We start from the raw sequence: 57,445 nt of genomic DNA, 5'->3' as shown, positions 1-57,445 counted from the left end.
AAGAACCCACAAATTCGTCTTGGCCTTGCCAGACTGCATGGCGGTTTTTGCGGGTCGATAGATTTTCGCGGACATATTTTTGGCGGCTCCACCATGGTTCACTGCTGACGGCGGCGCGACGCGCTGCCAGTCTCTGCGCATTGCCTTAGCGCAGAACGAATTAAAACGGAATGACCTTGAAGCGTTATATCCGCCGATTTTGCCGCCTGTACCGTTTCGCTGCATAAAGCTGCTGCTCGGCGCAGAATGCACGATCCCATAAGAGGCCGAAGCCTCGTTCGATACCGATGCAATAAATTGGGAAAAGTCGATGGTCGGAGTGGAGAGATTCGAACTCCCGACCCTCTGGTCCCAAACCAGATGCGCTACCAGGCTGCGCTACACTCCGTGACCCGTCGATGGCCGGGAGATACACGCTTCCCCCTGCCCCTGCAACACCTAAATTGCACAATTCCACAGACGGAGTGAAAGGAATCAATTTGTTTGTTTAAGGCTGCGAACCGGAGATGCGGGCGCTGTCGACAATATCGCCAGGAGCGATGCCGAGGCGATTGACGGTTCCGCCGTTCAGCTCGAGAACGAAGGAGACGGGAACGCGGGAATCGATAATCGATTCGGACTGCGGCACGGCATTTTCGCGAATCGTTTCGATCTTGCCATCCTTGGCGATGAACAGCATGTCGAGCGGAAGATAGGTATTCTTCATCCACATCATCACCTGGCGCGTCACGCCGAAATCAAACAGCATGCCGTGATCGCGCGCCATGTGGCGGCGGTTCATCAGGCCTTGTGATCTTTGATCATTGTCCACCGCCAGTTCGACGGTGAATTTATGCAGCTTGCCGCCGGTTGCGATGATCTGCAAAGGCGCAGTCTCGAAAGTGACCTCAGCTGCGGCGGCCCAAACCGGCACAAGCCACAAAAAAAGCGCCACAAGGGCGCTTCCAGCGAGGCGCGGGAGACGCGCGCTCATCAATGTGCCCGGCCAATCGGCGCCGGCACGTCCGGATGGATCTCTGCAGCCATCAGACCCTTGTCCCCATCACCGAAGCGCACCAGAACGGTCTGCCCCGGGCGCAGCTCGGTAAGCCCGAAACGACGCAAGGTTTCCATATGGATGAAAATATCCTCAGTCCCATCACCACGGGTCAGGAAGCCGAACCCCTTCGTACGGTTGAACCACTTGACCAGGCATCGCTCCAGCCCGCTGGTCGGCGTCACCTGAACATGGGTCTTGACCGGCGGCAGCTGCGACGGGTGGATCGCTGTCGACTGGTCCATGGAAAGAATGCGGAAAGCCTGGTAGCCGCGGTCGCGCCGTTGAATAAGGGCAACCACGCGCGAACCTTCGAGCACCGTCTGGTAGCCATCGCGGCGCAGGCATGTGACGTGAACGAGAACATCCTGCATGCCGTTATCGGGAATGATGAAACCAAACCCCTTGGCAACGTCGAACCATTTGATGACGCCGGTAATTTCAACCAGATCGAGAGCGTCATTGGCAAAATCGTCATCCGGCGTGACGTCCTTTGCTGAAATTCTATCCGCCATTGCCTGTCCAGCCCCTCGATTACGCGTCACATCATTACGGTTAACTGATTCTTGACGATCAGAATAACATCGTCCCGCCGCTTATGTGCAAGCCCCCGGATGAAATTTGCCGTCGAACCACACTAGCCGTTCAGCCTTGCCTCTGGCTGGTTGTCGGCTAAATATAACCCATCTTCCGCAAAACAAGGATATTCCAATGCGTTATCTGCACACGATGGTTCGCGTCAAAGATCTGGACGCGTCACTTCACTTCTGGGCCAAGTTGTTCGGCCTTGTGGAAATCCGCCGTTACGAGAATGAAAAGGGCCGGTTCACCCTGGTTTTCCTCGCAGCCCCCGCTGATCTCGATCATGCAAAGACTGAATTGTCGCCGTGCCTGGAACTCACCTACAACTGGGACACCGAAGATTATAGCGGCGGCCGCAATTTCGGACACCTCGCCTATGAAGTCGACGACATCTACGCAACCTGCCAGCACCTGATGGACAACGGCGTCACCATCAACCGGCCGCCGCGAGACGGCCACATGGCTTTTGTCCGCTCGCCGGACGGCATCTCCATCGAAATCCTGCAGAAGGGTGAGAACCTCCCATCGCAGGAACCCTGGGCCTCGATGGGCAATACCGGCGCTTGGTAAGCCCGGCACAATGCGGCTGGGCTATATCTGGATCTAGCTTTCCAGCACTGGCGATGGTTGGGCTCCAACAATCGCCAGTGTCAGCGCAGGTTTACAAATAACGGGACGTTCATTAGAATCCGAACGATACGTTAATGGGATGAAAGTGCATGCGCGTCAGGCTGGCTAGAACTTTCCTCCCAGTTGAACCGATCGAATCGCAATGGACGAGACGTGGCAATTCGTAAAAGGCCACGCTGATCGTGCGGTTTGAAATATCCTGATGAAAGGCCATGACGGCAAGTGTCGCCCGGCCCGCATTAAGTGGGGATCCAACGTTGCGTCCTATCCTACAAAAGGCGGCGATGATTCGCGGCCTCAGCTGCGCTTTTGCGCTGAGTGTGTCGGCCATGATGTTGTCGGGTTGTGTCACAGCCGCCAAAGACACGGCCGAAGCAGCATCCGCAGACGCCGTGGTGCCAGTCGTCGCCTCCGCTGATGCAGCCCAAGCGGCACCCGGTTCCTATCAGGATCAGCAGGTCTCTGCGGCCGGCGCCAATGCACAACAACAGCCTGGGGCTCAGGCGAACGCGATGATGCCAGCACCCAACAATGGGCAGCCGTCATCACTGACAATGCAAAGCACCGGCCTCAACGCAACGTCGAACAGTATTTTTGCCGTCCAGACGCCAAATGCAGCGCCTGTTCATGATGCAGCGGCAGCAGCAGGCAATGCGCCGCTGCCGGCCGGGCAAGCCACGGGCGTCAATCCCGCAACAAACAGTCTTTTCAACAGCGGCCAGCCGGCACCCAACCAGCCCCCCCTGCCGCTTGAAGGCGCAAGCAATGCCGATGGCTCTGCCGCAACCCAACAGGTGGCAAGTGCGCAGATTGGCGCAGACGGAACGCCGCTTCCCGTTGCCGTGCCCATCCCGACCAGCAGCGTCAGCATGCGCGGCGGCCGCCTGCCGCAGTCTGCCGCCGTGCAAACGGCATCGACGGAGGGGCTCAACAGCACGCCAGCCGCGATTGCCGATTCTAAAAACTCGCAAAACAGTGAAGATACCCCGGACGAAGCGGAAAAACCGCTGACACTGGCGGCTCTGTTCGCCGCCAAACGCAAGAACCGAAGCCAGTTCAGCAATGACCGTTTCGCCAAGGCGCCCGAGAAAAAGACAATAGTGGCCAGCGACCTGAAATCCAGCCAGACCGCCGCGCTCGGGTTCACCGCCCTGCCCGGCGTGCGCACAACGTCGATGTATGCCACTGTTGACGATTCGCAACCCGGACATGATGACGATAGTCCCGCAGTCGAAATGGCATCGTTGTCCGGTCTGGCGCGCCTAGCGCCAAACGGGCTCGTGCTGCAAACCGAAAAGGTGGAAACGGGCTGTTTCCAACCCGACCTGCTGCAGGTCCTGAAGGTCATTGAAACCCATTATGGCCGCAAGATCATGGTGACGTCCGGCTTGCGTGATCTGAAACACAATGCCAGCGCCGGCGGACGAAAGCACTCCCTGCACACGACATGCGAGGCTGCCGACATCCAGGTGCCGGGCGTGAGCAAATGGGAGCTTGCAGACTATCTGCGTACCATTCCCGGCCGCGGCGGGGTCGGAACCTATTGCCACACGGAATCCGTACACATCGACACAGGTGAATCCCGCGACTGGAATTGGCGTTGCCGCCGCCGCAAAGGCTGACGGCAACCAACTGTTTTAATTGAGTAATTCGTCAAAACGCCAAAAACGACGCGTTATCAGAACTTTTTTACAGGAAAATGAAATTTGCCGCTTGCGGTATTCAAAACCCCTGATTATAAGACGCCCACACAACGGATGCGCCCTTCGTCTATCGGTTAGGACACCAGATTTTCATTCTGGGAAGAGGGGTTCGACTCCCCTAGGGCGTACCATTGTGAACCTCCCCGACAGTGATAATTCATGCCTGCCGCTCGCTGAAAACGCGATGCGAGAGGCATTTTGCGGCGTCTGAACCTTCCCTGTTTTGCCGCTGATTTTACTGCGAAAAATCCTTGAAAAAATGCGATTTAGCGCTTGCAGCATTCGAGATGTCTGACTATAAGACGCCCACACCACTGATGCGCCCTTCGTCTATCGGTTAGGACACCAGATTTTCATTCTGGGAAGAGGGGTTCGACTCCCCTAGGGCGTACCATGGTTCACCAATTTCCCCAGATTGAAGTATAGACATGCGACGCCGGTAACGGCCGCTCAGAATGCCTTTGCGGCGTCGATGACCCGCAACTGCACGCGGCGCGTTCCCTGCCACATGTCCGCCGATATCGAGGCTGCCACATGCAGCGACATGCCACGCTCAGACAGCAGCAAGTCGCCCAGCGGCGTCTCCAGGGCGCGGAATGCGATGCCTTCGATCCTGGAGCCGTCCTGGCCTTCCAGCGTCACTTTCACATGATTGGCACCGACCTGACGCGAATCGCGCAAGCGATGGGCCGGCAGCGCAAAGATCGGCTGCGGATGCCCTGCCCCGTATGGGCCTGCCTGCTCAAGCTGATCGACCAGCGCCAGATTGGCACCGGCAGCGCCCAGGGCGCCATCGATCTTCAGTGTTTCAGCCGAGACGAGGTCCTTGACGGTGTTCTGCGCCTTCTCATCGAAGAAGTGCCGCAGCTTGCCGAGATTGGCGCGCTCAACGGTCAGGCCAGCCGCCATCGCATGACCGCCGCCTTTGATCAGCAGGCCGTTATCAACGGCCGCGCGAACGATCTTGCCAATATCGAAGCCGCTGATCGAGCGGCCTGAGCCCGTTCCCTTGCCATTCGCATCAAACGAGATCGCAAAGGCCGGACGGCGGAATTTTTCCTTCAGACGTGCAGCCAGAAGGCCGACAATGCCCGGATGCCAGTTTTCGCGGGCCGTGACGATGATCGAGGCCGATTCACCGGTACCGTATTCCGCCAGCGCTTCGGCTTCCGCCTCGGCCAGCATGGCGACTTCCATCACCTGGCGCTCGCGGTTCAGTTCGTCGAGTTTCGCGGCGATTTCTTCGGCGGCGCCTTCGTCCTCCAGCGTAAGCAGGCGGCTACCAAGTGCTGCATCGCCGATACGTCCGCCAGCATTGATTCGCGGGCCGATCAGGAAGCCGAAATGATACGGCGTCACCGGGCCGCCGAGCCCGGCCTTGCGAAACAGCGCCGACAGGCCCGGGTTCTGCATATGCCGCGCGGCAACCAGTCCCTTCACCACATAGGCCCTGTTCAGGCCCTTGAGCGGTACCACGTCACAGACGGTTGCCAGCGCTACGATGTCGAGCAAGGCGAGCAGATCGAACGAGGCGACGCGTTTGTCACCGGCTTCGCGCAATTGCCGCACGGCATTGACCAGAACGAGGAAGACGACACCAGCCGCACAGAGATGTCCCTGCCCCGATAGATCGTCCTCGCGGTTGGGATTGACCAGCGCCATACATGGCGGTAACTCCGCGCTGACCTGATGGTGATCGATAACGACAACATCGATGCCCCGCGCTTCGGCAGCGGCCAGCGATTCATGGCTGGTCGAGCCGCAATCGACCGTGACGATCAATCGGGCACCATTGTCGATCAGTTGATTGATGGCCGTGGGGTTGGGGCCGTAGCCTTCGAAAATGCGGTCGGGAATATAGATTTCCGCATCGACGCCGAAATGACGCAGGAACCGGAACATCAGCGCCGAGGATGCGGCCCCATCGACATCGTAGTCGCCGAAGATGGCGACCTTTTCCCGCGCCCTGATCGCGGCGATGATACGGGCAGCGGCCTTGTTGCAATCAGTCAGCGTATCGGGGTCCGGCATCAGCGAGCGGATGGTCGGATCGAGGAATGCCACCGCATCGTCCATCGTCACCCCGCGTCCGGCAAGTACCCGGGCGATGAGATCGGAAAAACCGTGAACCTGGCTGATGGCCAGCGCGCGGTTCTGCCCGGCCTGATCCAGCCGCGATACCCAGCGCTGGCCGGTGACCGAACGCTCGACATTGAGAAACGCCCGCTGGACGGGATCTTGCACATCACTCATCGTACACCCATGATTTTTGACCGTTCGTACGCGGGTTTTGCATCAGGCGCAAACCGCAACGAAAACGGCCCCACCCGGATACAAGCCGGATGGGGCCGCAAGACATTTATCTGCAATTTCGGATCAGGCCGTCTTTGGCCGCTCGATGCGGATAACCTGCGGTTCGCCGACCAGATAGCCCTCGCCCTTGATCGAGGCGACAGCCTTGCGAACCGATTCCTCGGTGGTCGCGTGGGTGACGAGAATGATCGTCTGCGGACCATCAGGATCGACAGGCTGCTTGGAATGCTGAACGATGGATTCCAGCGAAATCCGGTTTTCCGCCATGCGCGTGGCAATGCTTGCAAAGACACCAGTCTTGTCGAGAACCTTCAGGCGAATGAAATATCCGCCCTCATGGCTCTGGATCTGCGCCTGCTTGTAAGGCAACAGCGCCGTGACGGGACGGCCGAACGCCGGCACATGCTGGGCGCCCGGACGGCTCTTGGCAATGTCGGCGATGTCGCCAAGCACTGCGGATGCGGTCGCATTGCCACCTGCACCCGGTCCGACCATCAGCAGCTCGCCGAGAATGTCAGATTCGATCGCCACCGCATTGGTGACGCCGTCAACCTGCGCAATCACCGAATCGAGCGGCACCATGGTCGGATGCACGCGCTGCTCGATACCGCTGTCGGTGCGCTGGGCAACGCCCAACAACTTGATGCGATAGCCGAGATCGGCGGCCGCATGGATATCGTCGATCGAGATATTGGTAATGCCTTCGAGATAGATGTCATCGGCGGCTATCGCCGTTCCGAAGGCTAGGCTGGTCAAGATGGACAGCTTGTGGGCGGTATCGTTACCCTCGATGTCGAAGGCCGGATCGGCTTCGGCATAGCCCAGGCGCTGCGCTTCCTTGAGGCAGGCCTCGAACGACAGGCCTTCCTTCTCCATCTTGGTCAGGATGTAGTTGCAGGTGCCGTTCATGATGCCGTAGACGCGCGAAATCGTGTTGCCCGTCAGCGATTCTCTCAACGCCTTGATCACGGGAATGCCACCAGCGACGGCAGCTTCATAGTTCAACAGCGCGCCATGCTCTTCAGCCAGACCGGCAAGCGCAATGCCGTGGGAGGCCAGCAACGCCTTGTTGGCGGTAACAACATGCACGCCGCGCGAGAGGGCAGCTTTGACGGCGGAGAGCGCCGGTTCACCGGCACCGCCCATCAATTCGACGAAGACGTCGATATCGGCGGTCTGGGCCAGTGAAAGCGCATCGGCATGCCATTCAATGGCGGAAATATCGACGCCGCGATCGCGGTTCCTGTCACGTGCCGTGACAGCGGTAATTTCGATGGCCCGGCCGCATGTCGTCGCCAGCGCCTCGTGGCGCTCCTGGAGAATACGCACGAGCGAGGCACCAACAGTTCCCAAGCCCGCAATGCCGATTTTAAGGGCATCTGCCATACACATTTCCTAACATTAACATATCGAGAGCGCTCCGCCTGACACGGCGGAGCCAATTTTGAGGGTACCGGAAATCCGGTGCCTCAGCGGTGAGCGTTCAGCGAAATGACGTTGTGCAACGTATCGTCGGCTGTCGACAGAAACTTCTTGAGGCTGCGGGCGGCCTGGCGAATCCGGTGTTCGTTTTCGACCAGCGCGATGCGGATATAGTCATCGCCCTGCTCGCCGAACCCGATGCCGGGCGCCACGGCAATATCTGCCTTTTCGACCAGAAGCTTGGAAAATTCCAGCGAACCGAGATGACGGAATTTTTCCGGGATCTTTGCCCAGGCAAACATCGTGGCAGCCGGCGGCGGGATCTCCCATCCGGCCTTGCCGAAGCTTTCAACCAGCACATCGCGGCGGCGCTTGTAAATGTTGCGGACTTCGGCAATATCCGAACCATCGCTGTTCAGCGCATGGGTCGCCGCCACCTGGATCGGGGTGAAGGCACCGTAATCGAGGTAGGACTTGACGCGCGTCAGGGCTGCGATCAGGCGTTCGTTGCCGACGGCAAAGCCCATGCGCCAGCCGGGCATGGAGAACGTTTTCGACATCGAGGTGAACTCGACCGTATTGTCAATCGCGCCTGGAACCTCCAGAACCGACGGCGGCATCACGCCGTCGAAATAGATTTCCGAATAGGCCAGATCCGACAGGATGACGATGTCGTGCTTTTTGGCGAAGGCCACGACTTCCTTGTAGAAATCGAGCGTTGCCACATGCGCCGTCGGGTTGGACGGATAGTTGATGACCAGAGCGATCGGCTTGGGGATCGAATGACGGATCGCCCGCTCGAGCGGCGGGAAGAACGTGTCGTCCGGTTCGACCGAGATCGAGCGGATTACCCCGCCGGTCATCAGGAAGCCGAAGGCATGGATCGGGTAAGTCGGGTTCGGGCAGAGGATCACGTCGCCGGGGGCGGTGATCGCCTGCGCCATATTGGCGAAGCCTTCCTTGGAACCGAGCGTCGCAACGACTTGGGTATCCGGGTTAAGCTTGACGCCGAAACGGCGGGCATAATAGGCGGCCTGCGCGCGGCGAAGGCCTGGAATGCCCTTGGAGGACGAATAGCGGTGGGTACGCGGATCCTGCACGACTTCACACAGCTTATCGACGACGGATTGCGGGGTCGGAAGGTCCGGATTGCCCATGCCGAGGTCGATGATATCAGCTCCACCCGCTCGCGCGCTGGCTTTCAAACGGTTGACCTGTTCGAAAACGTAAGGCGGCAGACGCCGGACTTTGTGAAACTCTTCCATCTCTAAACCTCGTCTTGCGCCGTCCCCGTGCCGGAATCATGCGTGCAAGGAGACGCGCGCGGTGCAATCAGGCCCACGCGGCCATGAAACGCTTTGCGTCCAAATCAGCCGAAACGCAAGCGCTATTTCTGTATCTGCTTCAGCGTATCGGCACCGTGATTGGCGGCCAGCAGCTGCAGCTCCTTCAGGCGGCGCTGATATTCCGCTTCGGAGATTTTACCGGACGAGCGGGCAGCCCCAAGCGCCGTCAGCCGCGCCGACTGGCTTGCAGCCTCTTCATTGGTCATCTGAGCGCCAGCTGCCGGCAGTTTGCCTTCGATGACCGGATAAACATCAGCAGGAATCGGCTTGGCCATGGTGGCCGAATAGATCGACGGCTGCTCTTCGACTTTTGTCGACGTGCAAGCGGCAAGAGCAAGCACCAAACCTGCCATTCCAAAGGCCGTCACTATCCGCGTCATCACTGCTTTCCCCGACTTCGTCATCTCGCCCCTACCCGGTACCTTGGTTGAAACTCTGACCGAAACCGGTGGGCCATCAATGTGCCCCGAGTCCAACATGCGCTGGCACTTGTAATCATTTTAAGGCAGAATGTAAAAAGACAAAACAAACAAACATCTGTGGAGGAAACTGGGTGGCAGAAGACAGGAAGACCGAGGGCCAGACCGGCACCAGCACGGATGGTTTTCCCGGTTTCGACCCGAAATCAGTCGATCCCTATATCGTCAAGGACCCGGAAGCCTTCACGGTCAATCTCGCCCGCACGGTCGAGCAACTCGGCAAGGCCGCATCAGCCTGGCTTGCACCGCGTGAAAGCGGCCAAAAGACCGACATGGCCGGCGACCCGATGGTCGACATGGTCAAGACCCTTTCCAAAGTATCAGAATACTGGCTCTCCGATCCCAGGCGTACGCTTGAAGCCCAGACCTACCTGATGGGGAGCTTCTTCTCGATGTGGACGCGCACCCTGCAGAGAATGGGCGGCGAGACGGTCAGCGATCCCGACGATGTGCCGCGCAACGACAAGCGGTTTTCAGATGCCGACTGGGTCGCCAATCCGTTCTTCGATTTCCTGCGCCAGGCCTATTTCATCACGTCCAACTGGGCCGACAAGATGGTGCGCGATGCCGAAGGCCTCGACGACCATACCAAACACAAGGCCGCCTTCTATGTGCGCCAGATTTCCAGCGCGTTGTCGCCTGCCAATTTCGTGACCACCAATCCGCAGCTCTATCGCGAGACCGTCGCCTCCAGCGGCGCCAATCTGGTCAAGGGCATGCAGATGCTGGCCGAGGATATCATCGCCGGCAAAGGCGACCTGAAACTGCGCCAGACCGATGTCAGCAAGTTTGCGGTCGGCGAAAATATCGCGATCACGCCCGGTAAGGTGATCGCCCAGAGCGATGTCTGCCAGGTGCTGCAATATGATGCCGCGACGGAAACCGTGCTGAAGCGGCCGCTATTGATCTGCCCGCCGTGGATCAACAAGTTCTATGTGCTGGATCTCAACCCGCAAAAATCCTTCATCAAATGGGCGGTTGATCAAGGCCATACCGTCTTCGTCATCTCCTGGGTCAATCCGGATGAGCGCCACGCCAACAAGGATTGGGAATCCTATGCCAGGGAAGGCATCGGCTTTGCGCTCGACACCATCCGTCAGGCGACCGGTGAAGAGGACGTGAATGCGATCGGTTACTGTGTCGGCGGCACCCTGCTTGCCGCAACGCTTGCCCTGCATGCGCAGGAAGGCGACACGCGCATCCGCTCCGCCACGCTGTTTACCACGCAGGTCGATTTCACCCATGCCGGCGATCTCAAGGTGTTTGCCGACGAGGAGCAGATCGCCCAGATGGAAGAGAAGATGAAGGAGACTGGATATCTCGACGGCTCGAAGATGGCGATGGCTTTCAACATGCTGCGGGCGTCGGATCTCATCTGGCCCTATTTCGTCAACAACTACCTGAAGGGTCAGGAGCCCTCCGCCTTCGACCTACTCTACTGGAATTCCGATTCCACCCGAATGCCTGCGGCCAACCATTCCTTCTATCTGCGCAACTGCTATCTGCAGAATAACCTCACCAAGGGCGCGATGGTGCTGGCCGGCAAAACGCTCTCGCTCGGTGACGTCAAAATCCCGATCTACAATCTCGCAACCAAAGAAGATCATATCGCCCCGGCAAAATCGGTTTTCGTCGGCAGCCAGTTTTTTGGGGGTGACGTTACATATGTGATGTCCGGCTCCGGCCATATCGCTGGCGTCGTCAATCCGCCGGACAAGGGCAAGTACCAGTTCTGGACCGGCGGTCCGGCCACGGGCGATTTCGACGATTGGGTGAAGACGGCGAAGGAAACGCCGGGTTCCTGGTGGCCGCACTGGCAGACCTGGATCGAAACACTTGACGGCGAGCGCGTGCCTGCCCGCAAGACCGGCGGAAATCTCAACTCTCTTGAAGAAGCGCCGGGCTCCTATGTCCGCGCCCGCGCCTGATCAGATAACGGACACCTCATGCTCTTCGACAGGCCATTGGTGCCCGCCGTCCTTGTCCAGCGCTACAAACGCTTCCTGTTCGATGCCGTGCTGGAAGATGGGCGCGCGATCACCGGCTCCTGCCCTAACACCGGATCGATGCGCGGTCTGACGACGCCCGGCTCACGCATCTGGCTGTCCGAGCATGACAGTCCGACGCGCAAATATCGGCACATGTTCGAAATGGTCGAAGTCGACGGCACCGTCGTCGGTATCAATACCGGCCTGCCGAACAGGCTGGCGGAAGAGGCGATCAAGGCCGGACAGGTCGGCGATCTGCATCTCTATTCTTCCCTGCAACGTGAACAGAAATATGGCCGCAATTCCCGAATAGACATGCTGCTGACCGATCCCGAACGCGGGCGTGCCTATGTCGAGGTCAAGAACGTGCATTTCAGCCGCACGCCGGGTCTGGGCGAATTTCCCGACAGCCCGACCGCGCGTGGTGCAAAACACCTGGAAGAACTCGGCGACATGGTGGAGGCCGGCCATCGTGGCATCATGATCTATCTGATCCAGCGGGACGACTGCGCCACGTTCAGGATATGCTGTGATCTCGACCCGGTTTACGCGAAGGCCTATCGCCGGGCAATGCAGCGCGGGGTTGAGGCCTTCGCCGTCAAATGCCGGGTTTCACCGCAGCAAATTACGCCTGACGGCCTGATCCCGATAGACGAACCCGCCTGTGCTGATCTATGACATCAGTGAAAGACAACTGAAAGTATTGTAATGGTCACCTATATCGAGGCAGCGTCAGCGCCCTACAAGAATACCGGCGTTATCCGCCTCTATACGCCCGAGGATTTTGCCGGGATCAAGCGTGCCTGCCAGATCACCGCGCACTGCCTCGACGAGCTGGCAAGCCGCGTCAAGCCGGGCGTGACGACCGACGAGATCGACCGTTTCGTGTTCGACTTCGGCATGGATCACGGCGCCCTGCCCGCAACGTTGAATTACCGCGGCTACACCAAATCGTCCTGTACCTCGATCAACCACGTCGTCTGCCACGGTATTCCCAACGAGAAGCCGCTGCGCGAAGGCGACGTCGTCAATATCGATGTCACCTACATTATAGATGGCTGGCACGGCGATTCCAGCCGGATGTATCCGGTCGGCGAAATCAAGCGCGCCGCCCAGCGCCTCCTCGAAGTCACCCATGAATGCCTGATGCGCGGCATCGCCGCCGTCAAGCCCGGCGCACGCACCGGCGCCATCGGCGAAGCCATCCAAACCTTTGCCGAAGCGGAGCGGTGTTCGGTGGTCCGTGATTTCTGCGGCCATGGCGTCGGCCGGCTGTTTCATGATGCGCCGAATATCCTGCACTATGGCCGCGCCAACGAAGGCCCGGAAATGCGCGAAGGCATGATCTTCACCATCGAGCCGATGATCAATCTGGGGCGTCCGCATGTGAAGGTTCTGGCCGATGGCTGGACCGCCGTCACCCGCGACCGGTCGCTGTCGGCGCAATATGAACATGCTGTCGGCGTTACCGCCACCGGCTGCGAGATTTTCACCCTATCGCCTGGCGGCCTCGACCGTCCGGGCCTGCCAACATAAGGTTTGCGATGACAAAGCTCCCTTTTTCTTCCGACGGCGATCATTCGCAACCGGCTGATGAAAGGGGCTTTTTCGCCGAACAGCAACCGAAGCGCTCCAGCCTTGGCGTGCCGCCTGTTCAACAGGACGATGCGCACTATCATGGCCATCGGGACCGTCTGCGCACGCGCTACAAAGACCACGGTGACACGGCGCTGGCCGATTATGAAATCCTCGAGCTTCTGCTGTTTCGCTTAATCCCACGCCGCGATACCAAACCAATCGCAAAGGCGCTGCTTGAGCGCTTCGGAACGCTCGCCGGTGTGTTCGGCGCCTCGCCTGCCTTGCTGCAGGAAGTAAAGGGCATCGGCGAGGCAGTGGCCTTCGATCTGAAACTGACCTCGACCGTTGCCCACCGGACACTGAAGAGCGAGCTTAAAGGCAAGCAGGTTCTGGCCTCCTGGTCATCGGTGATCGACTATTGCCATGCCGCCATGGCGCATGAGACCCGCGAGCAGTTCCGCATTCTCTTCCTCGACAAGCGCAACGCGCTGATTGCCGATGAGGTGCAGCAGACCGGAACCGTTGATCACACGCCGGTCTATCCGCGCGAAGTGGTCAAACGCGCGCTCGAACTCTCCGCCACCGCCCTTATTCTCGTCCACAATCATCCTTCAGGCGACCCCACTCCTTCCCGGGCCGATATCGAAATGACCAAGATGATCGTCGATACGGCAAAGCCTCTGGGGATCACCGTTCACGATCACATCATCATCGGCAAGGATGGTCATGCAAGCCTGAAGGGGCTACGGCTGATCTGATCCTAGCGGCTCACAGCCACTTCGCCCGCCGGAACATGCGGTAGAGCATACTGCAGACGACGAAGATGAAGGCGAGAACGACGAAATAACCATATTTGAATTTCAATTCCGGCATGTCGTCGAAATTCATCCCGTAGATGCCGGCAATCGCGGTCGGTACCGCAAGGATTGCGGCCCAGGATGCGAGTTTGCGCGAAATTTCGGTCTGCTCCGACTGGCCGATCATCAGGCTAGCCTCGAAGGTAAAGGCCAGAACCTCGCGCAACGTGTCGATATCCTCCTGCACCCGCCGGACGTGATCTGTCACGTCGCGGAACAGTGCGTGCAGTGTTGCATCCATGCCGGGCAGATCGAGATGCTCGTGGCGGCGGCAGACATCGACCAAGGGAACGACGGCGTTGCGCAGGCGCAACAAGCTGCGGCGCAGGAAATAGAGACGCTCGATGTCTTTTTTGTTGAGCCGGTCGCGCAGGACGCGTTCTTCCAGTTCCTCCACTTCCGCATGGATGCCCTCCACGACGGGCATGTAGTTGTCGACGATGAAATCGAGGATGGAATAGAGGATGTAGTTCTCGCCATGCGCCAATGCGGCTGGCGAAGCCTCGCAGCGTTGCCGGACCAGATTGTAGGATGTTGACGGACCATGGCGGACCGAGACCACATAACCACGGCCAACAAACAGATGCGTTTCACCAAAGACGATCTCCTCGCCCATCATGTGCGCCGTGCGTGCCACCACGAAGATGGCATCGCCGTAGATTTCCAGCTTGGGGCGCTGATGCGCATGACCCGCATCTTCAATGGCCAGCTCATGCAGGCCGAATTCCGCCTGAACCTCGCGCAGCAGCACTTCATCCGGCTCATGCAGGCCGACCCAGACCACCGCCTTCTCACGGCCCCTCCATTGGTGCGCATCCTTGATCTCGATATCGCGGATGCGCTGGCCGTGTTCATAGACGGCGGCGGCAATAACACCGGGGCGGCTGCGCGGTTTTGCGGGCGGCGCCTTGACTGTGTCCGGCGACGCATCGGTTTCGCTTTCCTGCCGACCCTCTGCTTCCTGCAAGGCCATGACAGATCTCCCTTCCCAAATCGCAGTCCAGACCGGCCTATCGCTGAAAGCACTCTCCTCGCCGCAGACAGCAGGCTGCTCCGGTCAATATAATCGCTTTTAGTAAAATAAGCATCGGTAAGCCTCGGGCATGTTCCCAAGGCTTTATTAAACTGTAAGATTGACGATATAGACGCTTGCGGGCGACATTTGCCGCAACGCACAATGATTCTCCTCCATCATCGGAAACGCGTCATGAACCAGTACGATCTCGTGGTTGTCGGCAGTGGACCTGCAGGACGCAGAGCCGCCATTCAGGCCGCCAAGCTGAGCAAGAAGGTTCTGGTCATCGAACAGGGCAAACGTGTCGGTGGCGTCTCGGTGCATACCGGTACCATCCCCTCCAAAACCCTTCGCGAAACCGCACTCAACCTCACCGGCTGGCGCGAGCGCGGCTTTTATGGACGGGCCTACCGGGTCAAGGAAGAGATCAGCGCCGAAGACCTTCGCCGCCGCCTGCTGATCACGCTTGATCACGAGGTCGAGGTGCTGGAACACCAGTTTGCCCGCAACCGCGTTCAGCACATTCGCGGCAAGGCCAGTTTCATCGACCCGCAGACGATGCAGATCCTCAAGGAAGATGGTGAAATCATTCAGGTTTCCGCCACCAGCATCTTGCTTGCCGTCGGCACGAAACCATTTCGCCCAGATTACATTCCCTTCGACGGAAAGACGGTTCTCGATAGCGACGAGTTGCTTGAAATCAAGGACCTGCCCCGCTCGATGGCCGTGATCGGTGCCGGCGTCATCGGCATCGAATATGCAACGATTTTCAGCGCTCTCGATACGCAGGTCACGCTGATCGATCCGAAATCCACCATGCTCGATTTCATCGACAAGGAAATCGTCGAGGACTTCACCTATCAGCTGCGCGACCGCAACATGAAACTGCATCTCGGCCAGAAGGCCGAAAAGGTCGAGCGGTTGCCGGATGGCAAATGCTCGATAACGCTCGATAGCGGCCGCGTCATCATTTGCGAAATGGTGCTGTTTGCCGCTGGCCGCATGGGCGCCACCGATTCGCTCAACCTGGAAGCCGCTGGTCTTCAGGCCGACAATCGTGGCCGCCTCAGCGTCAACCCCGAGACCTTCCAGACATCGGTTCCGAACATTTATGCGGCAGGCGACGTCGTGGGCTTCCCAAGCCTTGCCTCCACCTCGATGGAACAAGGCCGTATCGCAGCGCGTGTCGCCGTCGGCGCGATCGCCAAGGAGCCGCCGAAATTCTTCCCCTATGGCATCTATGCCGTTCCGGAAATCTCGACCTGCGGCCTGACGGAGGAAGAGGTCAAGGAGCGCGGCATTCCTTATGAATGTGGCATCGCCCGTTTTCGCGAAACATCGCGCGGCCACATCATGGGACTTGATTCAGGGCTCTTGAAGCTGATCTTCTCCTTGAAGACCCGGCGCCTGCTCGGCGTTCACATCGTCGGCGAAGGTGCTACCGAGCTCGTGCATATCGGCCAGGCCGTGTTGAACCTAAAGGGCACCGTCGAATATTTTGTCGAGAACACCTTCAACTATCCGACCCTGGCCGAAGCTTACAAGATTGCCGGCCTCGATGCAGGAAACCGCATGGGTGAGATCACACCGAAGGTCTGAACGCCGTCTCGGACCACGGCGCTTGCCGCATCAACGGACTTCCGGACATCCGACCCATACACAGTGAAAAGCCGCCCCAACGGGCGGCTTTTTTTCCCGAGGTTTCACGGTTGTTCCGTCGGCTGAGCTTGCGTCTTTCGACCGATCGTCTTGGCTTTTTCACGCAGCCACTGGAAATTGACGTAGAGCATCGGGATCAGGAAGATGCCGACCAGTGCAGCGCCCAGCATGCCGCCGAAAACGGCGGTGCCGACGCCGCGGCGGCTGAGCATGCCGGCACCCTGCGCAATCACCAGCGGCACCAGGCCCGCGATAAACGCAAAGCTGGTCATCATCACCGCGCGAAACCGTTCGCGCGCGCCCTCGACGGCCGCATCGGCAATGCCAAGCCCTTGCTTTCGCCGCTCCATGGCGAACTCGACGATGAGAATGCCATTCTTCGCCGCAAGCGCGATCAACACCACAAGGCCGATCTGGGCATAGAGATTGTTGTCCAACCCCGCGATCTTTAGCCCCAGCATCGAGCCGGCAATCCCGGCCGTCACCGACAGCAGAACTGCGATCGGGATCGTCCAGCTCTCGTAAAGCCCGACCAGGAACAGGTAGGCAAAGAGCACGGCAAGCCCGAGGATCATCGTCGTCTTACCGCTCGCCTCGATTTCCTGCAGTGCCGTGCCCGTCCATTCATAACTGTAACCGGCCGGCAGCGTCTTGGCGGACACAGCCTCCATCGCAGCAATCGCTTCGCCGGAACTGCGTCCCTCTGCTGGCCCGCCATTGATCGTCGCGCTGGCATAGTTGTTGTAGCGGACGATCAGCTGCGGCCCAAGAATCAGGCGCGCCTGCGCAAACGCCCGGATCGGCACCATCTGCCCCCTGTTGTTGCGGACATTGATCCGGTAGATGTCATCGACCTTTGAGCGCTCCGATGCCTCGCCCTGCACCGTGACCTGCCAGGTCCGGCCGAACAGGTTGAAATCGTTGGCATAGGCGCTGCCCAGCACGGATTGCAGCACATTGAACACATCCGAGACCTGAATGCCGAGCGTCTGGACTTTTTCACGATCGATATCGAGATAGAGCTGCGGTGTGTTGGCCGCATAGGTGGTGAACACCTTGCTCAGCACAGGATCCTGATTGGCGGCAAATACCAGGCCGCGCGCCGCCTGGGCAATATCGCTGGCGCTTGCACCGCTGAGGCTCAACAGCTGGTACTCGAAGCCACTGCCCGTACCCAATCCGATGATCGGCGGCAGGTTGTAGACGATGACGTTGGCATCCTTGATGGACTGGAGTTCACCGCTGAGTTTGGCGAGCAGGCCATTGACGGACAATTCCACCGTCGTGCGGTCGGCAAACGGCTTGAGCGTGATCACCAGCAGGCCGGAATTCGACTTCACCTGGCCATCAAGCAGACTGTAACCGACAACCGACATCACACCATCGACACCATCGGTCGCACGGATCATGTCTTCGACGCGCTTGGCGACGGCGTTGGTCCGGTTCACGGATGCGCCTTCCGGCAAGACGATTTCACCGAATATTGCGCCCTGATCCTCGGATGGCAGAAAGCCCGTCGGTGTTGACTTGATCAGCCAGCCTGTGCCGGCGATCAGTCCCACCAACAGCACCAGTCCCAGGACGGCGAAGCGGACAAACCGGCGCACCAGCGACGCATAGCCATCGCGGGCATAGTCGATCCCCTTCAGCACGTAGCGGATCGGACCGCGCTTTGGACCATGATGGGCTTTTAGAAACACGGCGCAGAGGGCCGGCGACAGCGAAAGCGCGTTGATAGCCGAAATCACCATGGAGACGGAGACGGCAACAGCGAACTGACGGAAAAGTTCGCCGGAAATGCCCGGAATAAACGCCACCGGGATGAACACAGACAATAGAACCAGCGTAATGGCAATAATCGGCGCCGTAATCTCGCCCATAGCAAGCCGTGCGGCTTCAGCCGGGGCGAGACTTGGGTCCCTTTCCAACTGAGCCTCGACGGCCTCGACCACGACAATCGCATCATCGACGACGATGCCGATCGCCAGCACAAGCGCCAGCAGCGAAACAGTGTTGGCCGAAAAGCCGAGCGCCATCATCACCGCGAACGTACCGATCAGCGAAACCGGTACGGCAATCAGCGGAATAAGCGTTGCCCGGACATTTCCAAGAAACAGATAGACGACAATTACAACGAGGATGAAGGCCTCGATCAGGGTCTTGATGACCTCGTGAATGCTCTCCTCGACGAACTTCGTCGTATCGTAGGTCACTTTGTAATCGACGCCATCCGGAAAGGACGGCTTGAGCTTTTCAAGCAGCTGGCCGATGGCCTCCGCCGTGGCAATGGCATTGCCGCCTGGCGACTGGTAGATACCAAGCACGGCCGCCGGCGTGCCATCCTGCCGGCCGATCTGTTCCGCCGTCTTCGAGGTCAACTCGACACGCGCCACATCGCGGATCCGCACGAACGACCCGTCCGGCTGCGCCCGCAGCACGATGCTACCGAACTCCTCGACGGTGCTGAGGCGGCCCTTCGTCTGGATGGTCAGCTGAAACTGCTGGTCGGGCAGCGCCGGCTGGGCGCCGATACGGCCGATCGCCGCCTGAACGTTCTGCCGCTTCAGCGCGTCGACAATGTCGTTCGGCGTCATGCCGAAACTGGTCAGCCGCTCAGGTGTCACCCATATGCGCATACTGTAATCGGAGGGCGTCAGTAGCGAGACGTCGCCAACGCCGGTGATCCGCTTCAAGCCGTCCATAATGTTGATGGTGGCGTAGTTGGAGAGGAAAAGCTGATCCTGCTTGCCGTCTTTCGACGTCAGGGCGATGATCTGCATCAGCGCCGACGACTTCTTCTTGACGCTGATCCCCTGCGCCCGCGCCTCCTGCGGCAGCTGCGCTTCGGCGAGGTTGACGCGGTTCTGCACGTTGACGGCATTGATATCGGGATTGGTTCCAACGGCGAAACTGACCGTCAGCGTATAGCTGCCGTCATTACCGCTGGTCGATTTCATGTAGATCATGTTGTCGACGCCGACGACGCGCGATTCGATCGGCTGGGCGACCGACTGCTGAACGATTTCAGCGCTGGCGCCGGGATAGCTGACGGTCACGGATACCTGCGGCGGCACGATGTCCGGAAACTGGGCAATCGGTATGACGCTCAGCGCGACAAGACCTGCAATGGTGATGACAAGCGATATGACGACCGCAAGCCGTGGCCGATCGATGAAAACCCCAGACAGCATGGCTCAGGACCCTGACTTGACTTCGAGTGGCTCGACAAGCTGACCGGGACGAACCCGCTGTATGCCCTCGGTGACGATCCGGTCACCGACATTAAGGCCCTTGAGGACGGACAGGTCGCTGCCCTCTGTCTGACCCGGCTCGATACGGCGAACCTCGATCTTGTTCTCGCTGTTGACGACCAGCGCAAACGGCCCGGACTGGTCGATCTGGATTGCCGCCTGCGGCACGATCAGCGATTTCTGCGGGGTGCCACCTTCCACTGTGACATTCACGAGCTGGCCATCGATCAGGATCCGGTTCGGATTGGGAAATGTCGCCCGAACCGGCACGGTATCGGTGCCCTGATCGACGGTCACATCGACAAAATTGACTTTGCCGGGCTCTGCATAGCGTTTGCCGTCGGCAAGCTCGACATAGACGATTGCCGCATTCACCGTGCTGCCCAGCGTACCCTTGCCAGCCAGCTTGTCCCGAATGTCCAGAATTTCGCGCTGTGACACCGAAAAGCTGACGTAGATCGGATCCTGGCTGACAATCGTCGCCAGCACATTGCTTGCGGGACCGATGAAGTTTCCAACGGAATAGGCCGAACGGCCAATGCGTCCGTCGATCGGCGCGCGGATTTCGGTATAGCCGAGATCAAGCTTGGCTTTGTCCAGCGCAGCGTTCAATTGTGTAAGAGTGCCTTTGGCCTCATTCTGCTTGGCAATGGCCAAATCCAGCTGGTTTTGCGCTGCTGCACTTTTGGCAACAAGCGTTGTCTGCCGCTGAACCTCGATATTTGCCAGTGCCAATCCGGCTTCGGCAGACTCGATCGCGCCCTGAGCCTGGATAACCGCAGCCTCGTATTGCCCTTTTTCCATGACGAAGAGCAGATCGCCAAGCTTGACATCCTGACCTTCGGTAAAGAGCCGTTTTTCAAGGAAACCATCGACGCGCGCCCGCAGCTCAACCTTATCGACGGCCTGGACACGTCCGGTAAAGGAAATCGACGGCCTGATATCCTTTTCAACGACCTGGGTGACGGTAACCGATGGCGCGGCAGGCGGCTTGGCTGCCTCCTGAGCCACGGCAACGCTGCCCAGTGCAACCACAGAGAGGACCGCCGCCACTGTGACGAATGATCGGTAAGCGCAACCTGCCATTGAATATCCCCTCAATCGCGTCCGGTAACAACTTCCTCACCTTCCTCTGTCCAACAGCAAGTGTCAATCTATGCACGCTTCCGTTGTTTTAGCTTTTCTTGTTGTTCCAATCCGGGACAGAAGGCAGAACCTCGGCGGCAAACAAGGTTCAGCCCACAACGGAAAAAGCCGCCCCTTGCGGGACGGCTTTTCAAAAATCACTGAACGGTGCGCGATCTTATTCGGCGCTGTCGTCAGCCTTTTTCTTGGCCGGAGCCTTCTTCTTCGGTGCAGCGGCTTCTTCGCCTTCCGCAGCGTCAGCCTTGGCAAGCTTCTTCTTCGAAGCGGCCTTCTTCGTATCCGAAGTGCCTTCCTCTTCGTCAGCCATCAGTTCTTCCTTGCTGACGGTCTTGTCGGTGACCTTCACTTCGGAGAGCAGATGATCGACGACCTTTTCTTCGAAGATCGGCGCGCGCAGCGAGGCGGCAGCACCCGGGGTCTTCTGGAAGTAGTCGATGATCTGCTTTTCCTGGCCCGGGAACTGGCGAAGCTGTTCGAACAGCGAACGCTGCATTTCTTCGTCGGTTACCGTGACACCGGCCTTTTCGCCGATTTCCGAGAGAACGAGGCCGAGGCGGACGCGGCGTTCAGCCAGCTTGCGGTATTCGACACGGGCTTCTTCTTCCGTCGTGTCTTCGTCGGCGAAGGTCTTGCCGGCCTGTTCCAGGTCGGTGTTGATCTGGCGCCAGATATTGTCGAACTCAGCATCGACGAGGCGCTGTGGCGTGTCGAACTGGTAGAGTTCGTCCAGCTGGTCGAGAATCTGACGCTTGACCTTCTGACGGGTCATCGAGCCGTACTGGCTTTCGATCTGGCCGCGAACGACTTCCTTCAGCTTATCAGCCGATTCGAGGCCGAGCTTGGTCGCGAGGTCGTCGTTGATTTCGACTTCAGCAGCAGCAGCAACGTCCTTGACGGTGATGTCGAAGGTGGCTTCCTTGCCAGCAAGGTTTGCAGCCGGGTATTCAGCCGGGAACGTCACGTTGATGACCTTCTCGTCGCCAGCCTTCAGGCCAACGAGCTGTTCTTCAAAGCCCGGGATGAAACGGTTGGAGCCGAGAACCAGCTCAGCGTCTTCGTCCTTGCCGCCGTCGAAGGCTTCGCCGTCGACCTTGCCGAGGTAATCGATGGTGACGCGGTCGCCGTTGGCGGCCTTACCCTTCTTGGTTTCGTAGGTGCGGGCATTTTCAGCGATCTTGAGGATTTGCACTGTCACTTCGGCTTCGTCGATATCAACGACTTCGCGGGTCACCTTGATGCCGCTTACGTCCTTGAGTTCGATCGCCGGGATGATTTCGTAAGCGACCGTGAATTCGAAATCGGCTTCAGCGTTGAGGATCTTGTCCGCTTCGGCTTCGTCCTCGGTCATCGCGATTTCCGGCTGCGTCGCAGACTTTTCGCCGCGCTCGGACAGGATTTCGGTCGGCTTTTCGCGAACGAGCTCGTTGACGAGCTCAGCCATGATCGACTTGCCGTACATCTTCTTCAGATGTGCGAAAGGCACCTTGCCCGGACGGAAACCGTTGATACGGACCTTGTCCTTGGTTTCGGCGAGACGCTCGTTCATACGAGCTTCCATGTCCTTGGCCGGAATAACGACCTTGAGTTCGCGCTTCAGCCCTTCAGCGAGCGTTTCGATAACCTGCATGTTCAAACCTTTATTTCACGTTGACAGGGCTCTGTCGGTGTTCTTGTACACGAGCACTTGAGCCGATCCATTTGCCGGGAATGGCTTTACGCAAATCAGTCACCGTTTTGCAAGCAAAATGGCGCCGTCCTCTCGATCGACGCCAAGGCAAGCCCTGGACGTCCTTTTATTCTGGTGCGGGTAGAGAGACTTGAACTCCCACGCCTTACAGCACCAGAACCTAAATCTGGCGTGTCTACCAATTTCACCATACCCGCGTTCAGAAAAACCGCAGCGCCTGCTCACGTCGGCGCAGAAAAGTCCTAGGCGACAACGCCTGTGACCGACCTGCACCGGGTTCAGGGCGTTCCCGAGCGCGGCGTCTCTATATCACCCGTTTCCAAGGGATCAAAGGAAAAATGGGGTTGAATGGAAAAATGCGGCTTTTGTCGTGTTCTTGTCACCTGCCGGTCAAGAAACCGCATCCAACCCTCAATAAAGTGGCTCTTCATAGAGCGGCTTGCCATCGACAGCGATCAGACGGATCTGCATCCGTCCGTCGTCATCGACCCGGGCGGTCACCGACAGCGCGCTGGCGTTACGCGCCTCCTCCAGAACCTTGCCCTCGCCTTCCGGCACGTAATAACGCTCTATGCCATAATCGACATTCAACGAAGCCTGCTGGCTATCCGGCGCCGGATAGAAATAGAACGGTGCGCTGCGGCCAATAACCGTACCATCCTTCGGCGCAAGAGCACTGAAGGATGCTTCCGCTACCCCCCAGAAGCCATCCAGCTGCTTTTCCAGACGCACGGAGAGCTGCGCGTCGGTTGCCTCGGTGGGAAAGCCGCCGGTCACCTTGTCGGCGGGGATTGTCGAGATATCGTAGGATAAAATGACATAGTCGCCGCGCAGCAAATCACGCGGATCGACAGGGACCGTCTTCAGCACCACATCGACACCATTGCGCAGGATCGATGCGCGGCTCTCGATCATGTAGCCAAGGAAGGCAGTCTGCAGCAGAGCGACCAGGATTGCGGCGAACAACGGCCTTATCAACGGATTGTTGCTCATGCCACGCTCCCTTCAATTGCCGTTTTGGATGAAAACCGCTTTTCCAGCCGGATGACGAGCCAGGCGATCAGAGCAACGACGATGCCGGCGATCAGGAAAAAGCCGGATGTGCCGAGGATGCTGCCAAGCGTCTCGAATGCCAGATAGAGGGTTTCGGCTGCAAAAACCGCATAGCCGAGAAAGCGCACGGCGCCATTCAGCCGGCCGGCTATAGCAATGCCACCCAATGCCACCGCAAGCGTCGTTGCACCGATCGCGATTTCCTGACCAAGACCATCGACCTCCGTATGCAAGGCCGCCAGCCCCATCACGGCCAGTGCAAAGCTATAGAATGCCGGTGCGGCACCCGCCTCTCCGGCGAAACGATAAAGCGGCGACAAGGGAATGGCAGCCAGCAGGAACGCAACGAGGCCGGCCCCGAACAGAAGGCTCGCGACCCAAACTTCCGGCAGCTCGATGTAAAACCAGCCGAGCCATGCCAAAGCAAGAAGGTATGCAAGATGCCGGGCAATGCCGGCATTGGTATATCGCACCAGGGCGATAACGATGACGATCAGCATCGGCACGAGGTAGATGTAGCCGTTGCCCTCGAAGGACATATCATTATCGATCACCAGTTCGCCGAAAATGGCCCAGGCCAGGAAACCGCAGAGCACCGCAAGTGCTGCGGAGCGAAAGGCCACCGCCGCCACGCAGGCCGCCGCGAACCAGACGAGCAGCGCATCCGTCGCATCGCCTGACAGATGATACATCTGCCCCACCAGCGCGATCCCACCACCAAACGTCATGGTCGCCAGCACCAATAATGCGGCACCCATCGCCTTGAACCCACGGCCAAGGCAGGCGGCACCCGCGAGATAAAAGGCCCAGATGAGGCCAACGATACCGGCGACGCGCAGGAGGCGTGGGATCGCTTCCCAATTGGCGGCAACCAGCAGCAGAATAGCCGCCGACAGCAGGAGAGCGGCGAGGACCAGAAGCACCCTGCCCGCGCTGAAAACGGTTTCGCGGGTGTCATATTCGGCGAGCATCGCCTTTGCGGCCGCGGGGTCCAGCATGCCCTTGGAAATCCAGGCGTTGAAGTCTTTTTCGATCCGTCCCCGGTACATCGACCGATCTCCTTGCATGCGTTTGTTGCGCAACACATATCATAGGCATCGGCAATTCCTAGAGCAGCAGCACTCGTGCAGGGGGCACCGTAGGCTGGTAAATTCCTTTCGAATCAAAAGCTAGCCGCACCGATTGGCAGTTCACCGCATCTTTTCCGGCAATGCGCTGACACCATTAACGGCCAAATTTGGGAGGGTGATCATCGTTAACGAAGCGTGAAGGTTTACATGCGATCCTGTTTGCTCAAAGAGACTCGGGGCGACCTGTAAACGTCATGCGCAAGCTGCATATCATCCATGAGAATATTGCACTGCACAAATGACGAGCCTGCGGCTATATTGAATTCAAGAAGACGGAACGAGATCGGGGCCGTCAGCGGCAAGGCCAGCCGCTTCCGCTCAGAAGTGGAAAAGGCCAGCGGACTGAAAGGTTCGCTTTATAGAATTCGGACTGGCGCACTCCTCCTCCCAGCGCCATTCCGATCCGATGGGCAACACTCCTCCTCCCAGTTGCTCATCCCCTTAAATGACGTCCGCTGGATCTCCTCCCCCAGCGGGCGTTATTCGTTTTAGCCCCTTCACGGAACCTATGTTTTCTGGGCTTTGTTCAGTGCCAGCCTAAACGATTGCCGAAAATTTGATCAGGCCGGCGCACTGGAATGTCGCCAGCTATGCGCACTCCACATGGGTGCCATTCGGCATTGTCGCTACACATTCTCACTGGCAGCCATTATCTTGAATGCAGCTTCAGGGCAGCGCACTCCTCCTCCCAGCGCGCCCCGATGGGATCGGCAACACTCCTCCTCCCAGTTGTCGATCAGAACAAGCAACGCCCGTCGGACCTCCTCCCCTGACGGGCGTTGTTTTTTGCTTAATCCCCCTTCCAGAAGATCCGCCCGCCCTTATCCAATTCTGTCGCGTTCGCACAGAATTTGGTCAGACGATGACCAGCATGCCTTTGAGGCTTGCAAGCAACGCATGGGTGCGATGCAGCATTGTCTCTGTAATTTCGGGGCGGAACGGCCTATATTCCAACCATCAGATGAGGGCCAGCACGGTGCTGGCAAACCTAGAAAGGACCAGCATCATGAATATCGCTCGCTCGTTCAACAATTGGCGCAAGTATCGTCAGACCTGCAACGAACTCGGCCGTATGACCGACCGCGAACTGAATGACCTCGGCATCGGCCGTGGCGACATCCAGTACGTTGCCCGTCAGGCAGTCAAGTAAGTCTCGCGGCCGGCCGGTTCTTCCGACCTGGTGCGCAGCGACCAAACGCCCTCCGGCTCAAACCGGCGGGCGTTTTTTTTCGTCTTGATTCCGGCAGTGGGTTCTCGACTGGCGCTTGGCACGCCACGCCTTGCACCACAGTGCAGATCAACCATAGCTTTCGACGCGGTGCAGCATCAGATGGCTGCCTATTTTCGTTGCAACGGCTCACCATCGCTACCGAGTAGCGCGATTCAGCCCGGATTCTAGGCCATCACACAATTTCGCCACAAAAAACACAACAAAGAAACAAACAGTTAAACGGAATTTAGCTCCGGAGATGCCACCGTTAACCGGTGGCGTCTTTTTCGGCAGAGAGCGAAAATGCCCAGCGAAACAGCATCGCATTGCACAAACGCATAGCAGATGCATTTTCTTTGCACTCCATCTTTTCCCGCGAAAGGGGTACAAGGATATCAACGAAGCAGGCAATCACTGCACTGCTCAATTGTATCGCTCTAAGGAAAAGATCATGAACCCGATTCGTATCGCAAAAAGCTGGATCAACTACCGCCGTACCGTTGCTGAACTTGGCAACCTGTCCAACCACGCCCTGACGGACATCGGTATCACCCGCTTCGACATCCGCAACATCGCTTCGCGTTCCTTCCGTTAATCGGACCAGTCCGTTGACCGGGCCGGGAATGTCGAGGAACTGAAAACGGCACCACACGGTGCCGTTTTTGATTCCGGGCTTTGCGGTGAGATCAACAGCACGGAACCGGTTTCCTTCCTGCCCGCCTTGCTCTAATAAACGGCGCATGACAGATACATCTTTACACTCCCCCATCCACGTTATCGGCGGTGGCCTCGCAGGCTCCGAAGCCGCCTGGCAGATCGCCGCGGCAGGCATTCCGGTTGTTCTCCACGAGATGCGCGGCGTCCGTGGCACGGATGCCCACAAGACCGACGGCCTTGCCGAACTGGTCTGTTCCAACTCCTTCCGCTCCGATGACGCCACCAGCAATGCCGTCGGCGTCCTTCACGCAGAGATGCGGCTTGCCGGTTCGTTGATCATGTCCTGTGCCGACAAGAACCAGGTTCCGGCCGGTGGAGCGCTTGCGGTTGACCGGGATGGTTTTTCCGATGCGGTCACCGCCGCAATCGATAGCCATCCGCTGATCACCGTGGTGCGCGAAGAAGTCAGTGGCCTGCCGCCAAAGGAATGGGATCTGGCTGTTATCGCCACCGGCCCGTTGACGGCGCCGTCGCTTGCCAGCTCTATCCAGGCGGAAACGGGCGCCGATGCGCTTGCCTTCTTCGACGCGATAGCGCCGATCATCCATACCGAGAGCATCGATATGGATGTCTGCTGGTTCCAGTCCCGCTATGACAAGGTCGGGCCGGGCGGCACAGGCAAGGACTATATCAACTGCCCGATGGACGAGGCGCAGTACAATGCCTTCGTCGATGCACTGATCGCCGGCGACAAGACTGGCTTCAAGGAATGGGAAGGCACGCCCTATTTCGACGGCTGCCTGCCGATCGAGGTGATGGCAGAACGCGGGCGCGAAACCCTGCGTCACGGACCGATGAAGCCAATGGGCCTCACCAATGCGCATAACCCGACCGTCAAGGCCTATGCCGTCGTGCAGCTGCGCCAGGACAATGCGCTGGGCACGCTCTACAACATGGTCGGATTCCAGACAAAACTGAAATACGGCGCGCAGGCGGAAGTGATCCGGATGATTCCAGGACTGGAAAAAGCCGAATTCGCCCGCCTCGGCGGCCTGCATCGCAATACCTACATCAACTCGCCTGTCCTGCTCGACCGATCGCTAACGCTGAAGTCACGGCCGGGCCTGCGATTCGCCGGGCAGATCACCGGCTGTGAAGGCTATGTCGAAAGCGCCAGCATCGGCCTGCTTGCCGGGCGTTTTGCTGCGGCAGAGCGCAAGGGCCAGTCTCTGCCGCTTCCTCCGGAAACCACCGCCTTCGGTTCGCTGCTCAACCACATCACCGGCGGGCATATCGTTTCGGATGACGAACCGGGCAAACGCTCCTTCCAGCCGATGAACATCAATTTCGGCCTGTTCCCGCTGCTGGAGCCAGGCGCGATCGTCAAGCCTGAAGGCGTCAAGCGCTTTCGCGGCAAGGACAAGACGGTGATGAAGAAGCAACTGGTGGCGCAGCGGGCACTCGACGATTGCGCAGCCTGGCTGAAGACCATCTAATTCTCCGGAAGAGCCGCAAGTTCCGATTGTGGCTTGAAACTGCCGAGCAGCCAGAGGGAAACCTCGGCTGCTATTTCCGGGTTTGCAAACTCATAAACGCCGTCGAGATAGGAAAAATCGGTGAAGTGTACCTTCAGGCCGCGCCCGCTATCGGCGTTGCCGACATTCACTTTTCCGGCTTCGATCAGATGGCAGACAAAATGCGTGCCATGCGCTGCCATGAAACCGGCCTTGCCATCATGCAGGCGGACGAAATAGGCTTTTTCATCTGCCGTTGCATGGATCGCCCGGATGGCTTCGTCAGGGAAGGCACGGCCAAAATCGAGGATCGCCACACCGGCATCTGGCTCACGCCGGTCGCTTTCGGCACGCGCCTTCATCCGCATGTAAAAAAAACCTGCGAGCACAATGCAGATGATGACGATCGGCCAACCCATGGCGCCGGCTCCTTTTCACACCGTTCACAACAATAACACGGGTGCGACCCTAAAAGGCGAACCTTGCGCCAATGTGCCCGCGGCATCGCGCAACAGCATTGACGGCTATGAAAGGCGCCGCCTGCGTCTTACCATTTTCCGCTGCGCGCGGCTTTCCACATCCACCACTGCCGACGCCATTGCGGCGGTACGATCGAATGCTCGAAGAGTTTTACGCCTGCCCGTTCGGCGCGATCGAAAACCGGTTCGGCCAGCGCCAGCGCGGTGAATGCGTAGCGATTCGCAGGCGAAATGGAACCGGCCACTGCCCGGGCCTTGGCAAGGTGCTCGCGGCCAAGACCAGCAAACGCGCGGATGGCCAGGCTGACGGACTGCTCGTTCTCGCCTGAGAGGAAACTGTCGCGATCAAGCCCGGTCGCTGCCAGCAGTTCGGCCGGAAAATAGACCTGCCCGCGCCGGCGATGAAGCGGAAGGAGCAGAAGAAGGCCGGCAATCGTCTGGGCAACACCGGCGTGACCGGCCGCAGACGCCGAGTTTTGCGCCTGTGCAGGATCAAGAATGAGGCTTGCCAGCTGAATGAGCGCCGACGCGGTTTCACCGGCATAGCCTTCGAGCGACGCACGGCTTTCCATCGGATCGTCATAGAGATCGAAGATACGGGCATCGATCATGTTCTGCAGCACCGGGACCGGCAGATTGTGGCTTTTCACGCAAGCCAGCAATGCCTCGGCCAGCGGGTTGCCCTCGCCGCTCGCTCCTGTTGGATCATCGAGCACATCACGCCACCATTGCAGCCGGATTTCTCCCGGCAACGGCTCGCGTACAAGATCGCGCACGCGGGCAATCTCCGCGTGGAACGCATAGAGCGCGGAGAGCGGACCGCGCTTGTCCTGTGGTGACAGCAGGCAGGCAAGATAGCGATCACGGTCGCTGTCGCGCAGCGCAGCCAGGCTGAAATCGTAGACGGGCTTCGGTAGAATGGCAGTGTTTTCTGGCATGTTTCTTGTTCAGACGACAATGAAGACGGCAGCGACGGCGCGTTCTTCGGCAAGCATGATGTTGTAGGTCCGGATGGCTGCACCCGTGCTCATCGGATCGGATGAAATCCCGTGTTCCTTGAACACCGCCTTCAAGGCCGCCGGTAAAGGCCTGATATCCTTGCCCGTCCCGACAAGCAAAACATCGATATCCGCCGCCTCTTCCAAAACCCGCTGGAAATTGTCGGCGGTCAGCGGATCACCTTCCTGCATGTCCCAGCCATAGATGCCGGACGGCAGCATCAGCAGCGAACCGCGATGGGACATATCGGCAAAACGGAAGCCGCCATTGCCATAGCTGTCGATCGGCGCCCGGCCCGGAAAATGGGCCTTCCGGATTTCGATAGGTTTTCGCATATTACTGCGCTCCCCTGGCCGGTTGCACACCCATGCCGCCGGTTTTCTCTGCATCGCCCGGCGCTCCGTGGCGCAACTTGAACAAGATGAGGACCGGACCCGCGACATAGATCGACGAGAAAGTGCCGACAGCCACCCCGAACAGCATCACGAACGCAAAGGACTGAATCGCCTCGCCACCGAAGACGCACAGCGCTGCCAGCGCCAGCATGGTTGTAGCGCCGGTGAGCACGGTGCGCGACAAGGTCTGGTTGATCGATGTGTCGATCAGGATCGGCAAAGGCATGCGCGGATATCGCCTGAGATTTTCGCGGATGCGGTCATAGACGACGACGGTGTCGTTGAGTGAATAACCGACGATCGTCAAAAGAGCCGCAATACTCGTCAGATTGAACTCCATGCCGGTCACGACAAACAGGCCGATGGTCAAAAGCACGTCATGCAGCGTCGCGACGATGGCACCGGCGGCAAACTGCCATTCGAACCGGACCCAGATATAGATCAGGATCGCCAGCAGCGACGCCAGCACACCGATGGTGGCGGCAGTGGTCAGGTCGCCGGAAACCGACGGCCCAACAACTTCGACGCGGCGGAACTCGTATTCGTCCTCAAGCTCGCCCCTGATCATGATCACCGATGTCTGCTCGGCATTCTCGCCGCCATCACGCGAATGCACCCGGACCACCACATCCTGCGGCGAACCGAACGGCTTTACCGTGACGTCGCCGATGTTGAGTTCGTAGAGGCGGCCGCGGATATCCTCGATATCGGCATTGCCTTCACGGGCCTTCAGCTCGATCACCGAGCCGCCGGAAAAATCGATGCCCAGATTGATACCGAGCGCGCCAAACAACAGCATGCTGACGACAGACAAGAGAGCTGTCAGCGAGAAGACATAGTTGCGGATCGCCATGAACCGCAGAGCGGCACCATCGAAGATGCCGGTGCGAATACCGTCCGGCAGGGCTGTCGGCCGGCGGCGATCGACCCAGATTTCCAGCATGACCCGTGTCAGGGTAAAGGCGGTGAAAAGTGTGGTGACGATACCAATGGCAAGCGTCACGGCAAAGCCACGGACCGAGCCCGTTCCGAGGAAAAGCAAAATGATCGCTGCGATCAGTGTCGTGATGTTGGCATCGACGATGGCGGCGAAGGCGCGTGAGAAACCATATTGGAGGGCTTCGCGCACCGAGCGGCCCTGCCGCACTTCTTCGCGGATGCGTTCATAGATCAGGACGTTCGAATCGACCGCCATGCCGATGGTCAGCACGATCCCGGCAATGCCCGGCAGCGTCAAAGGCAGTCCGGTGGCTGTCAGGACTGCGATAATCATCACCACATTGAGAGCGACGGCAAGGCTCGCAACTGCGCCGAACAGCCCGTAAAAACCAACCATGAAGGCAATAACGAGAACTGCGCCGATTGCGCCGGCGGTGATGATCGAATGAATGGAATCAGCGCCGCGCCCCGCTCCGATCGATCGTTCCTCGACAACGGTCAACGGCGTCGGCAGGGCTCCGGCGCGTAACAATAGCGCCAGATCGTCTGCTCCCTCCGGGCTCATGTCCGCGACAAGCTGGACGGTCCCATCGGTAATCGCCTTGCGCACCAGGGGCGTGGCAATCACCGCGCCATCGAGAACGATAGCAAGCGTCGTGCCGGAATTATCGGTCGTCGCCTGCGCAAACCGCGTCGTGCCGTCGGCTCCAAGCCGCAGGTTGACGACGGGATTGCCGGATTGGGCATTGACCGCCGATTGGGCGTCGATGATATCGCTGTTGTCGATGATGGGTTGGCGGCGCAGCAGGTAGCCGATCGGCGGATCGTCTGCCGAATAGAGAACTTCCGAATTGACTGGCGGCTGGCCGTTGACGGCGTCCTGGACAGGCATCGACATATCGATGCTGCGAAACGACAATATTCCGGCTTGCCCGAGGATATATTTGACCTGCTCGGGATCGTAACGCCCCGGTATCTGGACGATGATCCTGTCGGCACCCTGCTTGCGGATCTTCGGTTGCAGTGAACCGAGTTCCGTCAGGCGCCGGTGCAGAACCGTGATCGCGCTGTCGAGTGTGGCGGATATCCTGTGGTTGATGCCGTCATCGGTAACAGCGATAGCCAGAGTGCCATCGGGGGAATTGCCGACGGTGACTTCGCTGAAATCAGCCTTCGTCAGGCCGCTGGCCTTGACCAGATCGGTCAGAGGCTTCAGTGCAGTCCGCGCAGTGTCGGCCTGGGCCGGGTCGCGAAGGCGAAGCTGGATCGCCTGCCCGGTGCCGGATAGGCCGGAATAGCCGATGCCGGCAGCGCGAAGGCGCGTGCCGACATCGTTGATAACAGTTTCAAGCCGCGCCTTGACGACATCGTCCCGTTCGACCTTCAGCGTGATCTGCGATCCGCCCTGAAGGTCGAGGCCAAGCATCATCTGCTTCTTGGGAAGCCAATCCGGCAGTGTGGCCAGCGTGGTGGTCGGTACCGCGTTGGGTACGGCGACCAGAATGCTGAACAGCACGACGAGCCAGACGATGATGGTTTTCCAGCGGGAAAAATACGGCATGAAGCTCTCAAAGGTACGTCGTTACAAGGTGACCAGTGTGCCCGGCCTCCCCGCAAGCTTATTCCTTGACAGGTTCGCCCTTCACCCGGACTTCGGATACACCACTGCGTACCACACGAATCTTCACGCCGTCAGCAATTTCGACTTCAAGTTCGCTGTCATCGACGACCTTCGTCACCTTGCCGAGAATTCCACCACCGGTGACGACCTGGTCGCCGCGGCGGATGTTCTTCAGCAGCTCTTCGCGGCGCTTCATGTTGGCACGCTGCGGACGGATGATCAGGAAGTACATCACGACGAAGATCAGCAGGAACGGCAGGATCGACATGAGAATATCAGCGCCGCCGGTGCTTGCGGCGGGTGCCGTCTGGGCGAATGCCTCGGTAATGAACATCAATCACTCCTTGAATGCAGTTTGGCGGACGGATGCCCGCGTTTCGGATCGCCGGAATATAGGAAAGGCTGATTTCAATGCAACAACAGACCAACCGGCTTCTGTCTTCAGCCTCATACATGAAATCGGCCCGAGGAGAAGCTCTTTCTACTGGATTTCACGCCTTTTACCGTTAGATCAGCCATGCTACCGGACTGGTTGGCCCCACCGCCAAAATCCTAGTCATCATCGGGGAAGCTCTCATGCAGGACACAAAAATCGACCTTCTGATCGCCGAAATGCGCAAGCTGTCGGCAGCCATCGAGCGGATCGCCGGTCCTGCCCCTGCCATCAATGACTGGGACGCTGCGGAATGCTTCGTCTGGGCTCCCCAGCGTCTGCATCTCCAGCCAGTGACAAAGCCCAACCGGGTGGAGCTCAAGCTGATCCAAAGCGTCGATCATGTCCGCGATATCCTGTTCGACAATACGCTGAGATTTGCGCAAGGCTTTCCGGCCAACAACGTGCTGCTCTGGGGCGCGCGCGGCATGGGCAAATCCTCGCTGGTCAAGGCGGTTCACGCCAGCGTCGCTGCCGATGCGGGCATCCGCCTGAAGCTGGTCGAGGTGCATCGCGAGGACATCGCCACGCTGCCGACCCTGATGGAAATCCTAAAAACCGCGCCGTTGCCTGTCATTGTCTTTTGCGACGACCTGTCTTTCGATCACGACGATACATCCTACAAGTCGCTGAAAGCCGTTCTCGATGGCGGCATCGAGGGCCGGCCGGCAAACGTGCTGCTCTATGCGACATCCAATCGCCGGCACCTGCTCCCGCGTCACATGATGGAAAACGAGCAATCGACAGCGATCAATCCCTCCGAGGCGGTCGAGGAAAAGGTCTCGCTGTCCGACCGGTTCGGGCTCTGGCTAGGTTTCTACAAGTGCAGCCAGGACGACTATCTGTCGATGATCGACGGTTATGCCGCTCATTTCGGGCTGGAAACCGACCCCAAACAGCTGCATGCCGATGCACTGGAGTGGAGCACGACACGCGGCGCCCGCTCCGGCCGCGTCGCCTGGCAGTTCATCCAGGACTTGGCCGGCCGCTCACAGAAAATGATTGATCTGGTCTAAAACGCAGAAAAGCCCCGAAACGGGGCTTTTCTTTTCCTGATCTAAGACCGCCTCGGGCTATTCGAGGAATGTCGCCGGGTTGACTGCGCTGGCATTCTTGCGCACTTCGAAGTGCACCTGCGGTTGCGTTGCCGTGCCGCTCATGCCGGATGCCGCCAGTGTCTGGCCGCGCTGGATCTTCTGGCCGCGCTGAACCTTCAGTTCCGACGCATTGCCGTAGACCGTAACCGTGCCGTCGTCATGGCGAACCAGAACGGCGTTGCCGAGTTCCTTCAGGCTGCTGCCTGAATAAATGACCACACCATTCTCGGCTGCCTTGATCGGCGTACCCTCAGGAACCGAGATATTGATGCCGTCGTTACGATTGCCTTCGACATTGGCGCCGTAGCCGGCGATCACAGCGCCACGAACCGGCCAGCGATACTTGCTGATCCCTGTTGCCTTCGGCGAGGTTTCGGATGGGTCCTCTTTCGAAGCAACTTCCGTCACCGACTGCTTGGCAACCGGCGCCGTATATTCAGCCGGCTTCGTGCTGTCGGCCTTGGCAACCTTGGTGTCGGCCTTCTTCGGGACAGACGCCGTGACAACCTGATCTGCACCCGAGGCATTACCGCCCGGAATTTTCAACGTCTGGCCGATGCGGATTGCCGCACTGGACAGGCCGTTCTCCTTGCGCAGCGCATCGACAGACACGCCGTTTGCCTTGGCGATCCGGTTGATGGAATCACCAGCCTTGACCGTATACGTTCCGGCCTGACCGTTGCCGTCTCCGGACACCGGTTGCTTGCCAGCGGCCGTATCGGTGCGATTGACACCCTTTTCACGGGCCTGGGACTGGCCGGGCAGGATTGCCACGTCGCGGTTATCCTGCTGGATCGGGGTATTCTTCTGCTTGTCGACGTCAAGGCTGGCCGCAGCATCCGACGCAGACGCCTTGGCAGCGCTGCTGGCGACACCGAAAGTCGGGATCAGTATCCGCTGACCCGGCTCTGCCTGCGATGACGATGTCAGGCCGTTCGCCTTGAGAATTTCTTTTTCCGGCACACCGAACCGCTTGGAGAGCGTTGCGACCGTATCGCCCTGACGCAGCAGGACGGCAGGAGCATTCGTCGTCGACCAGCCACCCTTCGATGTCGTTGCTGTCGCGACCGGATCAGCGTTCAGCCTCTGCTCGGCCTTTGCCGTTTCCCGCGCTGCAGGGAATGGCTGGGAGGTGTCCCGGACCTTTGCCGCAGGATCGGCAAGCGCCACACGCTGAACATTGATCGGCGTGGAGGCTTCCCGCGCCCGTGAAACCGGCGTTGATGCAGTATTGACGGGATCGGGGAACGGTTGATCGACCGCCTGCTGGCGATTGACCTGGCCTACCGGCGCCGCCGCCAGATTACCACCCTGCACATCGCTGCGCGGAATGGGAACATTGCTGCTGGCGATCGAGTTGGTCGTTAGATTATCGGACTTCGAAAAAAGCCCGCCAAAGCGGCTCGCATCGGAGCTGCATCCTGTCGCTACGCTTGCCAGCAACAATGCTGCAAGCAGGCGAACAGCGGACTTTCCCACACTCGACGAAACTCTAATACGCATGACACTTTACCCACTTGGAACACAACTCGGTGTAAAATGATTAAAACGCATTAGAGTTACCGCACGGTTAAAACCGATATTAGCTTCTACTTTTTTTGATAAATTGATAACCATGATGGCCCTGCCAGGCCAAATTCAATGGCAACTCACAGCCAGAACGGGCAGAGAGGCAAGCTTGGCAAGGGTCATATTCCCGTCGTGCCGAAGGCTTTTCACGACAACCCAGACCTGATGACGCAAGGTGCCACAAATTTACGGGTCTATGCGGCGCCTGGACTCAGAAGTTTTCCTGATAGAATTTTTCGATGCCGGAGACAGGGCTGCGCGTCTGCGTGACATCCTCGTAGCTGATGGTACCGGTATCCCAGCCGAACATATCGCCGGTGATCATGCCACCAATACCTGGCGCCCCGGTCAACTCCGACTGCACCTTGTCGGTATCCAGCAGGACACTGACGAGCGTCTGGAATGTCGCCCCGCCATCAATACCGCTTTCATCATTGTACGCCACGGAGCGCGCGCCAGCGATGGCCGCATCACGGGTACCAAAATAGCGAAGGCTGTTCTGATCTTCCGGGCGCAAATTGTCATAGTACTCGATGAAGGCGCGGTAATAGGCCTTGTGATCGCCGGTCTCGCTGTACTTGCCAAAAGCCTGGTATTCGCGTGCGGCAAGCTGCGGTGAAAGCGTGTTGCTCCATTCGTCTTTTGTCAGGGCTGGATATTTTTCCTGCACCCGCTTGGTTCGACCAAGGAATAGAAGAGCTTCAGCGGAAAGCGAAACGCGCGAGGACGGATCGTAGCCGCCTGTCGGCAATGCCATCGCACCGCCGTCTTCCCGGTTGCCAGACGCGCCTTGTGCCGCCGCCCGGCCGGCAAGATTGTTCAAGCCATCTCCGGCGGCGGCCGAGTTCAGTCTGTTCGCGATCTGCATCTGCCGTCTCCTGCGTTTTGGCGCCTGGAATGGAACTGACACATACACTTCCGGTCAGAGGTCAGCTCATCTGTATGACTATGGTGCGCAGGTTTCGGTTAGGCTCCGAAGCTTGCGCCAAACTGACCAAGGTTAACAGAAGGTTAACACCCTGTTTTCGCAACAATAAATCACTTAACAAGCAAGCCATCATGGACGCAGGCGCGGCCCCACTGCCGCAGCAAGCAACGGAATCGGTGTCTTCACATGACGTTTTTCCGAGTCCCGCCCGAAAAATCATCGTGTGAAAGCAGAGCATTTTGGATTTCAGAGAAAGGACGCGACCTGCGGAACGAACGGCAGATAAGGCGCCTCGAACAGGTCTTCGCGGTCAAAACGGCTGCCGGTGCGCGTCAGCCGGACGATCCGGCATTCGGTTTCGCTCATCATGATCGGCACGATCAGTATGCCCCCCGAGACGAGGTGGTCGGAAAACACCCGCGGCAGACTGGAGAAGGCCGTGGTCACCAGGATTCGGTCAAAGGTGCCCTCGCCCGTCGGTCCGATGCTGCCATCAGCATGACGGACGATCACATTGCGGATACCGGCCTTTTCGAGGTTTCGCTGGGCACCAGTCGCAAGCGTCTTGTAACGCTCGATCGTCAGCACCCGCTCGGCCATCCGTCCCATGACGCCGGCCGTAAACCCGCTGCCGGTACCGACCTCAAGCACGCGTTGCCCTGCCTTGACATTCAGGCAGTGCAAAAGCCGGACGGCAAAATCGAAGCCTTCCATGAAGGCGCCACACTCCAGCGGAACGAGCCGTGAGGAATAGGCATTTTCCTGATACTGCGGCGGGGTGAAAATCGACCGTGGCGTCTGCTCGACGGCGTTGAGCAATTCCTTGTTGGATATGCCCTCGGCCCGCAGGCGCAACACCAAGGCGGCAAACCCCTCCTGCTCGATGACGCGCGGGCTCAATCGGCCTCTCCGTCGAGAAGCGCGCGGGCGACCCGATCCTGCACGGCATAATCGGTCAGATCGAGCTTCAACGGGGTTACGGAGATCTTGTGCTCGCGGATCGCATGGATATCGGTTCCGGCCCGGAAATCGCCAAAACGCTCGCCGAAACGAAGCCAGTAGTATGGATGACCGCGTCCGTCGGAGCGCTCATCGATCGACAGGCCGAAATCAAGCTTGCCCTGGCAGGTCACCTCAGTTCCGGCCACGGCATCAGCCGAACAGTTGGGGAAATTCAGGTTGAGGAATGTGCCATCCGGCAGATCGAGCTTCATCAGCTTCTTCAGAAGTTTTGGCGCATGGGTTTCCACCACATCCCAGGGAACGATGCCGCCATCCGCATGACGATAGGCCTGGCTGAGGGCAAACGAACGGATGCCTTGCAGCGTGCCTTCGATGGCACCGGCGATCGTGCCGGAATAGGTAACGTCATCGGCCATGTTGGCGCCGACATTGACGCCGGACAGAATGAGGTCCGGCTTGATATCGAGAACCTTACGCACGCCCATGATGACGCAATCGGTCGGCGTACCGCGCAGCGCAAAGTGTTTTTCCGAAATCTGCCGCAGCCGCAACGGCTCCGACAGGGTCAGGGAATGCGCAAGGCCGCTCTGGTCCGTTTCCGGCGCCACCACCCAGACGTCGTCTGAAATCGTCCGGGCGATCCGTTCGAGCACGGCAAGGCCTTCGGCGTGGATGCCATCGTCATTTGTCAGCAGAATTCGCATCTTAACCCCTGCCGCAAGACGCGGCTCAACCGGCCTTTTCGATCTTCGTGAGGCCGCCCATATAAGGCAACAATACGGCCGGGATGGTTACCGATCCGTCTTCATTCAGATAGTTTTCGATGACGGCGATCAAGGCACGGCCTACAGCCGTTCCCGAGCCGTTCAACGTGTGAACGAACTTCAGGGCCTTGTCGTCCTTCACCCGGTAGCGGGTGTTCATGCGCCGCGCCTGGAAATCGCCGCAGACCGAGCAGGACGAAATCTCGCGATAGGCATCCTGCCCCGGCAGCCAGACTTCCAGATCGTAGGTCTTGCGCGCACCAAAGCCCATGTCGCCCGTGCACAGCGTCATGACGCGGTAGTGCAGATCAAGGCGCTTCAGGACCTCTTCGGCGCAGGCCGTCATACGTTCATGTTCGCCGATCGAATTGTCGGCGTCAGTGATCGACACCAGTTCGACCTTGTTGAACTGGTGCTGGCGCAGCATGCCACGGGTATCGCGGCCGGCGGAACCAGCTTCCGAACGGAAGCAGGGTGTCAGCGCCGTAAAGCGCAGCGGCAAAGCGTCTGCGTCAAGGATCTGTTCGCGCACCATATTGGTCAGCGGCACTTCGGCAGTTGGAATGAGCCAGCGGCCATCCGTGGTCCGGAACAGATCCTCGGAGAATTTTGGCAGCTGTCCCGTGCCGTACATGGCTTCGTCGCGCGTCATCAGCGGTGGCTGAACTTCGAGATAGCCGTGTTCGCTTGTGTGAAGGTCGAGCATAAACTGACCGAGCGCCCGCTCGAGGCGTGCCAGCTGGCCCTTGACGATGGTGAAGCGCGATCCGGCAATCTTCGCAGCGCCCTCGAAATCGAGCCAGCCAAGTTCTTCGCCGATTTCGAAATGCTCCTTCGGCTTGTGATTCCAGCCCGGCTTCTGGCCATGGCTGTGCTTGACCACGTTGCCGTGTTCATCACTGCCAACCGGAACATCGTCTAGCGGAATATTCGGAATGCTGGACAGCGCCTCGATGAGAGCGGCATCGGTCAGCCGGTTTTCCTCTTCCAAAGCCGGCATCGTGGTCTTGAGTTCGGCCACTTCCGCCTTCAGCTTTTCGGCGAGATCGCTGTTCTTCTGCGCCATCGCAGCGCCAATCTCCTTGGAGGCGGCGTTGCGGCGCGACTGCATATCCTGCAGCGACTGAACGAGGGAGCGGCGCTTTTCATCGAGCGAAATCAGTGCAGCCGACAGGGGCTCGGCGCCGCGCTTTGCGAGTGCGGCGTCCAGGGCTTCGGCATTATCCCTAATCCATTTGATATCAAGCATGGTCGTTCAGGTCCTGATCGGTCTTGGTAAAAACGGAGACCCGAACGCATCGGCTGATACGGCGCGCGTATCAGCCGGCGTTTTCTTCCGCCTCGGCAGCCGCGCGCGCAGCAGCGTCGCGCGCCCGTTGCCGCTCGATGAGTCGGGCCGTGTAGATGGAAATCTCGTAGAGAAGGATGGCTGGCAGAGCAAGGCCGATCTGGGACACCGGATCCGGCGGCGTCAGGATGGCTGCGGCAATGAACGCGATGACAATCGCATATTTCCGCTTTTCCTTCAGGCCATCCGCCGTCACGAAACCAACACGCGCAAGCAGCGTGGTGATGACCGGCAGCTGGAACACCAGGCCGAAGGCGAAGATCAGCGACATGATCAGGCTGAGATATTCCGACACCTTGGGCAGAAGCTGGATCGACACCTGTCCGTTGCTGCCATCCTGCTGCATGGCGAGGAAGAACCACATGACCATCGGCGTGAAGAAGAAATAGACGAGGCAGCCGCCCAGAATGAAAAGCAGTGGTGATGCGATCAAAAACGGCAGGAACGCCGCCCGCTCGTTCTTGTAGAGCCCGGGTGCCACAAATTTGTAGACCTGCGAGGCGATCACCGGAAACGCAATCACCAGCGCGCTGAACATCGCCACCTTGATCTGGGTGAAGAAAAACTCCTGCGGCGCGGTATAAATCAACTCAACCGAACCGTGATTGAGACCCGCCCAATCCACGGCCCATTTGAAGGGCTGGACCAGAATATTGAAGATACCCTTGGCAAAATAGAAGCAGACGAGAAACGCCACGAAGAACGCCCCGACCGCCCAAATCAGGCGGGCGCGCAGTTCGATCAGGTGCGCCATCAGCGGCTGGGGCTTGTCTTCAATATCGCCGCTCATGCGTCACCTTTTTTCTTCGTCGTCTTGGTAGCAGGCTTGCTGACGGCGGGCTTCGCGACACCCGAAGCTGCAACCTTTGCCTTTTTCGCAGGTGCTTTCGCAACGGGCGCAATGGCTGTTTCTGCGACTACCGTCTTTGGCTTTGAAACACGTTTGGCTTTCGGCTTTTCGGCCTGAGCGGCGCGATCCATCTGCTTGGCAGCCGAAGCAATCGCTGCGGCGGCAACCGGATCGGTCTTGGGCTGATCAGATGGCACGGCAGCCTCGGCCGAAACGGTGGCCGGAGGCACAGCGTCCGGCGCTTTCGGTGTGGTATCGGCGGCGGTCGCCTTCTGCAAATCGGCTTTGATATCGTTGCCCATCTGCCGGAGCGGGTTCATCGCCTCGCGGATAGTGTTGGCCGGATTGAGCTTTTGTGCTTCGCTCAGCGTCTTTCGCACGTCGTCGAGGTCGGCTTCCTTCAGCGCTTCGTCGAATTGCTGGCGGAAATCGTTCGCCATGCCGCGCATCTTCGTCATCATCTTGCCAAAGGTTCGCAGCATAGGCGGCAGATCCTTCGGACCGACCACAATGATCAGAACGATGGCGATAACGACAAGCTCGGTCCAGCCGACATCAAGCATTCTCAGGAACTCCACAAAACCGAAGGCAGCAGGGCCTGCCCTGTTGGGTCAGGCCCTGAACAAAATACATGATCAGCGGACTTCGTCGGATTTGTGCTCGACAGTCTTGCCGTCGACGCCCTTTTCGGCTGTCGCCGTCTCGTCTTCGGTCATGCCCTTCTTGAAGCTCTTGATGCCCTTGGCAACATCACCCATCAGTTCCGGGATCTTGCCACGGCCGAACAGCAGCAGAACGACGACCAGAACGATCAGCCAATGCCAGATACTAAAGGAACCCATATTCTTACTCCCTTGAAGCCTGTAACCCCGATTTAAGATGTTCGACCATCTTTTTCAAACAGCAATCCGTTTCGCTGGTTAGCGGAAAGGTGCCCGTCGCGCAATCCTTACACCGAGACTGAGGCGGAGATACAGCCAACTGTATGAAAATCCGAACGTTCCAGCCCGTTCCGATCGCAAATTCACGAGGACGTGAATAGTGCGTCAGGGAGGAATACAAAAAGACGGCGCACTATTCGCCGTCTCCACCGGTTGGTGGCAGTAACCCGAGTTCTTCCAGGTCGAGCTGGGTAATCGGATCCTCGTCGTCGTCAAAACCGTCATCGCCGAGCGGTACCGGGATCTGGAAATTGGCCGGAATGCGGCCAGACAGCAGTCCCGCCCCCTTCAGTTCCTCAAGGCCCGGAAGATCACGCAGTTCCTCCAGCCCGAAATGATCGAGAAAGTCCCGCGTACTGCCGAACGTCACCGGCCTGCCGGGTGTGCGGCGGCGTCCGCGAAAGCGGATCCAACCCGCTTCCATCAGCACGTCGAGCGTACCCTTGGAGGTCTGCACACCGCGAATATCCTCGATTTCGGCCCGCGTCACCGGCTGATGATAAGCAATGATCGCCAGCACTTCGAGGGCTGCACGCGACAGTTTGCGCACCTCGTTTTCATCGGTCTGAACAACGAAGGAGAGATCGGCTGCGGTGCGGAACGCCCAGTAATCGGCAACCTGCAACAGGTTGACACCGCGCCCGGCATAGATGGATTTGAGCCGCATCATGATGCGCCTAACGTCTATCCCTTGTGGCAGGCGCGCGGCGATATAGCCTTCCGAAACCGGCTGGGCGGAGGCGAACACCAGTGCCTCGGCGATGCGCTCGGCTTCGAGTTCAAGTCGCGGGTCGACCAAGACAATGGTTGCGTCCTCGCCATCTTCGTCCTCGATCATCCCCGGCAGGCGCTCTTGCGGATCAATCACGCCCCGCCTCCATCTCCGCCAGCCCTTCGGGGGTCAGCGGATTTGGGCCTTGGCGCAGATAGATCGGCGCGAATGCGCCATCCTGGCGGATTTCGAGGCGGCCTTCACGCACCATTTCCAGCGAAGCCGCAAACGAGCTGGCAATCGCCGTGGCACGCTCCTTCGGGCTGGTCATGTAGCGCAGCAGGAAATGATCAAGCGCCGTCCAGTCGACCATATCGCCGATCAGCCGGGCAAGCAGGAGCCGCGCGTCGGCAAGCGACCAGACCTGCCGTTTCTCGATCGTCACCTGCATCACTGCCTCGCGTTGGCGCAGCGACGCATAGGCATTGAGCAGATCGTAGAGCGAAGCCTCAAACGCCGATTTCCTTTCGACCGGGATATGTTCAGGAGCGCCACGAGCAAACACATCGCGACCAAGCCTGTTGCGGTTGATCAGCCGGGTCGCTGCCTCGCGCATGGCTTCAAGGCGCTTGAGGCGGAAGGCCAGAGCAGACGCCATCTCCTCGCCGGACGGCCCTTCGTCCTTGGCCTGCTGGGGGATCAGCAGGCGGGATTTCAGGAATGCGAGCCAAGCGGCCATCACCAAATAATCGGCTGCCAGTTCAAGCCGGATGCTGCGGGCGCGTTCGATGAAGGCGATATACTGTTCGGCAAGCGCCAAAACGGAAATACGGGAGAGATCGACACGCTGGTTGCGGGCAAGATGCAGGAGAAGGTCGAGCGGGCCTTCGAAACCAGCGATATCGACGACCAGCTCTTCTTCATGCAGGCCGCGATCAGAGGGCTCATCCTGCCACAGCGGGTCCATCGGCGCCCGTGTCGCCGGTTTCTTCTGCATGTCGCCGGCGTTACTCACAATTGCCCTGCCCCTGAAATCAGCTCATGCCCCTCAAGCGATAGTCAGCATGCCGTTAAACTCGTCGCGCAACGCTGCCTCGTCCGAGGCGTCGGGCTTGGCAAAACCAGCCTCAACAGCCTTCACACGGCGCAGCCTGTCTCCGGAAATGACCGGGACGACCCGCGCGACCTGATGCATTTCGTCCATGATGCCATGGCAATGCAACACCAGATCGAGCCCCGCTGCAATAATGCCGCGTGCGCGCGCCTCGATATCGCCCGCCAGTGCATTCATCGATACGTCGTCCGACATCAAAAGACCATCGAAACCGATGTGACCGCGAATGACGTCGCGGACCACCTTGGCCGACGTCGTTGCCGGATTGTCCGGGTCGATGGCGGTGAAAACGATATGCGCCGACATGCCCATCAATTCGTCCTTCATCGCAACGAAAGGCAGGAAGTCGCTCTTGGCCAGTTCATCGAAGGAAACATCGACCACCGGCAGCTTATGATGCGAATCGACAAAAGCCCGGCCATGGCCCGGCATATGCTTCATCACCGGCAGCATGCCGCCGGCCTTGAGGCCAGCCGCCGCAGCGGCGCCTATCTCCGCAACGGCGCGCGGATCGTAGCCATAGGCGCGATTACCGATGACGTCGCTGCTGCCTTCGATCGGCACGTCCAGCACCGGCAGGCAATCGATATTGATACCGAACCGCACCAGGTCAAACGCATGCAGGCGCGACATCAGCCAGGCGGCGCGCAGGCCCTGCTCGCGATCACGGCGATAGATTTCGCCGATTGCCGCACCGTTCGGATACTGCGCCACGATCGGTGGACGGATGCGCTGGACGCGGCCGCCTTCCTGGTCGATCAGCACCGGCGCATCGGGATTGCCGATACTGTCGCGCAAGGACGCCGTCAGATCGGCGATCTGGTTGGCTTCGCCAATATTGCGTCCGAACAGAATGAAGCCCCACGGACGTTCGTCCGCAAAGAAGGCCTTTTCGTCCGGGGTGATGGTCAGGCCTTTGCAGCCCGAAATGAATGCTTTTGATTCGGTCATGCCGCATGATAGCCGCAGCCCTTGGCAAGGCGAAAGCCGGTTTCTTGTCCTGTCTCACCATTCGCAGCTGTCGCGGCCTGCCCCGGACATGCAAAAGGCGCGGCCGTTGGGCCGCGCCTTTGATAACTTTCATTGCTGGACGAAATTATCGTGTCACAAGGCAGCTGCCGCCAGCGCTCTTGTATTGCGCGCACATCGCGTTTGCAGCGTCGCGGGAGCCGGCCGGAATACGAACCCGGTAGTAAGTCCCCTTGCCGGCGATCTCGGCCTTCTTGATATCGACACCCTTGCCACCGATGACACTGCCGAACTTGCCGGAGAGCGACTTGTAGGACGTCTGAGCTTCGGCTTCAGACGGCAGCGATGCGATCTGGATCACATAAGTGCCAGGTGCAATCGAGGCTGTCTCAACAGGCTTTGCTTCGGCGGCAGGCTGGGTTGCCGCGATATCGGACTTGAACGTATCGACAACCTTCTGCTCGGTAACGGGGCGCGTCTGCGGGACCGGATTGGCATTGGCAACATCCGTTGTCTTGACGGGGCGAACCGGAGCGGTTTCCTCAACCGTTGTGGAGGCGACTTCTGCAAGCGCGCTTTTCTGCCCCTGCTCGGCAAGCTGGTCCACTACCGGCTGCGTCTTCGGCGTCGAACCCGTCTCAACCGGCCGGGTCAAGGTCGTCGTCTTGACAACGTTGACCTGCGGATTGCCACTGTTGGCAGCAACATTGGTCTGCGGCTCGGCGACCGGTTCCTCACGGGCCACCAGCGTACCGTCAGGCTTGACGATCATCGTGCGAACCTTGCGCGGCGACACGGCAGGCGACTGTTCTGCATCGGCCGACATATTATCCGCCGTCGTTCCATCCGGCAGAAGCCGGGCACTGCCGTCGTCATCCACCGGCGTCACGCCGGGAAGATCGTCCTCGGCACCTTCATTGGGTAGATTTTCTGGCGTCAACGTCCGCTGAACCACATCGATCGGCTCCTCGCTGGAGGAGACCAGTGATCCCTGCTGAGGCGTCGTGTCCTGCGCACCGGCAACACGGTCGTAAACGGCCTTGTCCTGGTTCGGAACGGTCTTTCCGCCCTTTTCAACCGGCACCATCTTCACCGGCGACTTGTCCGCCAGGATGATTTTCGGCTCACCGCCGGACAGCGCCGAACCGGTGCCGCCCATGAAAGCATAGACACCAACGCCGCCGAAGATCGCCAGACCGGCAACGGTCGCGGCGAGCAGCGCCAGACGGCGCCGTCCCGAACCACGGCGCTCGTCGTCGTAATCGTTGTTGGCGGCATATCCGGAGCCAACGGCCAAGCGGTCGGAGGACGGGTCATTGTCCTGTGGCTGGTTGAGCGACCGGCGGAAGTCCTCTTCCATGGCCTTTTCGAACTCGTCGAAATCCTCTTCGACACGAACGTTCGATGACTGAACAGGCGCAGTAGCCGGTGCTGCATTGGCACTACGATCGACGCTCTGCGCATTGTGGCCCGGTGCCGCAAAAAGCTGAGCCATTTCAGCATCAATATCGAGATCGTAATCGGGGTGATGAACAGCCGGACGTTCCTGTTCGACAACAGGCAAGTGCGGAACGTTGAGATCAGCAATCGCCGTCAGGCTTTCTTCCGTTTCCGCAATCATCGACGGATCGAAAGCCAAGGCGCTTTCCGGCTCTTCGCGAACCTCTTCCACGGCTTCCGGAACGTAGCGCACAGGCGCTGCGACAGGAATGACGGGAGCAATGACCGGAGCTGCGGCAACAGGCTCGGCGGCAGCAAAGGCAGCTTGCTGCGCTGCCGGTTCAAATTCCGAAGGATCGACATCCAGATTGATATCAATATCGGAAAGATCCAGCTCGAACGTATCCAGATCGAAATCCGGCTCCGCATTGACGGGTGGCTTCAAGGCTGCGGCGGCTTCGATCACCACCGGCTCGGCGGCCACGGCGGCCGGTTGATAAACAGCTTCAGCGGCAGCCACAGTGACCGGCGCAGCCACGATGGCTGCGGCCAGCGGCGTAGCATACGCCTTCTGCGATGAGGCCCCGCCGTTCGAGGCGACGGGTGTCGCACGGCTGAACGTCGGCGTGAACGGGTAATTGACCTTGCGGGCAGTTTCCGCCGGAGTGGCGACTTTCACCTCTGGCGCTGGCGGAACCGGAAAACGCTCGATATCGGCCAGAAGCGCATCGATACCATGCACATCCGAAGGTGCGATAACGATGTCGCCAGATGCCGGGGCCGGCGCGTTTTGCCATTCGGGTAGTTCGGCCTGCATCAATGCTTCGGGCTCAGCGATGGGCTGTGCGACCTCGGAAGGGGAATAGTTTACGGGCTCGAACGCAACCGGGCTTTCGAAAACGGGAGAAACAACAACCGGCTCAGCAACCTCTGCAAAAGCCGCAGCGGAAAAATCCTGTTCCGGCTCAAAGTGAGGTGCCGCCACTGGACGCGCTTCAACGTGCGGCGCTTCGTCGTAGCTGATCGAGAGTTCGAGCTCCCGCTCCAAGTCTACGCCATCAACAACCGGTTCGCTCCACTGCTCGACTGCCCAGCCATTATCGGCTTCCGGGGCAATCGCCTCCGGCTGCTGCGACCAGGAATTTGCCAGGGAATGCTCTGGCGCGCTCACTTCGAAAGCAACATCCGGTTCGAAGGCGGGCTGCTCGACAGCGATCGGCTCGATGTTTTCGACTGGCGTGACCGCCTCGACAACTGGCGCGGCGATTTCGGCTGCATGGTATTCCTCGGCAAGCGGCGCAAAGGAAACGGGCTCTTCGACGTGGACCGGCTCTGCAGTATGAACTGCAGGAGCAACCTGCGGCGCATCGTAGAAATCGAATTCGCGCAGGAGCTCATCTTCGAGATCGAGAGCCGGCTCAGCGAGCACAGGCTCCCTGTTCACCATCTCGCGATGCCGTTCGAGTTCCTGCAGCTGCTGGACCGCAGGCCGATTGTCATAGCCGACAATACGGGCAAGTTCTGCCAAGGGATCATCGTCCGCCAAAACGCCGAAATCCGCAGTCCCGCTTCGTGCCAATTGTTTGTCTGCCATACGCTCCACTCACAACTACTAGCCAGTCATTGCCAGTGCATTGTGGGTAAATGGTGACAATACTATCGCATCTCATCCGGTGCAGCGGTACCTGTAATAGACAGGCCCGATTTCAACACCGAGGCGACAGCACGCACCAGCCCAAGTCTGGCAATAGTCAATTCTCCATTTTTATCGTTAACAAAACGTAATTCTGGAGACTCTTTACCTTTATTCCAGTGCGCGTGGAAGGCGCTGGCAAGATCATAAAGGTAAAATGCGATGCGATGAGGCTCCTGGGACAGTGCCGCAGCCTCAATGATACGCGGATATTCTGCCAATTTGGCAACCAGCTGCAGCTCGTTCGAATCAGAGATGTTGCCATTGATGGCACCAGCGAGATCAACGGTGGCGAAATCGATATCCGGGAAGGCAGCTCCGGCCTGCCGGAAAACCGACATGCAGCGTGCATGGGCGTACTGCACGTAGAAGACCGGGTTATCCTTCGACTGTTCCGTAACCTTGGCGAAATCGAAGTCCAGCGGTTCGGAACTCTTGCGGTAGATCATCATGAACCGCACCGAATCGCGGCCGACCTCTTCGACGACATCACGCAGCGTGACGAAATCACCCGACCGCTTCGACATCTTCACCGGCTCGCCATCGCGGTAGAGCTTGACCAGTTGGCACAGCAATACCGTCAGCTTCGAAGCGCCGCCGGATACGGCCCGCGCCACGGCTTCCAGCCGCTTGACGTAGCCGCCGTGGTCGGCGCCGAGAACATAAATCATCTCGTTGAAGCCGCGATCGTATTTGTCCTTGAAATAAGCAACGTCGGCGGCGAAGTACGTGTAGGATCCGTCCGACTTGATCAGCGGCCGGTCGATATCATCGCCAACCTCGGTCGAACGGAACAGTGTCTGCTCGCGGTCTTCCCAATCCTCCGGCGACTGCCCCTTCGGCGGCGGCAATGTACCCTTGTAGACGTGCCCCTTGTAGGTCAGGTCGTTGATGGCGTTGCGGATCGGCGTTGCGCCGTCCGCATGCAGCGTACGCTCGGAGAAGAACACGTCGTGGTGGACGTTGAGCGCGGCAAGATCCTCGCGGATCATCACCATCATCGCCGCCATTGTGCGTTCCTTGACGAGCGGCATCCACTTGTCTTCGGGCATGATGCGCAAGCTCGAGCCATACTCAGCGACAAGCGCCTCGCCGACCGGCACGAGATAATCGCCGGGATAGAGCCCTGCCGGGATCTCGCCGATCTTTTCACCCAGCGCCTCGCGGTAGCGCAGGAAAGCCGAGCGGGCGAGCGTATCGGTCTGCGAGCCGGCGTCGTTGATGTAATATTCCTTGGTTACCTCATAACCAGAAAATTTCAGCAGGTTGGCCAGAGTGTCGCCGACAACGGCGCCACGGCAATGGCCGACATGCATCGGGCCAGTCGGATTGGCCGAGACATATTCGACGTTAACCTTGCGCCCGGCCCCAACGGCACTCCTGCCATAATCGGTGCCTTCAGAGACCATCACGGTCAGCAGCTTCTGCCAATAAGCGATCGAAAGCTTGACGTTGATGAAGCCCGGGCCGGCGACCGAAACGCCGATGACTTCCGGATCTCCCTGCAGCTTGGCGACGATCTGGTCAGCCAGTGCGCGCGGATTCGTGCCGAGCGCCTTGGCCAGCACCATCGCAGCATTGGTCGCGACATCGCCATGGCTGGCATCGCGCGGCGATTCCACGCTGATTCGGCTGAAATCGAGCGATGATCGGTTTTCACGCACGATATCAAGCGCTTCTAGAACGTTTTTAATTCTTGATCCGAAGTCAGTGAAGAGATTCATAGCACCCATCCGCTCAGCTCCGCCCGAAGGCGCGAGGCCGCGTTCATATCGTTCTCATCAACGGCAGCCCGATATGCTCGATACTGCCGCCAATCGGCGCGGTGACTACCGCAAATCAGGGGTGTGGTCAAACAAACGCCTGTGCACGGAGATTGCATAGGTGTCTGTCATCCCGGCCAGGTAGTCACCGACATGGCGGGCCTTGGCCGGTTCTGCCATGCCGGGGATCTGGTCAATCCAGTAGTGTTTCAGCATCTCACGCGGATCGGCCATAAAGGCCTTATAGAGATCGGTGACGATCAACGCCGCGTCCTTGCGCACCCGCATGACATCCGGATGGCGGTAGATCCGCGTCATCAGCATTGTCTTGATCTGCTTGTCCGTCTCCGCCATGGCCGGGGAAAAAGTCGCAATAACCCTGCCCGCATTGCGCACATCGGAAGCACTTTGCGGGCGGATGTCCTTGAGATTGTCCTGCGCGACAGTGATCACGTCCTCGACCATGGCGGTGATCTGCCGGCGCATGATTTCATGGGTGAAGCGGCTGGCTTCAAGCCCTGGATAACGATCGCCGACCTCGCGCATCAACCCGGCAAGAAACGGTATCTCCTCCAGCATCTCGAACGTAAGATAACCGGAGCGTAAGCCGTCATCGATGTCGTGGGTGTTGTAGGCGATATCGTCGGCAATCGCCGCCACTTGCGCCTCGAGGCTGGCAAAGCTCGCCAGCTCCAGATCGTGCAGCGCGCAATAGTCGCGAATAGGCCGGGGCACGGGGCCACGCGTACCCTCGCCGTTTGCGGCCACCAGCGGACCGTTGTGCTTAACCAGCCCCTCCAGGCTCTCCCACGTCAGGTTGAGACCGTCGAATTCGGCATAGCGGCGCTCAAGCTTGGTGACGATGCGCAACGACTGCGCGTTATGATCGAACCCACCATAGGGCGCGAGCATTTCATGCAGCGCATCCTCGCCGGTATGGCCAAACGGCGTATGTCCGAAATCATGAACCAAAGCGACGCCCTCGGCGAGGTCCTCGTCCAGTTTCAACGCCCGCGCCAGTGCGCGGGCAATCTGCGCCACCTCGATCGTATGGGTCAGCCGCGTGCGATAGTGATCGCCATCGGCAGCGATGAAGACCTGGGTCTTGTGCTTCAACCGGCGGAAGGCTGTGGTGTGCACGATGCGATCCCGGTCGCGCTGGAAATCGGAGCGCGTCGGGCTGCCTGTTTCCGGATAAAGCCGCCCGCGGCTAGCCCACGGATCCGAGGCGAAAATCGCACGTTCACCGGCACCAAAACCAAGCGCATGTCTGTCCAATGTCATTTCCCGTTCAGCATCCCATTGACGCGGTATTAAAGCCTTCATACCTATAGTGAGCGCTGCAGGAAAGCACCGAGTGGAAATCGCTCGTGCCCTTGAACGAAAACAAGGCTTTGCGGCGCGCTTGCCCCTTCCCGTCCGTCGGCACTATTTGGACAACGGGTGACGTAAACAGCGAATCTCTCCGGTTCTTGACCCCGGTAGGAGGTAGATATGACGATAGATACCGTAACTCTCTCGGACTCGGCCGCGAAACGCATTGCCGTGATCCTGAAATCGGATGCCGAAAAGAAGGCCATGCGCGTTTCCGTCGAAGGCGGCGGATGTTCCGGCTTTTCCTATAAATTCGATCTGGTCGGCGATGCCGATGACGATGACCTCGTTCTGGAAAAGGGCGAGGCCAAAGTTCTGATCGACAGCATGTCGCTGGTCTACATGAGCGGCTCCGAAATCGACTTCGTCGATAACCTGCTCGGCCAGTCGTTTCAGATCAAGAACCCGAACGCCGTCGCAAGCTGCGGCTGCGGAACAAGTTTCTCAGTCTGAAGATAGCACCTCGGCAGGCAATCAACATTCAGGATTTAGCAAGCGTGTGATCGCAGCTTGATGGACCATCGTGTTTGAATCACGGTGGTTTTTGCGTGGCGGTAAAGCGATCTGAATCAAACGCCGCCAACCGCTATTGAACAAGCCGCACGCCGGCGCCACCAGAAAGCGCAGTGGGAACAAAAGCGCCCCCGGCCTCTGTCGGCTTCTGGAAGAACGCCGTACCCGATACGTAGAGATTCAAGACTTTGGCGATCAGCGTCGTGTAGCTCGATTCTGCGTTGAGGCTGCCACTGACGTTCCAGTCGATCACGGCATATGGCAGGTAAATAGCGCCATTGTAAAAGCTGCCAGCGGAGGTGTTGACGCGAAACTGCACGTTGCTATCCTTCGCTTGCCGTCCCTGGAACATCAGGATGCCGGCATGCTGACCAGTGGTGGGAGCCGATATCTGCAGGATCGCCGCGCCGTTCAACATCAATGGCGATTGCTGATCTTCGAAATAAAACAGCACATCTTTTCCCATCACTTTGGCAGATGTGTTCAATGTGAGAGCACCACCTCGAAAGGTGTAGATTCCGGGTTTCAGCGTGACGTCGTCACTCGCGTTCACCGTCAGCCCACCGCAGTAGACCCCGGGACCAATCGACGTCTTGCCATCACTGTTTATCGTCTTCAGGCTCTGGGACGTACACGCCGCCGTACGGGCGACTGGCTCTGCCATGCCGGCCAGAGGATCGGCGACAGTGGGAGAGCCATCCAAGGGTGGCGGTGAAATCGCCCTGCCGGAACCAAGCTTGGACCTGCCGTTGACAGCGATCGATGGCGCAGAGAACTTGCCCTGGTTCTCCATATAGAATGCACGTTGCGCATGCGCCGAATTCACCTGGAGGCCACATTCACTGATCACGGAGTTCGCATTCACGATCTTCAAGGCATCGGCTTTGCTGGGTTCCAGGATCAGGATGCAGGCGGAGCCGCCGGGTGTTCTGACGGCTTTCGCAAACACCGAAATCGGTATCGTTTTGAAACCGAACATATGCATGATGGCGGTTCGATGGTCCTCTTCGATCTCGACCGCCACCGTGTCACGCACGACGGTGACTTGATGTTCCCAGTCAGGAGCGGCCGGATCATTCGTTGTGATGCTACCAAGATGTGCGTCGAGAAAATTGAGCGCAACGGTTTTCTCACCTCCGGCAGGTTCGACTGCAGCCGCCAATGCTGCGGCATCGGCAGCGTTCTGCATGGCCGTTTTGCGGCTGAGGGCGGCAGCAAAGTCGACAGCAATGCCGAGAGCGATCATCAACGGTACAATCGCCAGCGCCGTCATCAGTCCAAAATTGCCTGATCGGCAACGCAGCAACATCAACGCACGGTGTATGATCGGCAATCTCGGGAAAGTCATGTCATACTCTCTGCGGCTAGACGTAATGTCCTTTGCCTATTCCCGCAGCCGGTCTTTCTAAACGCTTAATCCAGAAAGCAAATTTACGGTATGTGACACCACAATCCACATTCGATGATACCCATTTAACGGGTGCCGTGACGTTAATTAATCGGACAATTTATGGAGGGGAGCATGGGCATGGTAATCCCCCCCATTGCAGCCATGGAATCCCTGATGAGCGGTGTGAGGAATGCGGAGGTCGGACAAGGTTCAGAGGACACCTGCATCGACCCCAAGGCGCATTGCGGCTGGGCGAAAACCAGCAGCCCTGTTGCGATTGCGCGGAACTTAGCCTGTCAGGCGCTCGTTGGACGCGGAGACATTTTCCGGTTCGGATCCAAACACCTAGAGATAGGGTGACCCCAGCCAGAATATCTTGTTGAGCAGGCGCGTTGTAAACGGTTTGGCGCGCAGGTCGGCCAGTGTCACGGGCTGAGCAGTGCTCAACACGGCCTGCAGTCTATGCCCGACAGCGGTCGCGAAACCGGCGTCCAGTACCTCCAGATCGATTTCGAAATTGAGCCGTAGCGAACGCGGGTCGAGATTGGACGAGCCGACATAGGCCCACCGGTCGTCGACTGTCATCAGCTTGGAGTGATTGAACGCACCGGTGGCACGCCAGATCCGGCAGCCGCCCTTCAGGGTCTGGTCGAACTGCGCCGTCATCGCCCGATCCACCAGCACCAGATTGTTGACGGCGGGCACGACGATATCGACCTCCACGCCGCGCATCGCCGCCGTGACCAAGGCGCTGATCAACTCCCGGTCGGGCAGGAAATACGGCGACATGATGCGGATGTTGCGCCGGGCGACGGAAAAGGCCCCCATCATCATCTTGTGATTGGATTCATTGGCGCGGTCCGGTCCGGAGGGCACGGCCCGCATCAGCATGGTGGGTTTCTGCAAGGGTGGCGCCACCGAGATTTTCCATTTTTCGCCGTCTAGCGCTTCGCGGCTGGAAAATTGCCAGTCTTCCGACGCCACTTGGAAGAGATCGGCAACGACCGGACCCGATACACGAAAATGCGTGTCGCGCGCCTGCCCTTCTCCGGCAAACTCACCGGTAAAACCTGAGCGGATGTTCATTCCGCCGGTGAAGGCGACAGAGCCATCGACGACAAGGATTTTCCGGTGGGTGCGCAGGTTGGCGTAGGGCAACCGCAGCCCCATGATGATGTTGCCATTGAAGACTTTGGCGGTAACGCCACCTTGCTGCAGGTAACCGACGATGCTTGGCACGGAATAGCGCGCACCAACCGCATCGATAAGCACCCGCACGGCGACACCGCGTTTGGCAGCGGCAATCAAGGCATCAGCGAATCGCAACCCGATTGGATCGCGATCGAAAATATAGGTTTCGAGAAGCACAGAGCGCGTTGCGCCACCGATCTGCTCCAGCATCAACGCATAGGCAGAATCGCCACCCTCCAGCATCGTGATGCCGTTTCCACCACACATGCGATGCCGGCTGACACGATCCCCGAGCAGTTTCATCGCGCCGAATCGCTGTCCGAACCGTTCGGCGACCACCGTACTGGAAATGTCGAACTTGCCCATCGCATCCGGCCCACGCTCGCGGAACTGCGATCGCTGCTGCCCGATGGATGAACGGCGGATGCGGTTGATGCCGGCAATCGCATAGATCAGCGCGCCGATGATCGGCGACAAAAGGATGACACCAACCCAGCCCAGAGCCGAGCGCACCTCGTCCTTGGTCATTGTTGCGTGAATGGCCGCTGGAAGGCCAAGGATGATGGAAAGAACCGCGAGGATATGCGGCCAGTAGGTTGTCAGCAGATCGATCATGTGGCGAACTATAACGGGCCGGGATCAGGAAGCAATTCGGCCGCGCTCTACACGTCTTTCTGCCGCATCGGGTTTGTGAAAAAGGTGCACTGGCGCTAAAAGCAGAACAGGCCGCTGCGCCGTCAGCCAAAAGGACGTCATCCGCATGAAAATCGTTACCTGGAACATCAACGGCGTTCGGGCCCGCATCGACGTTCTCGTGGCCTGGCTGAAGGAATCGCAGCCGGACATCGTCTGCCTCCAGGAAATCAAGACGATGGACGAAGGCTTTCCGCGCGCCGAGATCGAGGCGCTTGGCTACCATGTCGAGACACATGGCCAAAAGGGCTTCAACGGGGTCGCCATACTGTCAAAGCTGCAGCCGGACGAAATCAATCGTGGCCTGCCAGGCGACGATACGGACGAGCAGTCGCGGTTTATCGAGGGAGTATTTTCCGTCAAGGGCGGTGCAATCCGCGTCTGCTCGCTCTATCTGCCGAATGGCAATCCGGTCGAAACAGAGAAATACCCCTACAAGCTATCCTGGATGGAGCGCCTGAACGCCTTTGCGCAAAGCCGGCTTGCGCTGGAAGAGCCACTCATTCTTGCCGGTGACTACAACGTTATCGCCGAACCGCATGATTGCTGGGACGTCAAGGTCTGGCAGAATGATGCACTCTACCAGCCCCGTTCGCGCCAGGCCTTCCGCCGGCTGGAAAACCTGGGATTTACCGACGCCGTCCGCTCAACGTCGGATGCCGCTCCGCTCTATACATTCTGGGATTATCAGGCGGGCTGCTGGCCGAAGAATTTTGGGATCCGCATCGATCACCTGATGCTGTCGCCGGAAGCGGCCGACAGATTGATCTCGACGGATATCGAGAAACACGTGCGCGCCTGGGAAAAACCATCCGATCACGTACCAGTGGCGGCACAGTTCAATTTTGCAGCTTGAAAGATGGGCTGACGCCTAAACGGCTCAGCCTGCCTGTTCAATCGCTGTCGCTATCGAGATGAATGCTGCTTGCCATGGCGACGGCCTTGCGGCGGTCATCCTCGCCGGCAATCGAGAAGGCCTGCTCCTGCAGCGACTGCAGCCACGGCCTTTCCTTCGGGGTACACTGGTCAAGTGCTGCGGTCATGTAGGCGAGCCCACGTGCCGTCTGGCCTTCCTGGAAGATCACGTTGCCGAAGACACCCATGGCACCGGCATGACCGTTCTTGCGGGCGCGGTTGAGCCATTTCTTCGCTTGCTGGACATTGACGTTACCGCCATCACCAGAGAGAAGCATTTTCGCAAGCTGAAACTGCGCTTCGGGAACACCGAAGGTGGAAGCGGCCTGGAAATAGAGCTGGCGCGCCTGGTTAAGATCGCTTTTGACGGGGCTGTCGGGAATACCACGGCGGTAGTAGCCCGCCAGTGAAATCAGCGCATTGACGAAATACCCGGTATCCTCGGACCCCGGCTCAACTCCCTTTTCGGCAATCTCGTTGTAGATCTTGAAGGCTTCTAGGTCGTTTTCAGCAACGCCGTCGCCGTAGGCGTACATATTGGCAAGTGCCCAGCGGGAGCCCGTATGGCCTTTTTCGGCTGCATAACGGTACGCTTCGACCGCCTCGTCCTTGCGGCCATTCTTGTAGGCGGAGAAACCGAACTTGAAGAGGGCGAAAGGCCCCGATTCCTTGGTGATGCCGGCATTCGGATCGAACGCATAGGCCACGCGGTGCTCAGCCGTCAGCGCGAGCGCAACACTCAGAACAAGAAACGTCAACGACCGGTAACTGCGTATCAGCATGATAGTCTATTTCTTCCGTTCAAACCCAAGAGCCGGTCCAAAAAAATTCCCAGGGAGCCTCTGTCGAAAGCGCCGCACACACCGGCATTTTCAAAACAGTAGCCAGCGTTTCCGGCAAGAGTGCGGCCCATATCGGCCACCCCGTGCATCCCACAGATCCCTAGCCTGCCAAACAGCCCTGAAAGGCTGCTTCGAAGTCTCGTAACATCATGAGAGACATGGATTTTTTCGAAAACGCGATGACTCATCTTACCCCAAACGCCGCATGCTCAAAACTTACCGGCGCTTTTGTTAAGTCCATCGGTGCTCCCAGTTTGTGGCGGGAAATAGACACAATCACCAGCCAGCAGGCTGTCACGAAGTATAGAAAGAATGTGTTGCTGAATCGTCACAAAACGTGATGCGGGAAAGGCAGAAATTTCGGCTTGAGCCATTGAAATTCTTTGTCACGGAACCGACGGAGAAAAAATCGTTTCTGCCGTCGCGCCGCTCCTATGCAGACTGCAGCAAATCTTGAAATGGGCAACGATACCTCTTCACGACCGCACGCGCGCATAAAAAAAGCCCGATGTGAGCATCGGGCTTTTTTGCATTGTCTTGAAAGATCAGAACTTGACCTTCAGCGACGTGGAAATGGCCGTGACGATGTCATTGCCAAAATCGTACTTCACGTCTTCCCCGACAGAACTGCCGCTTGTGAGAAGGCCAACCGCACCAGCGAGTTTCAGTTCAACATTTTCGGTCGGCGAATAGGATACGCCGGTTCCGAGCGTCCAACTATCGGTCTGGTTACCGTAGCCATGGCTAGTACCACGGTCCCAGGTCAGGCTGGCCGCGCCGCTCCACTGATCGTTGAACTTGTGACCAACGCCGCCCGTAACAGTCCAACCGTCACGATAGAGAAGAACGAGGCTGGTTGCCGGCCGGGTCGGGCTAGGTTGATTTGCATTGACCTGAATGACCTGCAACTGGCTCCAGTCGGTCCACTTGACCGAACCGAAGACAAGCCAGCCCGGCGCTACGCCGGATTGAACCTTGAGCTCCAGAGAGTCCGGCATCGAAGCGAAGCTGGACACGTCGTATTTCGAGCCTGGAAAGCTGCCGCCGCCCGGAATCGGAAGCCGGACTTTGGTCAGATCGATCGTCCCCTCCAAATTGTCGAGATCCACTGCACTGTTGTAAACAAGGCTCGTGCGGAATGCATATTCAGGAATTTCATATGCCGCACCGGCGCGCCAGCCCCAGCCACTACCCTCGAGATCGAGGCGGCCAACGCCGTTAAACCCAGGGCCGACAAGAGGACTCACAAAGCGC

General features: G+C 58.8%; 49 protein-coding genes and 4 tRNA genes (2 of these 53 running past the window's edge). 15 read left to right on the top strand and 38 right to left on the bottom strand.

Features of this window, described 5'->3' with window-relative positions:
• The 4 genes from ACQY8Q_RS22500 to ACQY8Q_RS22485 all read right to left on the bottom strand — a co-directional run.
• Positions 1-75 carry the start of an ETC complex I subunit gene (locus ACQY8Q_RS22500; protein ID WP_428428622.1) on the bottom strand. 231 nt of this gene lie to the left of the window's left edge, so the window shows 75 of its 306 coding nt (coding positions 1-75); the start codon lies at positions 73-75; its stop codon lies beyond the left edge, outside the window.
• A gap of 236 nt (positions 76-311) precedes the next feature.
• A tRNA-Pro gene (locus ACQY8Q_RS22495) sits at positions 312-388 on the bottom strand.
• A gap of 99 nt (positions 389-487) precedes the next feature.
• On the bottom strand, positions 488-973 hold the full coding sequence (locus tag ACQY8Q_RS22490; protein WP_428428621.1) for a DUF192 domain-containing protein: 486 nt from the start codon (positions 971-973) through the stop codon (positions 488-490).
• Positions 973-1,551, bottom strand: a complete 579-nt coding sequence (locus ACQY8Q_RS22485) for a cold-shock protein (RefSeq protein WP_113243629.1) — start codon at positions 1,549-1,551, stop codon at positions 973-975. The genes ACQY8Q_RS22490 and ACQY8Q_RS22485 overlap by 1 nt, the downstream gene beginning before the upstream one ends.
• 196 nt (positions 1,552-1,747) lie before the next feature.
• Between ACQY8Q_RS22485 and ACQY8Q_RS22480 the strand changes: the two genes are divergently transcribed.
• The 4 genes from ACQY8Q_RS22480 to ACQY8Q_RS22465 all read left to right on the top strand — a co-directional run bounded on the left by ACQY8Q_RS22480 (position 1,748) and on the right by ACQY8Q_RS22465 (position 4,345).
• A complete protein-coding gene (locus ACQY8Q_RS22480) occupies positions 1,748-2,188 on the top strand; it encodes a VOC family protein (RefSeq protein WP_428428619.1) in 441 nt (146 codons plus the stop codon).
• A gap of 344 nt (positions 2,189-2,532) precedes the next feature.
• On the top strand, positions 2,533-3,870 hold the full coding sequence (locus ACQY8Q_RS22475; RefSeq protein ID WP_428428617.1) for a YcbK family protein: 1,338 nt from the start codon (positions 2,533-2,535) through the stop codon (positions 3,868-3,870).
• Positions 3,871-4,007: 137 nt separating this feature from the next.
• A tRNA-Glu gene (locus ACQY8Q_RS22470) sits at positions 4,008-4,082 on the top strand.
• Positions 4,083-4,270: 188 nt separating this feature from the next.
• Positions 4,271-4,345 (top strand) — tRNA-Glu (locus ACQY8Q_RS22465).
• A 56-nt stretch (positions 4,346-4,401) separates the two neighbouring features.
• On the opposite strand, the gene recJ is transcribed toward ACQY8Q_RS22465, so the two are convergent.
• The 4 genes from recJ to ACQY8Q_RS22445 all read right to left on the bottom strand — a co-directional run bounded on the left by recJ (position 4,402) and on the right by ACQY8Q_RS22445 (position 9,412).
• Positions 4,402-6,204: a single-stranded-DNA-specific exonuclease RecJ gene (recJ, locus tag ACQY8Q_RS22460; protein ID WP_428428615.1), complete on the bottom strand. Its 1,803-nt coding sequence runs from the start codon at positions 6,202-6,204 to the stop codon at positions 4,402-4,404.
• A 123-nt stretch (positions 6,205-6,327) separates the two neighbouring features.
• Positions 6,328-7,650, bottom strand: a complete 1,323-nt coding sequence (locus tag ACQY8Q_RS22455; RefSeq protein ID WP_428428613.1) for a homoserine dehydrogenase — start codon at positions 7,648-7,650, stop codon at positions 6,328-6,330.
• An 83-nt stretch (positions 7,651-7,733) separates the two neighbouring features.
• On the bottom strand, positions 7,734-8,951 hold the full coding sequence (locus ACQY8Q_RS22450; protein ID WP_113243624.1) for an LL-diaminopimelate aminotransferase: 1,218 nt from the start codon (positions 8,949-8,951) through the stop codon (positions 7,734-7,736).
• A 122-nt stretch (positions 8,952-9,073) separates the two neighbouring features.
• A complete protein-coding gene (locus tag ACQY8Q_RS22445; protein ID WP_428428611.1) occupies positions 9,074-9,412 on the bottom strand; it encodes an SHOCT domain-containing protein in 339 nt (112 codons plus the stop codon).
• Positions 9,413-9,585: 173 nt separating this feature from the next.
• Between ACQY8Q_RS22445 and phaC the strand changes: the two genes are divergently transcribed.
• The 4 genes from phaC to radC are packed head-to-tail and all read left to right on the top strand — an operon-like array spanning position 9,586 to position 13,835.
• The gene (phaC, locus tag ACQY8Q_RS22440) at positions 9,586-11,439 is read left to right on the top strand and encodes a poly(3-hydroxyalkanoate) polymerase subunit PhaC (RefSeq protein WP_428428609.1); all 1,854 of its coding nucleotides are present in this window, start codon (positions 9,586-9,588) and stop codon (positions 11,437-11,439) included.
• Positions 11,440-11,457: 18 nt separating this feature from the next.
• Positions 11,458-12,177: a DNA/RNA nuclease SfsA gene (sfsA, locus tag ACQY8Q_RS22435; RefSeq protein WP_428428607.1), complete on the top strand. Its 720-nt coding sequence runs from the start codon at positions 11,458-11,460 to the stop codon at positions 12,175-12,177.
• A gap of 30 nt (positions 12,178-12,207) precedes the next feature.
• Positions 12,208-13,035: a type I methionyl aminopeptidase gene (gene map, locus ACQY8Q_RS22430; RefSeq protein WP_428428605.1), complete on the top strand. Its 828-nt coding sequence runs from the start codon at positions 12,208-12,210 to the stop codon at positions 13,033-13,035.
• An 8-nt stretch (positions 13,036-13,043) separates the two neighbouring features.
• Positions 13,044-13,835 (top strand): RadC family protein, encoded by a 792-nt coding sequence (gene radC / locus ACQY8Q_RS22425; RefSeq protein ID WP_428428603.1) that lies wholly within the window; start codon positions 13,044-13,046, stop codon positions 13,833-13,835.
• Between the two features lie 10 nt (positions 13,836-13,845).
• Here radC and ACQY8Q_RS22420 read toward each other — a convergent pair whose 3' ends face one another.
• On the bottom strand, positions 13,846-14,907 hold the full coding sequence (locus ACQY8Q_RS22420) for a magnesium and cobalt transport protein CorA (protein WP_428428601.1): 1,062 nt from the start codon (positions 14,905-14,907) through the stop codon (positions 13,846-13,848).
• 234 nt (positions 14,908-15,141) lie between these two features.
• On the opposite strand from ACQY8Q_RS22420, the gene sthA reads away from it, so the two are divergent.
• On the top strand, positions 15,142-16,548 hold the full coding sequence (gene sthA, locus ACQY8Q_RS22415) for a Si-specific NAD(P)(+) transhydrogenase (protein ID WP_428428599.1): 1,407 nt from the start codon (positions 15,142-15,144) through the stop codon (positions 16,546-16,548).
• A 104-nt stretch (positions 16,549-16,652) separates the two neighbouring features.
• On the opposite strand, the gene ACQY8Q_RS22410 is transcribed toward sthA, so the two are convergent.
• The 6 genes from ACQY8Q_RS22410 to ACQY8Q_RS22385 all read right to left on the bottom strand — a co-directional run bounded on the left by ACQY8Q_RS22410 (position 16,653) and on the right by ACQY8Q_RS22385 (position 24,794).
• A complete protein-coding gene (locus ACQY8Q_RS22410) occupies positions 16,653-19,799 on the bottom strand; it encodes an efflux RND transporter permease subunit (protein WP_428428597.1) in 3,147 nt (1,048 codons plus the stop codon).
• A gap of 3 nt (positions 19,800-19,802) precedes the next feature.
• Positions 19,803-20,945 (bottom strand): efflux RND transporter periplasmic adaptor subunit, encoded by a 1,143-nt coding sequence (locus ACQY8Q_RS22405; RefSeq protein ID WP_428428595.1) that lies wholly within the window; start codon positions 20,943-20,945, stop codon positions 19,803-19,805.
• Positions 20,946-21,162: 217 nt separating this feature from the next.
• The gene (gene tig / locus ACQY8Q_RS22400; RefSeq protein WP_428428593.1) at positions 21,163-22,632 is read right to left on the bottom strand and encodes a trigger factor; all 1,470 of its coding nucleotides are present in this window, start codon (positions 22,630-22,632) and stop codon (positions 21,163-21,165) included.
• Positions 22,633-22,804: 172 nt separating this feature from the next.
• Positions 22,805-22,889: transfer RNA gene (locus ACQY8Q_RS22395), tRNA-Leu, on the bottom strand.
• A 214-nt stretch (positions 22,890-23,103) separates the two neighbouring features.
• Positions 23,104-23,685 carry a GDYXXLXY domain-containing protein gene (locus tag ACQY8Q_RS22390; RefSeq protein WP_428428591.1) on the bottom strand — a complete coding sequence of 194 codons (582 nt, stop codon included), beginning with the start codon at positions 23,683-23,685 and terminating at the stop codon, positions 23,104-23,106.
• On the bottom strand, positions 23,682-24,794 hold the full coding sequence (locus tag ACQY8Q_RS22385) for a DUF2157 domain-containing protein (protein ID WP_428428589.1): 1,113 nt from the start codon (positions 24,792-24,794) through the stop codon (positions 23,682-23,684). Before ACQY8Q_RS22385 ends, ACQY8Q_RS22390 begins: the two co-directional genes overlap by 4 nt.
• Positions 24,795-25,881: 1,087 nt before the next feature.
• On the opposite strand from ACQY8Q_RS22385, the gene ACQY8Q_RS22380 reads away from it, so the two are divergent.
• The 3 genes from ACQY8Q_RS22380 (at position 25,882) to trmFO (ending at position 28,238) form a co-directional block, all read left to right on the top strand.
• Positions 25,882-26,025 carry a DUF1127 domain-containing protein gene (locus tag ACQY8Q_RS22380; RefSeq protein ID WP_018325257.1) on the top strand — a complete coding sequence of 48 codons (144 nt, stop codon included), beginning with the start codon at positions 25,882-25,884 and terminating at the stop codon, positions 26,023-26,025.
• Between the two features lie 511 nt (positions 26,026-26,536).
• Positions 26,537-26,680, top strand: coding sequence for a DUF1127 domain-containing protein (locus tag ACQY8Q_RS22375; RefSeq protein ID WP_081927849.1), 144 nt, complete (start codon positions 26,537-26,539; stop codon positions 26,678-26,680).
• A gap of 145 nt (positions 26,681-26,825) precedes the next feature.
• Entirely contained in the window at positions 26,826-28,238 is a 1,413-nt protein-coding gene (gene trmFO / locus ACQY8Q_RS22370; protein WP_428428587.1) for a methylenetetrahydrofolate--tRNA-(uracil(54)-C(5))-methyltransferase (FADH(2)-oxidizing) TrmFO, read from the top strand.
• Here the strand turns inward: trmFO and ACQY8Q_RS22365 are convergent.
• The 5 genes from ACQY8Q_RS22365 to yajC all read right to left on the bottom strand — a co-directional run bounded on the left by ACQY8Q_RS22365 (position 28,235) and on the right by yajC (position 33,023).
• Entirely contained in the window at positions 28,235-28,675 is a 441-nt protein-coding gene (locus tag ACQY8Q_RS22365; RefSeq protein ID WP_428428586.1) for a hypothetical protein, read from the bottom strand. The two genes, trmFO and ACQY8Q_RS22365, sit on opposite strands and share 4 nt — an antisense overlap.
• A gap of 128 nt (positions 28,676-28,803) precedes the next feature.
• Positions 28,804-29,673 (bottom strand): phytoene/squalene synthase family protein, encoded by an 870-nt coding sequence (locus ACQY8Q_RS22360; RefSeq protein ID WP_428428584.1) that lies wholly within the window; start codon positions 29,671-29,673, stop codon positions 28,804-28,806.
• A 9-nt stretch (positions 29,674-29,682) separates the two neighbouring features.
• A complete protein-coding gene (locus ACQY8Q_RS22355; RefSeq protein WP_428428583.1) occupies positions 29,683-30,069 on the bottom strand; it encodes an Mth938-like domain-containing protein in 387 nt (128 codons plus the stop codon).
• A 1-nt stretch (position 30,070) separates the two neighbouring features.
• On the bottom strand, positions 30,071-32,629 hold the full coding sequence (secDF, locus tag ACQY8Q_RS22350) for a protein translocase subunit SecDF (RefSeq protein WP_428428581.1): 2,559 nt from the start codon (positions 32,627-32,629) through the stop codon (positions 30,071-30,073).
• Positions 32,630-32,687: 58 nt separating this feature from the next.
• A complete protein-coding gene (yajC, locus tag ACQY8Q_RS22345; RefSeq protein WP_428428579.1) occupies positions 32,688-33,023 on the bottom strand; it encodes a preprotein translocase subunit YajC in 336 nt (111 codons plus the stop codon).
• A gap of 242 nt (positions 33,024-33,265) precedes the next feature.
• Between yajC and ACQY8Q_RS22340 the strand changes: the two genes are divergently transcribed.
• The gene (locus ACQY8Q_RS22340; RefSeq protein ID WP_428428577.1) at positions 33,266-34,138 is read left to right on the top strand and encodes an ATP-binding protein; all 873 of its coding nucleotides are present in this window, start codon (positions 33,266-33,268) and stop codon (positions 34,136-34,138) included.
• Between the two features lie 57 nt (positions 34,139-34,195).
• Here the strand turns inward: ACQY8Q_RS22340 and ACQY8Q_RS22335 are convergent, their stop codons facing one another.
• From ACQY8Q_RS22335 to ACQY8Q_RS22270, 14 genes are all read right to left on the bottom strand, one after another.
• Entirely contained in the window at positions 34,196-35,722 is a 1,527-nt protein-coding gene (locus ACQY8Q_RS22335; RefSeq protein ID WP_428428575.1) for a peptidoglycan DD-metalloendopeptidase family protein, read from the bottom strand.
• Positions 35,723-35,999: 277 nt separating this feature from the next.
• Positions 36,000-36,656 (bottom strand): biotin biosynthesis protein BioC, encoded by a 657-nt coding sequence (locus ACQY8Q_RS22330; RefSeq protein WP_428428574.1) that lies wholly within the window; start codon positions 36,654-36,656, stop codon positions 36,000-36,002.
• Positions 36,657-36,962: 306 nt separating this feature from the next.
• A complete protein-coding gene (locus tag ACQY8Q_RS22325; protein ID WP_428428573.1) occupies positions 36,963-37,616 on the bottom strand; it encodes a protein-L-isoaspartate(D-aspartate) O-methyltransferase in 654 nt (217 codons plus the stop codon).
• Positions 37,613-38,383 carry a 5'/3'-nucleotidase SurE gene (surE, locus tag ACQY8Q_RS22320; protein ID WP_428428571.1) on the bottom strand — a complete coding sequence of 257 codons (771 nt, stop codon included), beginning with the start codon at positions 38,381-38,383 and terminating at the stop codon, positions 37,613-37,615. Before surE ends, ACQY8Q_RS22325 begins: the two co-directional genes overlap by 4 nt.
• Before the next feature lie 25 nt (positions 38,384-38,408).
• Positions 38,409-39,692, bottom strand: a complete 1,284-nt coding sequence (serS, locus tag ACQY8Q_RS22315; RefSeq protein WP_428428570.1) for a serine--tRNA ligase — start codon at positions 39,690-39,692, stop codon at positions 38,409-38,411.
• A gap of 70 nt (positions 39,693-39,762) precedes the next feature.
• Positions 39,763-40,581: a twin-arginine translocase subunit TatC gene (gene tatC / locus ACQY8Q_RS22310; protein WP_428428569.1), complete on the bottom strand. Its 819-nt coding sequence runs from the start codon at positions 40,579-40,581 to the stop codon at positions 39,763-39,765.
• The gene (gene tatB, locus ACQY8Q_RS22305) at positions 40,578-41,204 is read right to left on the bottom strand and encodes a Sec-independent protein translocase protein TatB (protein ID WP_428428568.1); all 627 of its coding nucleotides are present in this window, start codon (positions 41,202-41,204) and stop codon (positions 40,578-40,580) included. The genes tatC and tatB overlap by 4 nt, the downstream gene beginning before the upstream one ends.
• Before the next feature lie 72 nt (positions 41,205-41,276).
• Positions 41,277-41,483: a twin-arginine translocase TatA/TatE family subunit gene (locus ACQY8Q_RS22300; protein WP_113243598.1), complete on the bottom strand. Its 207-nt coding sequence runs from the start codon at positions 41,481-41,483 to the stop codon at positions 41,277-41,279.
• Between the two features lie 232 nt (positions 41,484-41,715).
• Positions 41,716-42,420, bottom strand: a complete 705-nt coding sequence (gene scpB / locus ACQY8Q_RS22295) for an SMC-Scp complex subunit ScpB (protein WP_428429850.1) — start codon at positions 42,418-42,420, stop codon at positions 41,716-41,718.
• Positions 42,421-42,442: 22 nt separating this feature from the next.
• On the bottom strand, positions 42,443-43,291 hold the full coding sequence (locus ACQY8Q_RS22290) for a segregation and condensation protein A (protein ID WP_428428566.1): 849 nt from the start codon (positions 43,289-43,291) through the stop codon (positions 42,443-42,445).
• A 51-nt stretch (positions 43,292-43,342) separates the two neighbouring features.
• Positions 43,343-44,359 carry a beta-N-acetylhexosaminidase gene (gene nagZ, locus ACQY8Q_RS22285; RefSeq protein ID WP_428428565.1) on the bottom strand — a complete coding sequence of 339 codons (1,017 nt, stop codon included), beginning with the start codon at positions 44,357-44,359 and terminating at the stop codon, positions 43,343-43,345.
• Positions 44,360-44,504: 145 nt separating this feature from the next.
• Positions 44,505-47,411, bottom strand: a complete 2,907-nt coding sequence (locus tag ACQY8Q_RS22280; protein WP_428428564.1) for an SPOR domain-containing protein — start codon at positions 47,409-47,411, stop codon at positions 44,505-44,507.
• A 62-nt stretch (positions 47,412-47,473) separates the two neighbouring features.
• Positions 47,474-49,234: an arginine--tRNA ligase gene (gene argS, locus ACQY8Q_RS22275; protein ID WP_428429849.1), complete on the bottom strand. Its 1,761-nt coding sequence runs from the start codon at positions 49,232-49,234 to the stop codon at positions 47,474-47,476.
• A gap of 105 nt (positions 49,235-49,339) precedes the next feature.
• Complete coding sequence (locus tag ACQY8Q_RS22270) at positions 49,340-50,557, bottom strand: deoxyguanosinetriphosphate triphosphohydrolase (RefSeq protein ID WP_428428563.1); 1,218 nt, start codon at positions 50,555-50,557, stop codon at positions 49,340-49,342.
• Between the two features lie 210 nt (positions 50,558-50,767).
• Here ACQY8Q_RS22270 and erpA point away from each other — a divergent pair, with 210 nt between their 5' ends.
• A complete protein-coding gene (erpA, locus tag ACQY8Q_RS22265) occupies positions 50,768-51,100 on the top strand; it encodes an iron-sulfur cluster insertion protein ErpA (RefSeq protein WP_428428562.1) in 333 nt (110 codons plus the stop codon).
• A gap of 133 nt (positions 51,101-51,233) precedes the next feature.
• Here the strand turns inward: erpA and ACQY8Q_RS22260 are convergent, their stop codons facing one another.
• Both ACQY8Q_RS22260 and ACQY8Q_RS22255 read right to left on the bottom strand, forming a co-directional pair.
• Positions 51,234-52,508 (bottom strand): TadE/TadG family type IV pilus assembly protein, encoded by a 1,275-nt coding sequence (locus ACQY8Q_RS22260; RefSeq protein WP_428428561.1) that lies wholly within the window; start codon positions 52,506-52,508, stop codon positions 51,234-51,236.
• Between the two features lie 387 nt (positions 52,509-52,895).
• On the bottom strand, positions 52,896-54,356 hold the full coding sequence (locus tag ACQY8Q_RS22255; protein ID WP_428428560.1) for a phospholipase D-like domain-containing protein: 1,461 nt from the start codon (positions 54,354-54,356) through the stop codon (positions 52,896-52,898).
• A 145-nt stretch (positions 54,357-54,501) separates the two neighbouring features.
• On the opposite strand from ACQY8Q_RS22255, the gene xth reads away from it, so the two are divergent.
• On the top strand, positions 54,502-55,290 hold the full coding sequence (xth, locus tag ACQY8Q_RS22250) for an exodeoxyribonuclease III (protein WP_428428558.1): 789 nt from the start codon (positions 54,502-54,504) through the stop codon (positions 55,288-55,290).
• Positions 55,291-55,327: 37 nt separating this feature from the next.
• On the opposite strand, the gene exoR is transcribed toward xth, so the two are convergent.
• Both exoR and ACQY8Q_RS22240 read right to left on the bottom strand, forming a co-directional pair.
• Positions 55,328-56,131, bottom strand: coding sequence for an exopolysaccharide production regulator ExoR (gene exoR / locus ACQY8Q_RS22245; protein ID WP_428428556.1), 804 nt, complete (start codon positions 56,129-56,131; stop codon positions 55,328-55,330).
• A 605-nt stretch (positions 56,132-56,736) separates the two neighbouring features.
• Positions 56,737-57,445: the 3' portion of an OmpP1/FadL family transporter gene (locus ACQY8Q_RS22240; RefSeq protein WP_428428555.1), read on the bottom strand. It continues 515 nt past the right edge of the window; 709 of the gene's 1,224 nt are visible here — the last part of the coding sequence; the start codon falls outside the window, past its right edge; the stop codon is at positions 56,737-56,739.

Source organism: Pararhizobium sp. (genome assembly GCF_965279435.1).
Taxonomy (GTDB): Bacteria; Pseudomonadota; Alphaproteobacteria; order Rhizobiales; family Rhizobiaceae; genus Pararhizobium.
Note: the sequence above shows the minus strand (reverse complement) of the source record. Positions and strands in the feature narration are given on the sequence as shown.

Excerpts from the sequence above, each read along its gene's own strand:
- yajC (WP_428428579.1), bottom strand. The coding sequence starts at position 33,023 with ATGTTCATTACCGAGGCATTCGCCCAGACGGCACCCGCCGCAAGCACC.
- ACQY8Q_RS22475 (WP_428428617.1), top strand. The coding sequence starts at position 2,533 with ATGATTCGCGGCCTCAGCTGCGCTTTTGCGCTGAGTGTGTCGGCCATG.
- ACQY8Q_RS22270 (WP_428428563.1), bottom strand. The coding sequence starts at position 50,557 with ATGACATTGGACAGACATGCGCTTGGTTTTGGTGCCGGTGAACGTGCG.
- tig (WP_428428593.1), bottom strand. The coding sequence starts at position 22,632 with ATGCAGGTTATCGAAACGCTCGCTGAAGGGCTGAAGCGCGAACTCAAG.
- tatC (WP_428428569.1), bottom strand. The coding sequence starts at position 40,581 with ATGAGCGGCGATATTGAAGACAAGCCCCAGCCGCTGATGGCGCACCTG.
- ACQY8Q_RS22380 (WP_018325257.1), top strand. The coding sequence starts at position 25,882 with ATGAATATCGCTCGCTCGTTCAACAATTGGCGCAAGTATCGTCAGACC.
- ACQY8Q_RS22255 (WP_428428560.1), bottom strand. The coding sequence starts at position 54,356 with ATGATCGATCTGCTGACAACCTACTGGCCGCATATCCTCGCGGTTCTT.
- ACQY8Q_RS22405 (WP_428428595.1), bottom strand. The coding sequence starts at position 20,945 with ATGGCAGGTTGCGCTTACCGATCATTCGTCACAGTGGCGGCGGTCCTC.
- sthA (WP_428428599.1), top strand. The coding sequence starts at position 15,142 with ATGAACCAGTACGATCTCGTGGTTGTCGGCAGTGGACCTGCAGGACGC.
- ACQY8Q_RS22385 (WP_428428589.1), bottom strand. The coding sequence starts at position 24,794 with ATGTACCGGGGACGGATCGAAAAAGACTTCAACGCCTGGATTTCCAAG.
- ACQY8Q_RS22335 (WP_428428575.1), bottom strand. The coding sequence starts at position 35,722 with ATGCGTATTAGAGTTTCGTCGAGTGTGGGAAAGTCCGCTGTTCGCCTG.
- map (WP_428428605.1), top strand. The coding sequence starts at position 12,208 with ATGGTCACCTATATCGAGGCAGCGTCAGCGCCCTACAAGAATACCGGC.
- ACQY8Q_RS22260 (WP_428428561.1), bottom strand. The coding sequence starts at position 52,508 with ATGACTTTCCCGAGATTGCCGATCATACACCGTGCGTTGATGTTGCTG.
- ACQY8Q_RS22300 (WP_113243598.1), bottom strand. The coding sequence starts at position 41,483 with ATGGGTTCCTTTAGTATCTGGCATTGGCTGATCGTTCTGGTCGTCGTT.
- ACQY8Q_RS22340 (WP_428428577.1), top strand. The coding sequence starts at position 33,266 with ATGCAGGACACAAAAATCGACCTTCTGATCGCCGAAATGCGCAAGCTG.
- ACQY8Q_RS22485 (WP_113243629.1), bottom strand. The coding sequence starts at position 1,551 with ATGGCGGATAGAATTTCAGCAAAGGACGTCACGCCGGATGACGATTTT.
- surE (WP_428428571.1), bottom strand. The coding sequence starts at position 38,383 with ATGCGAATTCTGCTGACAAATGACGATGGCATCCACGCCGAAGGCCTT.
- ACQY8Q_RS22480 (WP_428428619.1), top strand. The coding sequence starts at position 1,748 with ATGCGTTATCTGCACACGATGGTTCGCGTCAAAGATCTGGACGCGTCA.
- ACQY8Q_RS22450 (WP_113243624.1), bottom strand. The coding sequence starts at position 8,951 with ATGGAAGAGTTTCACAAAGTCCGGCGTCTGCCGCCTTACGTTTTCGAA.
- ACQY8Q_RS22410 (WP_428428597.1), bottom strand. The coding sequence starts at position 19,799 with ATGCTGTCTGGGGTTTTCATCGATCGGCCACGGCTTGCGGTCGTCATA.
- ACQY8Q_RS22290 (WP_428428566.1), bottom strand. The coding sequence starts at position 43,291 with ATGCAGAAGAAACCGGCGACACGGGCGCCGATGGACCCGCTGTGGCAG.
- argS (WP_428429849.1), bottom strand. The coding sequence starts at position 49,234 with ATGAATCTCTTCACTGACTTCGGATCAAGAATTAAAAACGTTCTAGAA.
- recJ (WP_428428615.1), bottom strand. The coding sequence starts at position 6,204 with ATGAGTGATGTGCAAGATCCCGTCCAGCGGGCGTTTCTCAATGTCGAG.
- nagZ (WP_428428565.1), bottom strand. The coding sequence starts at position 44,359 with ATGACCGAATCAAAAGCATTCATTTCGGGCTGCAAAGGCCTGACCATC.
- ACQY8Q_RS22490 (WP_428428621.1), bottom strand. The coding sequence starts at position 973 with ATGAGCGCGCGTCTCCCGCGCCTCGCTGGAAGCGCCCTTGTGGCGCTT.
- ACQY8Q_RS22360 (WP_428428584.1), bottom strand. The coding sequence starts at position 29,673 with ATGCCAGAAAACACTGCCATTCTACCGAAGCCCGTCTACGATTTCAGC.
- ACQY8Q_RS22445 (WP_428428611.1), bottom strand. The coding sequence starts at position 9,412 with ATGACGCGGATAGTGACGGCCTTTGGAATGGCAGGTTTGGTGCTTGCT.
- erpA (WP_428428562.1), top strand. The coding sequence starts at position 50,768 with ATGACGATAGATACCGTAACTCTCTCGGACTCGGCCGCGAAACGCATT.
- sfsA (WP_428428607.1), top strand. The coding sequence starts at position 11,458 with ATGCTCTTCGACAGGCCATTGGTGCCCGCCGTCCTTGTCCAGCGCTAC.
- scpB (WP_428429850.1), bottom strand. The coding sequence starts at position 42,420 with ATGATCGAGGACGAAGATGGCGAGGACGCAACCATTGTCTTGGTCGAC.
- ACQY8Q_RS22355 (WP_428428583.1), bottom strand. The coding sequence starts at position 30,069 with ATGCGAAAACCTATCGAAATCCGGAAGGCCCATTTTCCGGGCCGGGCG.
- trmFO (WP_428428587.1), top strand. The coding sequence starts at position 26,826 with ATGACAGATACATCTTTACACTCCCCCATCCACGTTATCGGCGGTGGC.
- ACQY8Q_RS22420 (WP_428428601.1), bottom strand. The coding sequence starts at position 14,907 with ATGGCCTTGCAGGAAGCAGAGGGTCGGCAGGAAAGCGAAACCGATGCG.
- ACQY8Q_RS22390 (WP_428428591.1), bottom strand. The coding sequence starts at position 23,685 with ATGAGCAACAATCCGTTGATAAGGCCGTTGTTCGCCGCAATCCTGGTC.
- xth (WP_428428558.1), top strand. The coding sequence starts at position 54,502 with ATGAAAATCGTTACCTGGAACATCAACGGCGTTCGGGCCCGCATCGAC.
- tatB (WP_428428568.1), bottom strand. The coding sequence starts at position 41,204 with ATGCTTGATGTCGGCTGGACCGAGCTTGTCGTTATCGCCATCGTTCTG.
- radC (WP_428428603.1), top strand. The coding sequence starts at position 13,044 with ATGACAAAGCTCCCTTTTTCTTCCGACGGCGATCATTCGCAACCGGCT.
- ACQY8Q_RS22280 (WP_428428564.1), bottom strand. The coding sequence starts at position 47,411 with ATGGCAGACAAACAATTGGCACGAAGCGGGACTGCGGATTTCGGCGTT.
- exoR (WP_428428556.1), bottom strand. The coding sequence starts at position 56,131 with ATGCTGATACGCAGTTACCGGTCGTTGACGTTTCTTGTTCTGAGTGTT.
- ACQY8Q_RS22455 (WP_428428613.1), bottom strand. The coding sequence starts at position 7,650 with ATGGCAGATGCCCTTAAAATCGGCATTGCGGGCTTGGGAACTGTTGGT.
- serS (WP_428428570.1), bottom strand. The coding sequence starts at position 39,692 with ATGCTTGATATCAAATGGATTAGGGATAATGCCGAAGCCCTGGACGCC.
- secDF (WP_428428581.1), bottom strand. The coding sequence starts at position 32,629 with ATGCCGTATTTTTCCCGCTGGAAAACCATCATCGTCTGGCTCGTCGTG.
- ACQY8Q_RS22365 (WP_428428586.1), bottom strand. The coding sequence starts at position 28,675 with ATGGGTTGGCCGATCGTCATCATCTGCATTGTGCTCGCAGGTTTTTTT.
- ACQY8Q_RS22330 (WP_428428574.1), bottom strand. The coding sequence starts at position 36,656 with ATGCAGATCGCGAACAGACTGAACTCGGCCGCCGCCGGAGATGGCTTG.
- ACQY8Q_RS22375 (WP_081927849.1), top strand. The coding sequence starts at position 26,537 with ATGAACCCGATTCGTATCGCAAAAAGCTGGATCAACTACCGCCGTACC.